Source organism: Aeromonas sp. QDB68 (assembly GCF_027707405.1).
Classification (GTDB): Bacteria; Pseudomonadota; Gammaproteobacteria; order Enterobacterales; family Aeromonadaceae; genus Aeromonas; species Aeromonas caviae.
In genome coordinates, this window is the sequence record NZ_JAPCIQ010000031.1 from 1 (window position 1) to 43397 (window position 43397).

The following is a 43397-nucleotide window of genomic DNA, read 5'->3' on the forward strand; positions in this document are numbered from 1 at the left end:
GGAACCAGTGATTGGTTCCGGATTGTCCTACAGCAGAAGGATCGGTCAATGGATCCTTAACTGATCAGCATTGCGCCTGAGGGCGACCTTTGCAATGAACAGTCAGACAAACGACACCTGCAAGGTCACCTCTCCAGGAAGGGGCTAAATCGGCCACAGAGAGCGATAAGGGGTGACATGGAAGGGCGACGCCTGCACGGTAAAAAGGAGCCACAGCCTAAACCATGGCAAGAGAAGTTGACAGGAAATAGTCTAAAACAGAACCAAAAACAGATTTAACCAAAACAAAATATCGAAATTACAGACCGTTACTCTGTTTATTTTTATTTAACAGTTTTTTATAAAGAGTCAATCCTGCCACCCCACTCCCCGGCCAGCCCGGCCGGGGAGTGGCGGAGATGACCAACCCTCCCTACACCAGGCCGCGCACCAGAATGCCACCAATGAGCAGGGGAGCCAGCCAGCGCCAGCAGCCCATCAGCAGGGCCCGCCAGTGGGGAGCCAGCCCTTCGGGCAGCGCCTGGCGACCGAGCCGCCAGCCCAGCAGCAGCGTCAGGGCTAGCCCGAACAGGGGCATCATCAGGTTGGAGGTGATGAAGTCCAGCAACTCGAAGATGTTCTTGCCAAACAGGGTCAGGGTGGCCCAGGGACCGAACGACAGGCTCACCGGGATGCCACCCGCCATCACCAGGGCAATGACTAGGTTGCACGCCGCGCGGCGGGACCAGCCCAGGCTCTCGCACAGGAAGCACTGCAAGTGCTCCAGCAGGGAGATGGAGGAGGAGAGCGCCGCCACCACCAGCAGAGAGAAGAACACCACCGCCAGCCCCTGGCCGAAGGGCAGTTGCTGGAACACCGCCGGCATGGTCATGAAGGTGAGGCCCGGGCCCGAGGCCGGGTCAATACCGGTCGCCGCCAGTACCGGGAAGATCATCAGGCCCGCCAGCACGGCGATGACGCTCGCCAGCAGCACTACCCAGAGGCTGGAGCGACCGACCCCTTCGCTGGAAGGCAGGTAGGCGCCATAAGTGGTGTGGATGCCAAGGCCGATGGAGAGGGAGAAAAAGGCCAGCCCCATGGCGTCCAGCACACCCGACATGCCGAGCTTGCTGAAATCGGGCATCAGGAAGTGGCGCACCCCGGCCATGGCGCCCGGCAGGGTGAGGCCGAAGGCCACCAGCAGCAGGATCATGATGAAGAGGGCCGGCATCATCCAGCGCAGGGTGCGCTCCACCCCTTGTTGCACGCCGCCCCGCACGAACCACCAGGTCAAGCCGGCAAACAGCAGGTGGGTCAGCACCGGCCAGAGCGGATCACCGACGTAGTCGTTGAAACGGGCGGTCAGTGCCGCGCCGTCCCCCTGTTGCAGCTCCCCCGCCAGGGCCATGCCCGTGTACCCCAGGGTCCAGCCGCCCACCACGCTGTAGAAACAGAAGATGAGCAGGCTGCACAGCAAACCCATGGCACCGACCCAGCGCCAGCGCCTGCCCATCAGTTCACCAAAGGCTCCCACCACCCCGCGCCGGGTCAGGCTGCCGATCAGGGTCTCCCCCATCAGCACCGCCACCCCCAGGGTGAAGCTGAACAGCAGAAAGACCAGCAGGAAGGCGCCGCCACCGTTGGCGGCGGTGACATAGGGGAACTTCCAGATGGCGCCGAGACCGACCGCGGAACCTGCGGCGGCCAGGATGTAACCGAGCCGGGATGACCATTGGGACTGCTTCATAAGAACTCCACGCGAAGGGCCTGCCAGCGAGGCCCGAAATGGCGCTCAGAGTACGCCCGCGGGCGCGCAATCACTCGGCGTATATCCGATATAAAACTCAGTTTTTAGCATCATTAATCAATAAAATTCGGATAACCAACCAATCGTGCCACAAAATAAAAACCGGAGCGGGAATGCTCCGGTTTGTTGTCTGCCCGGGTCTGGCGGGATTAGATGACCCCCAGCTCCCGCAACCGCTCCATCAGATAGCTGTGGGCGGTGTGACGCTCCGAGAGCACCACATCCGGACGGGGGTGCAGGAAGAGCGGCAAGGAGATGCGGGACTTGGCGGCACTGCCCCCGGTCGGGTTGATGACCCTGTGGGTGGTGGAGGGGTAGTAGCCGCGGGAGGCCTCCTGCAGCATGTCACCGATGTTGATGATGAGGGTGCCGAAATCGCAGGGCACGTCCATCCACTCCCCGTCTGAACCTTTCACCTGCAGGCCCGGCTCGTTGGAGGCGGGCAGAATGGTCAGCAGGTTGATGTCTTCATGGGCGGCGGCGCGGATGGCACCCGGCTCCTCCGTGCCGTCGAAGGGCGGGTAGTGCAGCACCCGCAGCAGGGTCTTGTGACTCTCTTCGATCATGGAGGAGAGCGGGCAGCTGTAGTGGGCAGCGATGTCGCCCGGGGTGTGTTGCTCCACCCAGCCCAGCAGCTCGGCGGCCAGATCGTTGGCGAGGCGGTAGTACTCCATCGCCTGCTCTTTCAGCTCTGCCGGCATCTGGCCCCAGGGATAGATGTGGAAGTACTCCTTGATGTCCTTCTGGCTGTGGCCCTTGGCCACCTCGGACACCGGGGGCGGGAAATAGCCGTCCTGGGTCTCGCGATTGAACAGGAAATCCTGCTTCTGTTCGCTCATGAAGAAGCGATACCAGTTGTCATAGATGGACTGCACCAGCTCCTTCGGGATGGGGTGGTGAGTCAGCACCCCGAAGCCGGTGGTGCGCAGGGATTCGGTGAAGCGCTCGGCCGCATCGGGGGAGCGATAATCGACGGTCAGGACTTTCATTGTTTTTATGTTACATGCCAGTTAAAAGTAGGCGCAGTTTACCCTGCCTCCCCCGGCAAGAAAAGGCTGCCGGAAGCCTGTCTACAACGGCTTGAAAATACTGATAAAAACATCATGATACGGCCCCCTCGCCCGGTGCTTGTCCCGGACGGGCCTCCTCTTCTAGAATGCCCCACCCCCTTTGCTGTCGGAGCCCCCTCATGTCCCCCAAGATCCTGTTGTTGACCCTTCCCTTCCTGCTCGCCGGGTGCAGTTCCCTCTCGGAGGAGGAGTGCCGTGCCATGAGCTGGTACAACCAGGGCTATCAGGACGGGGAGCAGGGCAAGACCCGGAGCGCCACCCGCGACTATCAGAAGACCTGCGGGGAGTACGGCCTCAAAGTGGATGAGGCGGAGTGGCAGCGCGGCTACGCCAAGGGGCTGGAGCTCTATTGCATCCCCGAGCTTGCCTACAGCAAGGGACGGGAGGGGAGCGAATACCTGGGGGTCTGCCCCAACGACACCAGCTTCCTCACCCAGTTCGAGCGCGGCCGCAAGGAGTACCTGCTGGAGCAGCGCCTCGGCGAATTGCAGCAGGAGCTGGAGCGCACCGAGCGGAGCATCCACCAGCTGGATCAGCAGATCCGGGGCGAGAGCGACAGCCGCCAGCGCGACTACTATCGTGCCCAGCGCGAGCGCGCCATCCGTCACTACGAAGGGGTATACCGGGACTACAACCGGCTGCGCTTCCCGGATCGGGTGATCCAGTTCTCCTTCGGGAGCTGACAAAAAGGGGCCGACATGGCCCCTTTCTGTTTATGCCGCAGACTGTTTTTCCCCTCAGGCGGGCAGGACCCAGCGCTGCAACGCCAGGGCGATGCCATCCTCGTTGTGATCCGCGGTGACCCGGTCTGCATGGGCCTGGATCTGGGGCGCCGCATTGCCCATGGCCACCGCCAGCCCCACCTGCTCGAACATGCTGATGTCGTTGTTGTTGTCGCCAAAGGCCACCAGGTTCTCCATGGCGATCCCCTCGCTCGCCGCCCACTGGGCCAGCCGGTTGCCCTTGCTGCAACCTGGCTGCACCAGCTCCACCGCATAGGGGGCCGCCCAGTCACGGGTGAAGGGCAGTCTCTCCACCACCTCCCCGACGAAACGGTGCAACCGGCCGGGATCCTGGTTGAACAACTCCAGCTTCCAGATGGGGGACTGCAACCAGGACTCGATATCCTCGGCGGGCAGCAGGGAGACCTTGAGGTGATCCGGCTGGGTTGCCGACCAGCGCCGCATCCGGCCCACGTGCTCCTCGCAGCCCAGGTAGCCGATGCCGTCCCCCAGGTGGAACAGCGCCCCCATCTGCTGGGCTTGCACCTCCTCCAGCAGGGTGGTGAGAGGCGCCACAGCCAGGGGATCCCCGGCGAGGATCCTCTCCTGCACCGGATCATAGAGGTAGGCACCGTTGCTGCAGATGATGGGGGTGTCGAGGGCCAGCTCGTGGTGGAAGGGACGGGCCGTCATGAAGTGGCGACCCGTCACCAGCAGCACCTTGATGTCGTGGGCCCGGGCCTGGGCCAGGGCAGCCCGGGTAGCGGACGAGATCTTGTGATCCCGGTTCAGCAGGGTACCGTCCATGTCCAATGCAATGGCCTGATAACGACTCATATCACCTCCAGGAATGTCGAGACGGGTGCGGCGCCATCCCCTCCCGTTTCCAGTGCCATGACGACACATCTCACCGCCGGGAATGCGGACTGGGCATGGCAAGGCCCATGATGGGAAACGCGCTCACCGGGGATCGGGAACAGCGGAGCAAAGAGCCATACCGTCCCAGACTCGGCGCCGCGATGCAAGTCCGGCCCGCCATCCCGTCGCCGAACTGTGATCCCCGCGCCCTTCGTCAGCCCGCCTCGGCGCACCCGGCCACGATGTTTCGCCTGTCCGCCCGTCTGCGCAATCCGTAGAAACCGAAGGCACAGATCACGCCGCAGAGGCCGGCCAGGTAGAAGGGCCACTCGGTCCCCGCCAGCAGCACCAGGCTGCCCAGCACCACCGCCAGGATCTCGCTGCCCACAGCCAGACCGCGGTAGAGCCCCATCGCCTGCCCCTGCTGGCTGGCATGGCTGCGGTTGGAGACCGCCACCGAGGTGGCCAGCTCCCCCAGACTCATGCCGATGCCGGCCGGGATGAAGGTGAGCGCGAGCCCCCACCACTGGGTCGGCAGGATGAACATCAGCATGCCCGCCGCCATCACCAGGTGGCCGACGATGCCAAGGGAGCTGCCGCGCCAGTGCCGTGCCAGCTGCTCACCGATCCAGGAGCCCAGCATCATGGGCACGCTCACCAGCACGGCGGCCTGGGCCAGTTGCACCGGATCCCATGCCAGCCGCTCCACCAGCCAGACATTGAAGTAGGTGAAGTAGAGCTGCACCGCCCCGTAGCTTGCCAGGGTCAGGGCAAAGTAGGGCAGGAGACGAGGTTGCAGCAGCAGTTGGCGGGTCGAGAGAGGAACCTCATCCCGGGTCGCCGGCACCGGGGGACGATTGGGCAGCAGCCAGAGCACCAGCAGCAGGTTGATCACCGTCATCCCCACCGCCAGCCAGGCCGCTAGGCTGTAATCCCCCGAGACCACGGCCGCATAGCCTCCGATCATGGGGCCCACCACCCAGCCCAGGTTCATGCCGATGTTGATGCGGGCGAAGTTGCGTGCCTTGGTCCTGGCCGTGCTCATGTCCGCCGCCATCGCCTGCACGATGGCGATGTCGCCGTTGAAGAAGCCCTCCACCACCCGGCTCAGCAGCAAGAGCGGCAGGGAACGCCAGGCGATGCCGAGGGCCATCAGCACATACCCCGCCAGCACCCCCACCAGACAGAGTGTCAGCACCGGCTTGCGCCCATGGCGATCGGAGAGGCGGCCAAGCAAGGGGGCCCCCAGCAGTTGAAACAACGGATAGAGCCCCATGATGACGCCAAGCCACACCTTGCGGCTCCAGTCCGACGCCTGTGGCGTCAGCATGCCCTGGGCCGGATCCAGCAGCAGCGGCGCCAGGACGGGGGAAGGCAGGCTGAACCCCGCCACCGCCAGCGTCACCGTCATCACCAATACCCAGAGGGTCGCCTGTCCCTTGATCCCTTCCATCTTCGCCTCATTAAATAAAGTTATCGGTTTATTTAAATTGTGAGGGGCTGCCCATTAAGTAAAGCAGATTGTTGATTTAAATCCCCCTGCTACCCATAATGACCTCATCCAGGCGGTCACCGCACCGATACCCACCACCGGAGCTCCCATGAACGCCAGTACCGACAAGATCCTCTATCTGCTGAAAACCCGCGGCCCCCAGAGCGCCGCCGAACTCGGCGACCAGTTGCAGATGACGTCCATGGGGGCGCGCCAGCACCTGATGGCCCTGGAGTCCGAGGGCTGGGTAGGGTTTAGCGACGAGGCCCGCGGCCGCGGTCGCCCGGTGCGTCTGTGGCACCTCACCGACCAGGCCTGGCAACGCTTCCCCGACACCCATGGCGATCTGACCCTGCAGCTGATCGACGACATCCGGCAGGTGTTTGGCGACGCGGGCATGGAGCAGCTCATCACGCGGCGGGAGCAGCAGATGCAGGCACGCTATGAATCCAGGCTGACCCAGCCGGCGCTGGCAGACAGGCTGATGACGCTCAAGGCGCTGCGCACCCAGGAGGGGTATATGGCGGACATGTCGCAGGAGGAGGACGGCAGCTGGCTGTGGTGGGAGAGTCACTGCCCCATCTGCAGTGCGGCCAGAGCCTGTCGGGGCTTTTGCCGCAGCGAGCTGGCGCTGTTTCGCCGATTGCTGGCGCCGGCCGAGGTGGAGCGGGAGCAGTATCTGCTGGAGGGGGACAGCCGCTGTCTCTATCGCATCCGGCCGCCCCGCCCCTGAGCGGGCGGAACGCAAAAACAACAAAGCAGGCGCCGGGATGCCTGCTTTGTTGCCTTCGGGGAGGGGGTGCTCTCGTTCCAGCCCGTTGTTTCCCGATAAGGTCGAACGGCTGATGGGGCTCTTGACCCGGTAAGGTCCTTCACCACAGGTGCCTAGTCGGGCGCCTGTCTTGCCACCGGAAGATGTAACCATGGTACTCCCTGCGATGCGGTGAGTGGTTGTGAAGTAGCAGGTATTTTCAGTTGTTTTTGCAATAGTTCACCCTTAATCTAGGAAAAGTGGATTAGTAATTGCGAAGAGGTACGGAGAATGCTGAAACTTGATCGTATAGACAGGCATATTCTGGAGCTGATGCAGGAAAATGGCCGCATCAGCAACCTGGAGCTGGCCGAGCTGGTCGGGCTCTCTCCCTCCCCCTGCTCGCGCCGGGTCAAGGCGCTGGAGGATGCCGGTCTCATCGATACACATGTCACCCTGCTCAATGCCCGCCAGCTGGGGCTGACCCTCACCGCCTACATTCACATCTCCATGGACAGGCACACTCCGGAGCGGTTCGAGAACTTCGATCGCGCCGTCAAGGATCTGCCCGAGGTGCTGGAGTGCGACCTCATCACCGGCAACGATGCGGATTACCAGCTCAAGGTGGTGGTGCGGGACATGGAGCACTACCAGCACTTCCTGCTGGACAAGCTGACCCACATCTCCGGCGTGACCGGGGTGCGTTCGAGCTTCGTGCTGCGCCGCATCAAACACAAGACCGCCCTGCCTCTCAACCACCTGGGCTGACAACCCACCCCGCATCCGGGGAGCACCAAAAGCAAGAGGAGGCCAGGGCCTCCTCTTCTTGTCTCTGCTATCAAGGGCATTCGCGGTCAACACAGCCCCCGGGCGCCATCGCGCCGCCAGGTGGCGAACGCCTGGTCATGCCTCGACCTGGCTCACATCCTGCACCTGCAGCAACCAGCCGCTCTGCTCCTGCAGGGGTTCGCCGCGCAGCCGCAGCCGCTCACCGGTCGACACCCACTGCCCTTTGGGCAGAGAGATTTCCAGGCTCTCGCTGCCGTTGTCGAACACCCAGCGATCGGCGCCCAACGACTCCATCAAGTACCCTTCCATCTCCACTCTGGACTCGGCCTGCCAGGAGGGGGAGGCGGTATCACGGCTCTCGATGAAATCCCCCTGAACACCAAAGCTGGCCAGCCCCCACAGAATGGAGAGCCCGACGATGGATGATTGCATCTCTCTCTCCTGTTGGTTTGCTACCTTGAGGGCCAGTATGGGAAGAGAAAAATGGGTGCACCATGAACAAGGTGCCAAAGTGCTGGCAAGATCGCGAAAAAAACCGGCCCCATGGCCGGTCATGTCATTTTATGTCGTACAGGTCACACTACTTGGCCGCTTCTTCTGCCATCCGTGCAGCCCTTGGTTTATTTGTCCACATGGCCACCCCGCGGTGATCCGCACAGATCCCCTCGTCGGTGACCGCCCGCACCCGGACCCCGTCCTTGCAGATGGCCTGCCAGGCATCGGCATCGTCGATCTGCAACTCGGAACGGGGATAGGAGGTATCGGCGCAGGCGCACAGCAGGATGGCGAACAGAGGGAGCAGGGATTGCATGGGTTTCATCGGGTCACTCCTGACGGGAAAAGGGATCAGCGCCCCAGCTGCGCCGCCACGCGATCGCAAAGCAGCTTGAGCTGGGCCAACTCAGCATCGGCCAGATCCACCTGATTGCGCAAGCTGTCCGCCAGACAGCACTCCCTGACCTCCTGCTGCAACTGGCGTCCCGCCTCGGTCAGGCTGATGCACTTTTGCCGCTCATCCTCGTGGGAGACGGTGCGGGTCAGCCACCCCTTGCTCTCCAGCCGCTTGACGATGGGGGTCAGGGTACCCGCATCCAGTCCGGTCTCCTGCCCTATCTCCTTGAGGCTGACCTCGTCCCGGGCCCAGAGCGAGAGCATCACCAGGTACTGGGTATAGGTGAGATCCAGCTTGTCCAGCAGCGGCCGATAGGCACGCATCACCGCATTGGAGGCGCTGTAGAGGGCAAAACAGACCTGCTTTTTCAATTCGCTCATGGAGGACCTCGCTGACGACAAGGGGGCAGTATACCCCATCAACTTCGGGGTTGAATAGTTTGCACACAAAACAGTTGCCAGCCTCCGCGTTCAGGACTACCCTGATTTTAGTTTGCACACAAACAAAAATGCCAAGCCGCCGCCCGACGCGCGGCCCCACTGCCGGAGAATGCCCATGAATGCCATCAGCCATCAAATCCAACTGCTGCATCGCCCCACCGGTCTCCCCACCCTGGAGGACTTCGCCCTCCGGGACGTGCCCCTGCCCGCCCTGCAGGAGGGAGAGGTACAGGTCGCCAACCAGTGGCTGTCGGTGGACCCCTACATGCGCGGCCGCATGAGCGAGGCCAAGAGCTACGTTCCTCCCTTCCCCCTCAACGGTCCCCTAGACGGCGGCGCCATCGGCACGGTACAGGCATCGCGCCATCCAGATTTCAAGGTGGGGGACAAGGTGAGCAGCATGCTGGGCTGGCGGGATGCCTTCGTGGCAAACGCCGCCCAGCTCACCCGCCTGCCCGACACCACCCTGCCGCCCCAGCGCTTCCTCGGCGCCCTCGGCATGCCGGGCATGACCGCCTGGGCGGGCCTGCACAAGGTGGCACACCTGAAGGCCGGTGAAACCCTGCTGGTCTCGGCGGCCTCCGGAGCGGTCGGCACCATGGCGGTCCAGCTCGCCAAGCAGGCGGGGGCCAGGGTCATCGGCTCCACCGGCTCGACCGACAAGGTCGCCTACCTCAAGACCCTGGGTGCCGATGCGGTGATCAACTACCGGGAGACCCCGGATCTCGACGCCGAGCTGGCCCGCCTCGCCCCCGAAGGCATCCACGTCTACTTCGAGAACGTGGGGGGCGCCATGCTGGATGCCGCCCTCAACCACCTGGTGGTGCACGGGCGCATCGTGCTGTGCGGCCTCATCGAGCAGTACAACAGCAACGGCCAGGCCAGCGGCCCGCGCAACCTCTCCCAGGTGATCCGCAAGCGCATCCTGATGCAGGGGCTGCTGGTCTCCGATCACTGGCAACACTACGGGGAGTTCCTGGCCGAGGCCATGCCGGCCTTCGAAGCGGGCACCCTCCAGGCCGAGGAGACCGTCAGCGAGGGGCTGGCCAGCATGCCGCAAGCCTTTATCGGACTGTTCCAGGGCCGCAATACCGGCAAGATGCTGGTCAAACTGCCCTGATCCGGGGGCATTTCCCATCTATTTAACAGATAGAATGTCGCCAGACCCATCCGTTTAAGCGATGGAAAATCGGCATCCGATCGCCCTTGAACAGGCGGCTTGCACAACGGGCCCATCCCCCCTAAGGTGGGCCCGTTTTCCCTGGCGCACCCCGCCGTTTCAGCAAGGAGCCTCCCCTATGTCTACCCCCTATCCCCGCGTCGGTGTCGGCGTCATTCTCACCAATGGCCAGGGCCAGGTACTGCTCGGCAAGCGCAAGGGCAGCCATGCCCCCTACTGGTCCATCGCCGGCGGCCATCTGGAGCTGGGGGAGACCTTCGAGTCGGCGGCCATCCGGGAGGTGGCGGAAGAGACCGGCTTCGTCATCCGCCAGCCTCGCGTCATCGCCGTCACCAACAACCTGGAGACCTGGCGCGAGAGCGGCCTGCACTACATCTCGGTCACCCTGCTGGCAGATGTGGACGGGGAGCCGCAACTGCTGGAGCCGGAAAAATGCGAGGGCTGGATCTGGTGCGACCCGCACACTCTGCCCGAGCCTCACTTCGATGCCAGTCGCCAGTCCATCGCCTGCTGGCTGGCGGGACAATGCTACCTGCCCCAGGCACAACCTGCCCCCTGACCCTCACCGGCAGGCTGCCGCGCGTCACCCCGGCACCTCTCGTCAGCTGGCGGAGGCGACCAGCCACCCCGCCAGCCCCTGTTGATGGCAGGCTGCGCGGGAGGGCGTACCGTCACCAAACTGTCACTTTTTTGTCATATTATCCGGGCCAGGATGATGACGAGGAGGGGAAGATGGGACAGGTATTCATGCAGTTCTTGTGGCTGGGATGCATCAGTTTTGGCGGGCCGGCCGCCCATATCGGCTATTTTCAGCGCACCTTTGTCCAGCGGCTGGGCTGGCTGAACCAGGGGGAGTTCGCCCAGTTGCTGGCCCTGTGCCAACTGCTGCCGGGTCCGGCCTCCAGCCAGCTCGGCTTTGCCATCGGCCGCCACCGCGCCGGCATCGGCGGCGCCCTGGCCGCCTTCGTCGGCTTTACCCTCCCCTCCTTCCTGCTGTTGCTGGCGGCCGCCGTCGGTCTGGGTCAGCTTGCGGGCAGCCTCTGGCTGGACGCCGCCCTGCACGGCCTCAAGCTGCTGGCGCTCGTCGTGGTGGCGGATGCCGTGCTCACCATGAGCCGCCAGTTCTGCAAGACGGCGCTGCAACAGGGGGTCATGGTGGCCACCGCCGCCGCCCTCTGGTGCGCCCCCGGTCTTCTGACCCAGGTCGCCATGCTGCTCGGCGCGGCCCTGCTCTGTGCCTTGCGCGAGCCGCACCCGGGGAGTCAGGGCCTCGCGTCCACTCCGGATCGCCAGCCTCACTGGCCGACCCTGCTGCTGTTCGCCCTGCTGTTCGTCGGCCTGCCCCTGGTGGCGAGCGGCCCCGTCAGCCAGTTGCTGGCCGACTTTTACCGGGCAGGCAGCCTGGTGTTTGGCGGTGGTCACGTGGTGCTGCCCCTGTTGCAGGAGAGCCTGGGTCACCACCTGAGCGAGCAGCAGTTCCTGACCGGCTACGGCCTGGCCCAGCTGGTACCCGGCCCCATGTTCACCCTGGCCACCTACCTGGGCGCCGTGCTGCTGCCCGCCACTCCCCTCATCGGGGCGCTGCTGGCGACCCTGGCGCTCTTCCTGCCGGGTTTCTTGCTGCTCTGGGCGCTGGGCCCCTGCTGGCAGCACTGGCTGGCCCGCCCCCGTCTGGCGGGGGCCGTGGCCGGCATCAACGCCGCCGTGGTGGGGCTGCTGCTGGCGGCCCTCTATCAGCCGGTGTGGCAGAGCGCCGTGATCTCCCCCACCGATCTGGCGCTGGCCGCCGTCGGCTTCTACCTGCTGCGGGTGCCACGGCTCCCCGTTCTGCCCCTCGCCGCCCTGCTGACGGGGACAGCCCTGCTGCTGGCCTGACGAACCCGCGACAAGTCAGGCAGCGCCCGCCGGGCTGGCGGTCATGGCTCTTATCCCCGAGGGGAACCAAAGAGAGCAAGATCCGTCAGGACAGCTCGGGCCCGTTGGCCGATAGTGAGCAGCACAGAGGAGAGACCATGGATCACAACCAGACAGAGGCCTACCGCCGACGCTTTCAAACGGTGACCGAGCACATCGAGCGCCATCTCGACGACGACCTGTCGCTGGAGCGGCTCAGCGCCGTGGCGCACTTTTCGCCCTTTCACTTTCATCGGCAATTTGCCGCTTACTGCGGCGTGCCGCTGGGGCGTTACATCCAGCTGCTGCGGCTGAAGCGGGCCTCTTACCGGTTGGCATTCGCACCTCTGGACAAGGTGACTGATATCGCCCTCGATGCCGGCTTCCAGCATGGCGAATCTTTCAGTCGCGCCTTCAAGCAGACGTTCGGCCTGACGCCCAGCCAGTTCAGGCAGCACCCGGACTGGGCCAGCTGGCATCGCTGCCTGCCACGGCCCCCCACAAAGAGGATTGACCCCATGCGAGTCGACATCATCCAGTTCCCGCAGACCGCCGTCGCCGCCCTGACCCATCAGGGCCTGCCCGAGCGCATCAACGACACCGCGGCGCGCTTCATCCAGTGGCGCAAGGCCACGGGCGGCTCCCCGGTCGCCACCAGCCGGACCTATGGCCTGGCGCCGGACGACCCCGCCACGACGGAGGGTGCGGCGTTTCGCTTTACCCTCTGTGGCAGCGTCGAGGCCCCCGTCGCCGAGGACAATGAGTGGGGTGTGAAGAATGCCCTCATCCCGGCCGGGCGCTGCGCCGTGGTACGCCACCACGGCTCCCACGACCTCCTGGCCGACTGTGCCCGGGCGCTCTACCGCGACTGGCTGCCCGCCAGCGGCGAAGAGCTGCGGGATTTTCCGCTCTTCTTCCACTACCACAACTTTGTACACGAGGTGCCCACCCATGAGCTGGTCACCGACATCTACCTGCCGCTGGCATAGCCCGGTACCTGACAGGGGGAGATAAAAAAGCGGCGCCTCCGAAGGGAGGCGCCGCTGGTCGTGTCGGGGATCAGGCGTCGGGCTCGAAATCCAGGCTCAGGCTGTTGACGCAGTAGCGCTGGCCGGTCTCGGTCGGCCCGTCGGGGAAGACGTGGCCGAGGTGGGAGCCGCACTGGCTGCAGGTGATCTCCACCCGCTTCATGCCGTGGCTGTTGTCCTCGGTGTAGGTCACCGTCCCCTCGATGGCCCGATCGAACGAGGGCCAGCCGCAGCCCGAGTCAAACTTGGCATCCGAGTGGAACAGCACGCTCTTGCAGCAGACGCACAGGTAGTCGCCGCTCTTGCGGTTGTGCAGCAGGGTACCGCTGTAGGGCCGCTCGGTCCCCTTCTCCCAGCAGACGTGAAACTGCTCGGCGCTCAACTTGCTGCGCCACTGCTCGGGATTGTTACCGCTCATACTGACTCCTCGTCATGCTGACCGGGCAGATATGAAACTGCGCGGTTCTCGGGATTGCTACGCAACCGTCCAGGATTATTGCCATTCATATGGACTCCTTGCCATGTGTAGCGGTGCCCAGCATACCCAGTCAGGGCGCCTGGCTCTACCCCGCCAGCGGGAACTGTGATCCCGTTGGCAACACGGCGACAACATCCGCTGCCACCACCCCTTCACTCGCCAGCACCGCCGCCGGCAGGGCGACCCGCTCCAGCAGCTTGAGGGAGTGGGCACGCCCCACCGCCACCTGCCGCTTGATGTCGTCCGGCAGGAAGGGCAGACCGTCGTTGGTGGCGGTGTCGATGGTCTGGATCCACTCCATGCCCTCCCCCGGCGGCGGCAGGCGGAACTGGATGTCATAGTCGCTGGCGTTGAACAGCACGTACCAGCGCTCCCCGGTGCAGCCGATCATGCCGATGTCCATGGCAAACGCCTGCCCCATGGGGGCGTGCCAGTCCTGATCGGTGAGCTGATGGCCGTCCGGGTGATACCAGTTCACCTGGTGACAGCTGGTCGCCTTACCGTTCCAGCCGTCGTCGCTCAGTTGCAGGTTGGAGAAGACCCCGGACTCCGCCCGCAGCGCCATCATCTGGCGGGTGAAGGCAAGCAGCCGCTCGTCCTCCGGGCGCAGTTGCCAGTTCACCCAGCTTATCTGGTTGTCCTGACAGTAGGCGTTGTTGTTGCCGAGCTGGCTGCGGCCCATCTCGTCCCCGGCCAGGAAGTGCGGCGTCCCCTGTGACAGCAGCAGGGTGGCGATGAGGTTGCGCTTCTGCTGCTGGCGCAGGTTGTTGATGCGCGGGTCCAGGGTCGGCCCCTCCACCCCGTGGTTGCTGGAGAGGTTGTTGCCGTGACCGTCCCGGTTGTCCTCGCCGTTGGCCTGGTTGTGGCGCTGGTTGTAGGAGACCAGATCCTCGAGGGTGAAGCCGTCGTGATAGCAGAGGTAGTTGACGCTGGTGTGGGGGGAGCGCCAGTTCTTCGGGAAGAGATCCCGCGAGCCCACCAGACGGGTGGCAAAATCCCCCATCTTGCCCGCATCCCCGCGCCAGAAGGCGCGCACCGTGTCGCGGTAACGATCGTTGATCTCCAGCCACTGGCTCGGAAACTGGCCGAGACGATAGCCGAAGGGGCCGATGTCCCAGGGCTCGGCGATGAGCCTGACCCGCGCCAGCACGGGATCCGCCATCATGGCCTTGAAGAAGGCGCTCATGGGATCGAACTCCCCCGCCTCCCGCGCCAGAGTCACCGCCAGATCGAAGCGGAAACCGTCCACCTGCATCTCGGTGACCCAGTAGCGCAGGGCGTCGAGCACCAGCCGCAGGGTGTTGGGATGATCCAGATTGACGCTGTTGCCACAGCCGGTGACGTTGGCGTGACGGTGGTAGTCCGGCCCGTGGGCCCCCGACTCGAAGGCGTAGTAGCCCGCGTTGTCGAACCCCTTGAACGACAGCATGGGGCCGTCGAAGCCGGATTCCGCGGTGTGGTTGTAGACCACGTCCAGGATCACCTCGATCCCGGCCCGGTGCAGCTCCCGCACCATGGTCTTGAACTCGGTTACCGCCTCCTTCGCCGCGTAGCGCGGCTCGGGGGCGAAGAAGGCGATGGGGTTGTAGCCCCAGTAATTGGTGAGCCCGAGCTGCTCGAGCCTGGGCTCGGACATGAAGGCCGCCACCGGCATCAGCTGCACCGAGGTGACCCCCAGCGACTGCAGGTGCTCGATCATCAGCGGGTGGCTGATGCCCAGATAGGTGCCCTGCAGCTCCTTGGGGATCCCGGGGTGCTGGCGGGTGAAGCCCTTGACGTGGGTCTCGTAGAGCACGACCCGCTCGGGCGGGATGCCGGGCTTGCCGACCCCCTGCCAGTCGAAGGCATCGTCCACCACCACGGACTTGGCCACCATGGCCGCGCTGTCCCCCTGATAGAGGGCGTCGTCCCAGTAGGTAGGACGGCTCAGTGCCCTGGCATAGGGGTCGATCAGCAGCTTGTCCGGGTCGAACAACAGGCCGTCCTGGGGGCTGCCATGGACCCGATAACCGTAGCGCTGACCGGCCTTGACGCCGCGCACATGGCCGAACCAGTACTGGCCTCGCCGGCCGGGCAGGGCCAGCCGGGCCTGCTCCTGCTCCTCTTCGTCGAACAGGCAGAGCTCCACCTTGTCCGATTGCGGTGCCCAGACGCAGAAGTGGCAGCCCGTCTCGTCGAGCCGGGCGCCCAGCGGGTGATCCACCCCGTTTTCCATTGCGAACATCAAGACTCCTGTTTGATGAACAAGGTCGCGAGCGGCGGCAGATCCAGCACTATGCTGTGCGCCATGCCCTGCCAGGGCGTCGGCTCGGCGACGAAGACCAGACCCACATCATAGTTGCTGCCCCAGTAATGCTCGCTGTCGGTGTTGAGCACCACCCGATAGTGGCCGGCCGCCGGCACCCCGAGGCGATAGCCGACCCGAGGCACCGGGGTGAAGTTGCAGGCCACCATCAGGGGATGCGCCCCCAGCTTGTCCGCCCGTAGCCAAGCGAAGATGCTGTTGTCGGCGTCGTTGTGATCCAGCCAGCGGAAACCGGCCTGTTCATAATCGGCCTGATACAAGGCAGCCTCGTGACGATAGAGGTGGTTGAGATCCCGGATCAGCCGCTGCTGGCCGCCGTGCTTGGGATACAGCAACAGGTGCCAGGGCAGCTGGGCGTCGTGGTTCCACTCATTGCTCTGGGCGATCTCGGTACCCATGAAGTTCAGCTTCTTGCCGGGGTGGGCATACATGAAGCCCATGTAGGCGCGCAGGTTCGCGGCCTGCTGCCACTCGTCGCCGGGCATCTTGTAGAGCAGGGAGTGCTTGCCGTGGACCACCTCGTCGTGGGAGAGGGACAGGATGAAGTTCTCGTCATAGTGGTACACCATGGAGAAGGTCATGTCGTTGTGGTGGTAACGGCGGTGGATGGGCTCCTTCTGCATGTAGCTGAGGGTGTCGTGCATCCAGCCCATATTCCACTTGAAGCCAAAACCCAGGCCGCCGAGGAAGGTGGGACGGGAAACCCCGGCGAAGGCGGTGGACTCCTCGGCGATGGTCATGGCATGGGGGTACTTGCCGTACACCTCCTCGTTGGTCCACTTCAAGAGGCTGATCGCCTCGTAGTTGTGGTTGCCGCCATCGACGTTCGGCACCCACTCGCCGGCGTTGCGGGAGTAGTCCAGATAGAGCATGGAGGCGACCGCATCCACCCGCAGGCCGTCGACGTGGAACTTGTCGAGCCAGAACAGAGCGCTCGCCACCAGGAACTGGCGCACGGTATCGCGACCGAAGTCATAAATGTAGGAGTTCCAGTCCGGGTGCCAGCCACGGCGCGGATCCTCGTACTCGTAGAGCGGGGTGCCGTCGAAGCGGGCCAGGCCGTGGGCGTCGGACGGGAAGTGGGCGGGCACCCAGTCGAGGATGACGCCGATCCCGGCCTGGTGGCACTGGTCCACGAAGTATTTGAAGTCGTCGGCGCTGCCGTAGCGACTGGTGGGGGAGAACATGCCCACCGGCTGGTAGCCCCAGGAGCCGCTGAACGGGTGCTCGGAGACCGGCAGCAGCTCGATGTGGGTATACTCCATCTCCTTGATGTAGTTCACCAGTTCCACCGCCAGCTCGCGCCAGTTCAGGCTGTCGCCGTTGGGGTGGCGCTTCCAGGAGCCCACGTGCAGCTCGTAGATGGAGAGCGGCTGCTCCCGCTTGTCGTTGCGTTGGCTCTCGCGCCAGGCGGCATCCTGCCACTGGTACTGATCGTGGTCATAGACCACGGAGGCGAACGAGGGGTACTGCTCGCAGTAGAAACCCACCGGGTCGCTCTTGTGGGGCAGCCGGTTGCCCATGGGGTCTTTGAGCTCGAACTTGTAGCGATCCCCGGCCTTGAGCCCCGGCACGAACAGCACCCAGTGACCGCACTGGCTGCGCTGCATGGGGTGGCGACGGCCATCCCAGAAGTTGAAGTCGCCTATGAGGCTCACCGCGGTGGCGCTCGGCGCATAGACGGCGAAGCGCACCCCCTCCACCTGCTGGCCGAGGTGCTCCACTGTGCGCAGTTGTGCACCTAGGGTGTGGTAGAGGTTTTCCGGTTGCCAGGTCAGCTCCGCCAACCCTTCCCAGGCGGCGGCCTGGAACTGGTAGGGGTCTATGATGTCGGCACTGGCGTCGGCGTAGCTGGCGATGAGCTGGTAGGGAAAGGGATTCTTGCGGCGGGTGAAAACAGTTTCAAAGAGGCCCGCTTCGTCAGCGGCGGTCAGGGTGGCAACTATCTTGCCTGACTTGAGGTCTCTGACCCGGACCTCGAGCGCATCGGGCAACCAGGCGGTGAGTTTCAGGCCTGGCCCATCCGGATTGGCCAGCAGGCCTAGATGGGAGAAGGGATCGGCACAGCGGGCGGCAACTAAACGTTCAACGGGCATCGACATTTCCTTTGATGGCTGAACATCCGCTTCGGCCTGGGCCGAAGCGGATGAAAGTGAGTCACATGTTGGCGATTAAGGCTCAACGGCTGGCCTCGTCACGGGCCCGGCTCATCTTGCCCGCCAGATTCTTGAGCGCCTCATCGGCGAAAATATCCTCCAGATCCCGGGAGAGCTTGCGACGCCAGTTGGGGTATTCGTAACTGGTGCCCGGCACGTTGACCGGCTTGTCCATCTCCAGCCAGTCTTCCAGCTGGGTGCTGAACAGGGCACAGCTGCCGCGGGACATGTGCAGTTGCAGACCGTGGTTGAGCTCGGTGTTCATGCCGACCCAGTTCACGTCGTGGCTGATATTGCCAGAGATGACCCCATGGGCATGCAGGCTGTCAAGGATCCGCTGCTTGGCCTGGTGGCGATCAGCATACAGGGTCTTGAGCACCTCTTCATCCGGATACAGGCCCAGTTCGCGTCCCAACGCCAGATCGTCGCAATGCCAGAAGCCCTTGAGGGTCGGCATGTCGTGAGTGGTCAGGGCCGACATCGCCTGCTCGGCGTAGTGGGCCGGGGAGATGAAGCCGCCATCGTCCTTGGAGCGCTCGAAGAAGAACACCTTGTAGGAGTGGACGCCGTTCTCCTTCAGGGTCACGTCGATCCCCTCCGGCACTGTGCCGAGATCCTCGCCGATCAGCAGGCACTGGTTGCGGTGGGATTCGAGGGCCAGGATCCCCAGCAGGTCGTTGACCGGGTAATAGATGTAGGCACCCTTGGCGGCGGACTCTCCGGGCGGCACCCACCACAGGCGCAGCAAGGCCATCACGTGGTCGATACGCAGGGCACCGCAGGAGCGCATGTTGGCGCGGAACAGATCCACCATGGGCTGGTAGGCCGCCTCGAACAGCTGGTTCGGGTTCATGGGGGGCAGGCCCCAGTTCTGGCCGAGGGGGCCGAGAATGTCGGGCGGCGCACCGACCGAGGCTTTCGGGCAGTAGAGATCCCGGTTCGCCCAGATCTCGGTGGAGCCTTCGGAGACACCCACCGCCAGATCCCGGTAGATCCCCATCACCATGCCGGCGGCCTTGGCGCGGGCATCGGCCTGGGCCAGCTGCTCGTCGGCCAGGAACTGCAGGTAGAGGTAGAAGGCCACGTCCTGGTTGTGCTCGGCCATCCAGGCGGCAACGGCCGGGTTGTGGTAGTCACGGAACTGCTCAGGCCAGACCGGCCAGCCCCAGGCGTTGTCGCCCTTGGCATAGAAGTGGGCCTGCAGGGCATCGAACGCCGCCTGCTGTTGCAGGCTGTCGCCACCGGCGGCCACGAAGGCATCGAACGCAGCCTGGCGCTCGGCGCTGAAGCTGGCCTGGTCGAACACCTGGCGCAGCATGCCGATCTTGGTCTGGATGACGCCGGTGTAGTCCACGTTGTCCTTGACCCGCAGGGAGGTGAGGTGCTGCTGGAAGGCCGGGCTCGCCACCTCCGCCTTCAGGCGATCGTTGCTCAGGAATTCGGGCACCGCCTCCACATCGATATAGGCGACGTTGAGCCAGCGACGGGAAGAGGGGCTGTAGGGGCTGGCGCTCTCCGGGTTGGCCGGATAGAGAGCATGAATGGGGTTGAGGCCGACGAAGTGGGCGCCCCAGGCGGCGGCTTTCTCCACCAGCTGACCGAGATCGCTGAAGTCGCCGATGCCCCAGTTGTGGCGGCTGCGCAGGCAGTAGAGCTGCACGCTCGGGCCCCACACCTTGCGACCATTGGCGATGGGCGCCTGCTTGTAGCAGGACTTGGGGGCGACGATGAGACGCATGGTGGCCAGCGGCTCGTCATTGCCCTCTTCGAGCAGGATGAGCTGGTGATAACCCAGCGCCGGCTGGACATCCAGGGTGACGCGATAGGCCTGGCACTCCATCTCCTCGAACTCGGCCACCCCGACCAGCTCACCCTCGATGGGAGTGAATTGACCGGACAGCACGGCACCCTGCTCCTGCTGGAGCTGCCAGGTGAGGGCGTCGTTGACGAATTCGATGGGCAGACGGACTTCGAGGCTGATGGGCTCGCCGCTGCGGACCACCATCACGGGATCCAGTGGCCGCAGCCAGTGCTGGCGATGCTCCTGCTCCAGCTGCTCGGTCAGGGCGGCCTCGTCGTCGACGCGGTAACCCATGGCGCCCAGCATGGCGGCCTTGCTCTCTTCGGATACCAGGGCCGGCTGGCCCCAGGCATCAACATACTCACTGGCAATGCCTTTGGCGGCAGCCAGCTGTTCAATCAGGGTGGTCATAGTTTGAGAATTCCCGCTGTGGATTCTGTCTACGCTATTTTGTGATTAATTTTTATGGTTGGTATTTGAACAGTGGCTCTTTGGCCATGCTAAACCGCGCACATTTTTACATATCTCCCCGGCTGGATGTGTGACCGGGCAGGCACTATTGTTGTTCTCTGCCACCGACTTTGCTGATGATGCATTCAACAAAAGTTGGTAGCCAGTTACATAAACCGAAAATAAATTTCACAGTTTTTCATGATATAGCGCAATTTCGCGCAGATTGTTGGTTGACTCGCGAGGGAGTTCTAGTAAATTTACAAACGGAATTTTCTTTGACTACTGAACAGTTAGGTAACCAATTATGACTATCAAAGTAGGTATTAACGGTTTTGGCCGTATCGGTCGTTTCGTTTTCCGTCTGGCCGCTGAGCGTGCTGACATCGAAGTGGTTGGTATCAACGACCTGATCGACGTTGACTACATGGCTTACATGCTGAAGTACGACTCCACTCACGGTCGCTTCAAGGGCACTGTTGAAGTCAAAGACGGCAACCTGATCGTCAACGGCAAAACCGTACGTGTTACCGCTGAACGTGACCCGGCCAACCTGAAATGGGGCGAAATCGGTGTTGACGTTGTTGCCGAAGCAACCGGTCTGTTCCTGACCGACGAAACCGCTCGCAAGCACATCGCTGCCGGTGCCAAGAAAGTCGTACTGACCGGTCCGTCCAAAGACGCTACCCCGATGTTCGTCATGGGCGTCAACCAGGATTCCTACGCTGGCCAGGACATCGTTTCCAACGCTTCCTGCACCACCAACTGCCTGGCCCCCATCGCCAAGGTTCTGAACGATACCTTCGGTATCGAATCCGGCCTGATGACCACCGTTCACGCTACCACTGCTACCCAGAAGACCGTTGATGGTCCGTCTGCCAAAGACTGGCGCGGTGGCCGCGGTGCGGCTCAGAACATCATCCCGTCCTCTACCGGTGCTGCCAAGGCTGTTGGCGTGGTCATCCCGGAACTGAACGGCAAGCTGACCGGCATGGCCTTCCGCGTGCCGACTCCGGACGTGTCCGTTGTTGACCTGACCGTCAACCTGAAGAAAGAAGCGTCCTACGCTGAAATCTGCCAGGCCATGAAGGCTGCCTCCGAAGGCGCCATGAAGGGCGTGCTGGGCTACACCGAAGACGAAGTGGTTTCCACCGACTTCCTGGGTGAGCGTCAGACTTCCGTGTTCGATGCCAAGGCTGGTATCCAGCTGAACAAGACCTTCGTGAAAGTCGTCTCCTGGTACGACAACGAAATGGGCTACTCCAGCAAGGTTCTGGACCTGATCGCTCACATCTCCAAGTAATTTGGGATGCGCAATCGCGTAGCTTGAAAAAAGGCGGCCAATGGCCGCCTTTTTGTATTCTGAATCACGGACCCTTTCTGAATGTCCCCGAGCACTGGAGCCTTTATGACACCGACACGTACGCTGACTGCCCACTGCACCCTGAGCCAGGATGGCCTGCCCCTGCTGACCATAGACAATGAGCACGCCAGGGCCGAGATAAGCCTGTTTGGCGCCCATGTGCTGCGTTACCAACGCCATGGTGAGCCGGCCTCTCTCTGGCTCAGCGACAAGGCGATACTGGATGGCAGCAAGCCCATTCGCGGCGGCATTCCCCTCTGCTGGCCCTGGTTCGGCCCCTCCCCCGCTCGCGTTGGCAGCGGCAAGCCGGCTCATGGCTTCGCACGCAACTGCCTGTGGACGCTGGATGGGGTCTCCGATCACGGGGATGGCACACTCGTCCACCTCTCCCTGCGTGACAACGATGCCAGCAGGACACTCTGGCCCCATGCCTTCGAGCTGGAGCTGGACGTACTGGTCGGCAAGGAGCTTTCCCTGGTGCTGACCACCCGCAACACCGGCAAGTCAGCGCTCACCTACAATGCCGCCCTGCACACCTACCTGCAGATCAGTGCGCCGGAAGCGGTGACCGTGACCGGCCTCGGCGAACCCTATCTGGACAAGCTGACCGGCCGAAACGAACTGCAACAGGGAGCGCTGACCGTCACCGCAGCCATGGATCGCATCTACCGCCAGCCCGATGCCATGGTCAGCGTGCAGGATGGTGAGCGCACCACCCGGGTGGTCAACGGCAACCACGACAGCGTGGTGGTCTGGACCCCCTGGCAGGAAGGGGCCAGCGCCATGGCCGACATAAGTGACAACGGTTATCGCACCATGCTCTGTGTCGAGGCGGCCATCACCGCCGAGGACGGGATCACCGTCCCGCCCGACGAGGAGCACAGCTTCTCCACCGTCATCATCTGACGATACAGATGACGGATAAATAAAGAGGGCTCCCGCGGGAGCCCTCTTTGCATCTTGCCATCAGCGTCAGTCAGGCGTTGCCCTGGGTCTTGAGCTTGAGCTCGGCGGCGAAATCCAGCATGCGGTCGAGCGGGACAAGCGCTTTGAGACGCAGTGCCTCATCCACATGGATCTCGTGACGCTCGGCGCCGTCGGTCAGGGCCTCCTTGATGGCCACCAGGCCGTTCATCGCCATCCAGGGGCAGTGGGCGCAGCTGCGGCAGGTGGCACCATCACCACCGGTGGGCGCCTCCACCATCTCTTTCTCCGGGCATGCCTGCTGCATCTTGTAGAAGATGCCGCGATCGGTCGCCACGATCAGTTTCTGCTGGGGCAGCTCTTTGGCGGCCTTGATGAGCTGGCTGGTAGAACCCACCGCATCCGCCAGTTCGATGACGGAGGCCGGAGACTCCGGGTGCACCAGCACGGCGGCATCCGGGTTCTGGGCCTTGAGCTCGCGCAGCGCCTTGGCCTTGAACTCGTCGTGCACGATGCAGTGCCCCTGCCAGCGCAGCATCTCGGCCCCCGTCTTCTTCTCGATGTAGGCGCCGAGGTGGCGGTCCGGGCCCCAGATGATCTTGTGACCCTGACTGTCCAGATGTTCGACGATCTCCAGCGCAATGCTGGAGGTGACCACCCAGTCGGCCCGTGCTTTCACCGCTGCCGAGGTATTGGCATAGACCACCACGATGTGATCGGGGTGGGCATCGCAGAAGGCGGAGAACTGGTCGATGGGACAACCCAGATCAAGAGAGCACTCGGCCTCCAGCGTCGGCATCAGCACCCGCTTGTGGGGGCTCAGAATCTTGGAGGTCTCTCCCATGAAGCGCACACCGGCCACGATCAGGGTCTGGGCCGCATGGTCGCGACCGAAGCGGGCCATCTCCAGGGAGTCACCCACGAAGCCACCGGTGGCTTCTGCCAGGGCCTGGATCTCGGGATCCGTGTAGTAATGGGCAACCAGCACGGCCTGGCGCGCCTCGAGCAGCACCTTGATCTCGGCGATCAGGGTCGCCTTCTGCTCGGGAGTCAGGGGCTGTGGTTTGGCCGGGAAGGGGTAGTCCATCTCGACTACCGGCGGAATACTGCTCAGTGCATTGCTCATTGCGACTGTTCCATCAACGCTCGGGAAGGCCAAAATTATAACCAGAAGCCGTGCACAAACCCATCAACAAATCCAGTACAGTACAACTGTCAGGATCCGCTCCGACCATATCGTTGTCATTCTTGCCAAAAGGAGTTGTCGAATGAAACAACGTTCGCTCAAGACCAAGTTGTTGTTGCTCACGCTGGGACTTTTTCTCGCCAGTGGCGTCGCCATGACATGGATACAGTCCTCCTCGCTGAACGGCCTGCGCGATGACATCATGGCGCAGACCCGTGGCGCCCTGGAGCAGGAGGTTTCCCGTTCCCTGCAATTCCAGGCAGAGCGGTATGCAGTGCAGATCGAAGACCAGTTGCAGCAGGCCTATCAGATACCGCTCGGCATGGCGGCGCAGCTTGAAGGAAGCATGGCCCAGCCGGACCAGCGGCTGAGTCGCCCACAAGTGGAGCTGCTGCTTGGCAGCCGCCTGCGCCAGGCAAACGGGATCAGTTCCATCTACGCCCAGTTCGAACCCAACGGTTACGACGGACAGGACGCCGACTGGCAGACGGGCGCCAGCCATTCGGTTGCCGGCAAGGGCAGTCTCGAGGTCTACTTCACCCGGGAACAGAACGGAAACATCGCGCAGCAGACCATAGATGCCGCCACCAGTGACGCCAAGTTCGACACCTCGCGCAATGAATTCGGCATTCGCAACAGCGAGTGGTATCTCTGCGGTCGCGAGACTCGTCGCCCCTGCCTGATGGAACCCTACCTCTACGAGATAAGCACTGGCCAGAAGATGCTGATGACCAGCCTGACGGTGCCCGTCCTCAAAGATGGCAAGTTTGCCGGGATCACCGGGGTCGACATGAACCTGCCCATCTTCCAGCAACTGGCCGAGCACCTAGGCAAGAGCCTCTATGACAGCCAGGCCGAGGTCACCCTGGTCAGCAAGACGGGCTTCATCGTCGGCAGCAACCGCCATTCGGACAAATTGGGGCGCCCCCTGACAGAGGCCGGACTGGTTGCCCCGAATGGACACCCCGCCGATACCGACAGCGATTTCATCCTGCAGCAGCCCATACGGATCGAGGCCGCCGACAACCAGTGGTGGCTGATGATCAAGGTGCCCAAGGCCCTCGCCCTCAGCCAGGCCAACACCATCAGCCAGCAGCTCGGCAGCCTGTTGCAGGCTACCCAGCAGCAGCAGCTGGTTGCCATCGTTGTCATCACCCTGGTGGCCCTGGGCCTGCTTGTCTGGTTCATCCAGACCATCACGGCGCCCCTCTCCCTCATCAGCCGCCACGTCTCCCACCTCGCCAGCAATGAAGGCGACCTGACCCAGCAGATGCGTATCGACACCCACCAGGAGCTCATCGAGCTGGGCAGGCATCTCAATGCCTTCCTCGGCAAGCTGAGGGCCATGGTGCAGGGCAGCAAGCAGATAGGGCAACAGGTGCATCAGCAGGCCAGGGGCATGAAACAGACGGCCGATGCCATGCGCAGCAGCCTGGATGATCAGAGCCTGGAGCTGGAGAGCGTGGTCAGCGCCATGCACGAGATGAGCACCACGGCAGTCAGTGTGGCGGGCTATGCGGAACAGGCGGCGCAGGAGTCTGAAGCGGCGACCCACCATGTCAGCACGGCCCAGCAGACCTTGAGCAGGGCCCGCAACGAGATCCATACCCTGGTCGAGGACATGCATCAGGCCGACAAGGCGGTCGCCCAGGTCGCCCAGCGCAGCACCAATATCAGCCATATTCTCGATGTGATCCGGGCCATTGCCGAACAGACCAACCTGCTGGCCCTCAACGCAGCCATCGAGGCGGCGCGGGCCGGCGACATGGGCAGGGGTTTTGCCGTCGTGGCGGACGAGGTGAGGGCGCTGGCCAACAAGACCCGCTCATCCACCGACGAGATAGGGCAGCTCATCGGCAGCCTGCAAACCGAGGTCACCAGCAGCCAGCAGTTGATGAGCACGGGGATCGCCCGCTCGGTGAGCACGGTTGAAGGCACGGAGCAGGCCTTCGAGGCACTCAATCAGGTGGTCACCCAGATCCAGCAGATCCATGATCACATCAGCCAGGTGGCGACCGCCGCCGAGCAGCAGAGTGCCGTGAGCGACACCATCAACCAGAACCTGATGCGCATCGGCGACGCCGCCACCACCCTGGGACAAGAGGCCAATGCCAGCCAGCGCCTGAGCGAGGCACTGGAACAGGCGGCCACCACCCTGGCAAGCGAGCTGGATCGACTGCGAACCTGATGAGAGACGGAAACGAAAAAGCCCGCATCGCTGCGGGCTTTTCAATATGGTGGTCGTTACTGGGCTCGAACCAGTGACCCCCTCCTTGTAAGGGAGATGCTCTCCCAGCTGAGCTAAACGACCTGGGATATGACTGAAATGATGGTGGGTCGTGCTGGATTCGAACCAGCGACCAATTGATTAAAAGTCAACTGCTCTACCGACTGAGCTAACGACCCATCGAAATCATTTTTTAAAGCATGGTGGTCGTTACTGGGCTCGAACCAGTGACCCCCTCCTTGTAAGGGAGGTGCTCTCCCAGCTGAGCTAAACGACCTGGGACAAGACTGAAATGATGGTGGGTCGTGCTGGATTCGAACCAGCGACCAATTGATTAAAAGTCAACTGCTCTACCGACTGAGCTAACGACCCATCGAAATCATTTTTTAAAGCATGGTGGTCGTTACTGGGCTCGAACCAGTGACCCCCTCCTTGTAAGGGAGGTGCTCTCCCAGCTGAGCTAAACGACCTGGGATTAACATGGTGGTCGTTACTGGGCTCGAACCAGTGACCCCCTCCTTGTAAGGGAGGTGCTCTCCCAGCTGAGCTAAACGACCTGGGAATATTGTCTTCACCTGCTGTGAAGAAATGGTGGGTCGTGCTGGATTCGAACCAGCGACCAATTGATTAAAAGTCAACTGCTCTACCGACTGAGCTAACGACCCTCACCACGACCAGTGCCGACTGCATTACTGCTCCGGCTCTGACGGCGGCCTATATTACGGATTTATCATCCTGGCGCAATAGAAAAATCTTAAATTAAATCTGATTGTTCACTGCGCATACAAAGCAGAGAGTTCTTTACAAGAGTGTTACGAAAACAGTGACATGCAGCAATGTCACAGCTTGGCCAGACTCTGTTTGGCCAGCTGGGCCGGCGAGGTGTTGGGGTAACCCTTGATCACCTGCTCATAGAAGGCCTTGGCCTCTGCTTTTTTGCCGTCAAGCTGGGCGAGCATGCCGAGTTTCAGCAGGGCATCGGCCCGCTTGGGTGACTTGCTGTATTTGTTCGCCACCGTGGAGAACTGGCTCGCGGCCCCCACCCTGTCGCCCTTGTTGAACATCAGCTGGCCAAGCCAGTAGTGGGCATTGGGAACATAGCTGGAGTTCGGGAACTGCTTGATGAACCCTTCGAAGGCAGGAATGGCCTTGTCGTAGTTCTTCTCCTTGAGCACCATGTTCACGGCCGCGTCGTAGGCCTGGTTCTCATCCTGGTTGGTGGAGTAGTTGGCAGCCGCGGCAGGAGGCGTTACAGCACCTGCAGCAGGTGTTGCGGGCGCGGCGGCAGGCTGGCTGTTGGCCACCTTGTCGAGCTCCTGGTAGAGCTGGCGCTGGCGCTCCTGGGACTGCTCCATCTGGTAGGTCTGCTGTTCCAGCTGACCACGCAGCTCGGAGACCTCCCCTTGCAGGGAGTCGACCTGTTGCTGCAGTTCGGCCTGCAGACGCAGACGGGCATTGAGGGTACGCTCCAGCAGAGCAACCCGGTCTTCCAGGCTGCCGGTCGGTACGATGGCACCATTGTTGCCGCTCAGCACCACGCCGCTGCTGCCAGAATCCCCGCTCAGATCGCTCACGGGTGCCGCCGCTTGCGCATTCAAAGCAACCAACACGGCCAGCGCAACGCCAGCTTGCTTGTACACAGATTTCATTCGGATCAAACCTTAGCGTTTAGTGCAAATAAAACGGCCAGCGCATAGTCGCTCGCTGATACAGATTTCATTCGGATCAAACCTTGACGTTTAGTGCAAATAAAACGGCCATCGAAATGGCCGCTTGCATATAAACGAACTTCGTTCGACTCAAACCTTAGTAAACCAGGACCGCACGGCGGTTCTTGGCAAAGGCTTCCTCGGTGTGGGACAGATCCAGCGGCTTCTCTTCGCCATAGCTGACGATGGAGAGCTGCTCGGCCTGCACACCCAGGGTTTGCAGATACTTGGCAACAGCCTTGGCACGACGCTCACCCAGCGCGATGTTGTATTCCGGCGTACCGCGCTCGTCGGCGTGGCCTTCGATCAATACCTTGACGCTCGGACGTTCACGCAGGTAGCTGGCGTGGGCATCCAGCAGGTCGGCGTACTGACCCTGAATGTCGTAACCATCGTACGGGAAGTAGATCACGTTGTCGCGTTGCAGCGCTTCGAACTTCTGACGCATCTGCTCTTCCGGGGACAACATGCCGTTGGCGCCGCCGGTTTGTACACCGCCCATGCCGTCGGTCATGCCGGACTCGGCGCCAGCGGCGTCGGAGTCGGAAGAGGAGCTACAGGCAGCCAGGGTGAACAGTGGCAGTGCGATGGCCAGACCCTTGAGCAGTTTATTGAGTTGCATGCTATTTCCTTAAACCTTTATAACAAAACAAAAAACAATCGATTTTTATCAATTCAAGAAGGGCGACCAAGCTGGTGCACGAATTTCACCGCTACTGGTCGGAAGCACTGCCTTGAAGCGACCGTCGGTCGACACCAATGCAAGACTCTTACGACCCTGATAGATGGTGGCATAAATGATCATGCTGCCATTGGGAGCCACACTTGGCGATTCATCCAGAGCACTCTGGGTCAGTACCAGCATGGCTCCATTTTCCATATCCTGGCGAGCGATGCGATATTGTCCCTGAACCCGGGTCACCATCACCATGGACTTGCCGTCCGGTGTGATGGATGCCCCCTGGTTGGAATCCCCTTCCCAGGTCATCCGGCGAGTCATGCCAGTCGCCAAATTTACGCTATAAATCTGGGGTTTGCCACCACGTTCAGAGGTGAACAGCAAAGTTTGACCGTCCGGCATCCAGGAGGGTTCGGTGTCGATGGTGCGGTTATTTGTGACTCGAGTGAGTTGCTTGCTAGCAACATCAACGACATAGATGTCAGGCTGCCCATCTTTGGACAGAACAATAGCCAAACGACGACCATCCGGAGACCACTCCGGCGCACCGTTGATGCCACGGAAGCTGGTGATCAGACTGCGCTGCTGGGTGTAGATGTCCTGCACATAGATCTCGGACTTCTGGTTCTCAAAGCTCACGTAAGCCAGCTTGCTGCCATCCGGCGACCAGGCCGGGGACATCAGGGGTTCACGGGAGCGCAGTAGAGTCTTCTCGTTGTAGCCGTCGTAGTCGGAGATCCGCAGCTGATACGGGAACTGGGTGCCCTGCTGCACGGAGACATAGGCCAGACGAGTCAGGAAGGCACCACGCTCACCGGTCAGACGCTCGTAGACGATGTCGGAGATGCGGTGGGCAAACTGGCGCATCTGGGCACCCGGGATGGTCGCCATGCGGCTGTCCAGGATGTAACCGTTCGCCTCACCGCCCTGGGTCTTGGCCAGCTGGCCTTTCAGGACGTCGACCAGCTCGAAGTTGATCTTGTAGGTGCCATCACCCACGGCGGCGATGGAGCCGACCACCACGGCTTCGACCCCCTGGGAAGCCCAGGGCGCGAAGTTGATCTCGCCGCTGGTGCTCGGCGTCTGCGGCATCTGGCCACGGGCCAGCGGCTTGAACTTGCCGCTGCGCATCAGGTCGTTGGAGACCACTTCCGCGATATCCTGCGGCAACTGGCCATTGCCCTCCCACTTGAAGGGGGCGATGGCGATGGGGCGCGCACTGTCGATACCGCCGGTGATGACGATGTCCAAGGCCGCCTGAGCGCTCTGGCCTAGCAGAAGGCAGCCAACCAAAGCAAAAAACACTTTTCTTATCATGGCTTAAATACTCTGTTCCAAAAAAATGAGAGGTGAAATCCCTTTATCAGCAGATGCTGCCAACCACGGTCATTGACCCCGTTCTATCACGCTTAGATGCTCGGTTCTAACTTGAGGTTAAACTCCTTCAACATCTCGAATGCCGCCGGATCCTTCGGCACCGGCAACTGGTTGGCCTTCAGAACCGCCGCCTTGCCGGAGCGGCAGACCGCCGGATCACCCTGACCGTTGTCCACCGAGATGACGAAGCCGCTACTGGCCAACTTGACACCGATAGTACATGTTTTGCCCCGCATGGTGGGATCCAAAATCATGTAGCGCTCGACCGTGGCCTTGATGAGGGCGGCATACTTGTCGACCTCGCCCTTGGCGGCTGCCGATGCTGCCTGACTGCGCGCATTGGCCTCGGCGGCCAGCTGCTGCTCCATCATGGCTTCCATCTCTTTTTGCAACTTGGCCTCTTCGGCCGCCTTGCGCTTGCGCTCCGCCTCAATCTTGGCCTTTCTGTCAGCCTCGGCCTTCGCCTTCTTCTCCGCGTCAGCTTTTGCCTTCTTGTCAGCCTCTTCCTTCGCCTTCTTCTCGGCCTCCGCCTTGGCTTTCTTCTCGGCTTCCGCCTTCGCCTTTTTCTCGGCTTCGGCCTTGGCCTTCTTCTCGGCTTCCGCTTTCTTGGCCTTGGCCTCTTCCGCCTTGGCCTTCTCTTCAGCCTGCTTCTTCTCCAGCTCTTCTTTTTTCTTCTTGAGCGCCAGCGCCTTGGCCTCTTCCGCTGCCTTGCGTTCGGCTTCGGCCTTCTTGGTCTTCTGCTCTTCCAGCTTGCGGGCTTCCTCAGCTTTCTGGGCCTTCTCTTCCGCCTGCTTCTGTTCAGCCTCTTTCTTCTGCTTGTCGGCTTCGGCCTTGCGGGTCGCCTCTTCGGCCTGCTTGCGCTTGGTCTCGGCGATACGCAGACGCTCCTGCTCCTGTGCCAGCTCGCGTTTGACGCGCTCAGCGTCTTCCTTGTCCTTCTGCTGCTGTGCAGCCTTGGGCTGGGCCTGCTTCTGCTGCTGGACCTGCTGCATCTGCTGCTCCAGCATTTCGCTGTCCATCATGACCGCATTGACGATCTGTCCCTTGGACTCGGGGCGCTTGGGTTTACTGAAGTCGACACCGACCAGCAGGATGATGCCGATGATCAGATGCAGCAGCAGCGACGCGACGAGATAACCGGAAATACCACGCTTCACATCCATCTCCGTCAGTTCACCGGATCCGTCATCAGACCAACCTGAGGCACACCGGCTTTCTTGAGGGCCACCATCAGCAGGATCACCTCCTCGTAGCGCACGGACTTGTCACCGGCGACCACCACGGGTGCGTTCTGGTTGATGGCCAGATAGCCCATGGCCTTCTCGGTGATGTACTGCTGCATCGCCTCTGGTGTGCCGCTCGGTACGGGTACGTCATCCGCCTCGCCGGCCTTGATGACGTACTCACCCTCGGTATTGACGCTGACAATGAAAGGCGGCTTGGAGTCTTCCGGCAACTGCTCGGACTCCGCCTGGGGCAGGTCGACCTTGACCCCCTGCGTGATCACGGGCGTGACCGCCATGAAGATGATGAGCAGCACCAGCATGACGTCGATATAGGGCACCACGTTGATCTCGGCGACCTTTTTGCGTTTGAGCCGCTGATAGGTTTGCATTACTTCTCACCCTGCTGTGCGATTTGGCGGTTCAGAATGGTGGTGAACTCGTCCATGAAGTTGGCGTAGGCGTTTTCCAGCCGTTCGACCTTGTTGGTGAAGCGGTTGTAGAAGATAACGGCCGGGATGGCGGCAAACAGACCCATGGCGGTGGCGATCAGCGCCTCCGCGATACCCGGTGCCACCATCTGCAGGGTCGCCTGCTGAACCTGGCCCAGAGCGATAAAGGCGTTCATGATCCCCCAGACGGTACCGAACAGACCGATATAGGGGCTGATGGAACCGATGGTCGCCAAGACCGGCAGGTTGGACTCGAGATCGTCCACTGCACGGGACAGGGAAACGCGCATGGCGCGATAGGTACCGTCCATCACCGCATCCTGACCGCGGGCACCGGCCTTGAGCAGGCGAGCATACTCCTTGAAGCCGGAGTAGAAGATGTCTTCCATGCCTTCGATGTCGTCACGACGGGAGGAGGACTCCTGGTAGAGACGATTGAGGTCGACCCCGGACCAGAATCTGTCTTCAAACTGCTCCGAGGCGAGGTTGGCCGCCTTGATGGCCTTGGAGCGCTGGATGATCAGCGCCCAGGAGACGACCGACATGCCCATCAGGGTCATCATGACCAGTTTCACCAACAGACTGGCTTGCCAGAACAGGCCAATAAACGAAATTTCAGCGTGCACTTAACAGCACTCCCTTGATTTTTTCAGGTATTGCAACAGGTTTCATTTGCGGATGACTGACACAGGCGATCTGTACCATGGCCTGAGTGATCAGCCGTCCATCAGCCGCCAGGATCTGCTGTGAAAAACGCATGGAAGCGCGTTTCACTTCAGTTACTTGCGTCATTACGGTCAGCAGTTCATTGAAGCGGGCCGCCGCGCGGAAGTCGATTTCGGTGCGACTCACCACAAACGCGATCCCCGCCTGCAGCAGGACATCCTGTTCGATGCCGCCTGCGCGCAGGAATTCGGTGCGGGCCCGTTCCATAAACTTGAGATAATTGGCGTTGTAGACGATGCCTCCGGCATCCGTGTCTTCGTAGTAGACACGCACCGGAAACTCAGAGACTTCCCCCATAAAAATCTGTGATCCATTCGACAGTCAGATGGGGGGCTATCATAGCGCAGGGCTGAATAGGAAAGAAGCAGGGGGAGACAGGGAAATCCCCTCTCTCCCTGTTTTTTATGGTGTGCTGCGGCGCCGACAGGCCGAAGACCACAGGGCTGTCAGCATCACAAGAAAAGCGGACAAGAGAAGTGGCTGCGAGCGGCGTGACAAGCGAGGTTCTGTCGCTCTGACCGGGCGGCGGCACGCCCCTCAAAAAAGAAGAAGGAGGTGGGCTGATGCCGACCTCCTTCATCATTTATGGCAGGTAGTAGCTGCTGGTCAGCCAGAGCCCGCAGAGCAGGCTGGGCAGGGCGAGCCAGGGGAAGAACAGCATGCGACCCACCAGGCTGCGCGGGTGAAACCCCAGTCCATGCATGACACCGCAACAGACCGCCCACATCAGCCAGGGCGCAAGCCAGAGGCCGTGCTCACTGGTATTGGCCGCGACCAGGTTGGGCGCCTGCAAGATGGCGACAGCCAGCAGGGCCGCCGCCAGCAGCATCAGACCTTGCCATGGCTGGCGCTCCAGAGGAGCGGCCAGCCGGGCGAGCCTGTCACTTGTCTTCATCAATCTGACGATCCAGGTTCTCGGTGTGCTCCAGCCAGAGCGCATTGATAATCCCAAACGCACAGGCCAGCAGCAGCCCCAGGATCCAGGTGAAATACCACATATCAGGGCACCTTCTTAGTAGAGCGATTGTTGGTTGTCTTCGATGTGCTTGTTACTCACCCGGCCGAACATCTTGATGTAGGTCCAGATGGTGTAAGCCAGCACGGTCGGCACGAAGACGACTGCGACTACCGTCATCACCTTGAGGGTGTTGAAGGAGGCGGTGGAATCCCACATGGTCAGGCTCTGGGACGGCTCGAGGCTCGAGGGCATCACGAACGGGAACATGGAGAAGCCCGCGGTCAGGATGATGCCGGCGATGGCCAGGGAGGAGAACAGGAACGCCACCCACCCCTTGTCCAGCTTGGCCGCCACGGCGGTCAGCAGACACATCACCAGACCCAGCACGGGTGCGGCAATCATCCAGGGATAGAGGTTGTAGTTCTGCATCCAGGCACCGGCCTGCACCACCACTTCCTTGTGAAGGGGGTTGGTGACGGCGTCGGTGGCGACGGAGCCCACAATCACATAACCATCCATGCCGCTCACCCAGACACCGGCCAGGGCGAACAGCACCAGGGTCAGCAGGGAGAAGATCATGGCGGCGGTGCGAGAGCGCGCCAGCACTTCACCTTCGGTCTTCATCATCAGCCAGGTTGCACCCTGGGTGATGATCATGAAGAGGCTCACCAGACCGGCCAGCAGGCCGAACGGATTGAGCAGACCGAAGAAGTTGCCGTGATAGGTCATCATCAGGAACTGGTTGAAGCTGAACGGTACACCTTGCAGCAGGTTGCCGAACGCCACCCCGAAGATGACAGGGGGAATGGCGCTACCGGCAAACAGAGCCCAGTCCCAGTTGGAGCGCCACTTGGCATCTTCCTGCAAGGAGCGGTACTTGAAGCCGACCGGACGGAAGAACAGCGCCATCAGGGTCAGGATCATGGCGATGTAGAAGCCGGAGAAGGCCGCCGCATAGACCATGGGCCAAGCGGCAAACAGGGCACCACCGGCGGTCACCAGCCAGACCTGGTTGCCTTCCCAATGCGGCCCCATGGTGTTGAGCATCACACGACGCTCCACATCCTTCTTGCCGACGAAGGGGAGCAGGGCGCCCACCCCCATATCGAAACCGTCGGTGATGGCAAACCCGATCAGCAGCACGCCGACCAGCACCCACCAGACCAGACGCAACAGTTCGTAATCAAACATGGGTCACTCTCCTTATGCCTTGCTCTGTTCGAAGTGGTACTTGCCCGTCTTCAGGCTGCTTGGGCCCAGGCGCGCATACTTGAACATCAGGTACATCTCGATGATCAGCAGTACTGTGTAGAACAGGAAGATCCCGATCAGAGAGAACCAGATCTCGGACGCAGGAATGTTGGATGCAGAGACATAAGTCGGCAGCATCTCGGCGATGGTCCAGGGTTGACGACCATATTCAGCGACAAACCAGCCCGCCTCGATGGCGATCCAGGGCAGCGGAATGCCGTACAGCAGCGCCTTGAGCAGCCACTTGCGCTCGCCGATCTTGTGGCGGGTGCTGTCATAGAAGGCCAGACCGATCAGCACCAGCATCAGGATGCCGCAGGCAACCATGATGCGGAAGGCGAAGAACAGCGGCAGTACCTGCGGAATGGAGTCATCCACGGCAGCCTTGATCTGCTCGTCGGTGGCGTCGGTCACGTTGGGGGTGTAACGCTTGAGCAGCAGACCGTAGCCCAGATCCTGCTTCACTTCGTCGAAGCGGGCGCGGGTATCGTCGGACTTGTCACCTGATTGCAGCTTGGTCAGCAGGTCGTAGGCGGTCATGCCGTTGCGCACGCGCAGCTCATGCTCGCTCTTGAGATCCTTGAGACCAGTCACCTGACCGTCGAGGGAACGGGTGGCGATGATGCCGAGGGCATAGGGGATCTTGATAGCGTAGTCGGTGCGCATCTCCTCCTGGTTCGGGATCCCGAACAGGGTAAAGGATGCCGGAGCCGGCTCCGTGTTCCACTCGGCCTCGATGGCCGCCAGTTTCACCTTCTGCACTTCCCCGGTCTCGTAGCCGGACTCGTCACCCAGCACCAGCACGGAGAGGATGGAGGCCATGCCGAACGCGGCTGCGATGGCGAAGGAGCGACGAGCGAACGCCACATCACGATTCTTCAGCAGGTAATAGGAGGAGATCCCGAGCACGAACATGGCGCCCGTGGTATAGCCTGCCGCCACGGTGTGGACGAACTTGACCTGTGCAACCGGGTTGAACACCAGGTCGGCGAAGCTCACCATCTCCATGCGCATGGATTCGAAGTTGAACTCGGCACCCACCGGGTTCTGCATCCAGCCGTTGGCGACCAGGATCCACAGTGCGGAGAGGTTGGTCCCGAGCGCCATCAGCCAGGTAGCCGCCAGGTGCTGGCGCTTGCTGAGACGATCCCAACCGAAGAAGAACATACCGACGAAGGTGGACTCCAGGAAGAAGGCCATCAAGCCTTCGATGGCCAGCGGGGCCCCGAAGATGTCGCCGACATAGTGGGAGTAGTAAGCCCAGTTGGTACCGAACTGAAACTCCATGGTGAGCCCGGTGGTAACCCCAAGGGCAAAGTTGATACCGAACAACTTGCCCCAGAACTTGGTCATGTCCCGGTACACTGTGTTGTTGGTCATCACATAGACAGACTCCATGATCGCCAGGATGAAGGCCATCCCCAGCGTCAAGGGTACAAACAGGAAGTGATAAAGGGCCGTCGCAGCAAATTGGAACCGCGATAGGTCTACCACATGCTCAGCAATCATGATGTTTCCTCACCGATTATTGGCACGGCTATTTTAAGTTTTAAGGACAAAGCTTCCATTGGAAGTCCCCGAACGGTCGGTCACCCCTCGCGGACTGACCGGATTCGACTGCCACCACATTAACAACAAGGCAATATACAGGAACAAAAAAAGCTAATGTTTAACATCTAATAAACAATAACCAGGGTTCTATTCCCGCCTATAATGATCGCTGTTTTATATCACCTTTATTTGATTGAAATCAATGTAAAACCACCCTCAATACATGTTTTTTCAAGGTAACTTATAGGGCTTTTCCCATTAATTATGGGAGCTTCATCACAAAAAACGACAAGTCGTAAATAATTGATTTAAATCAATTTTATGACTCACCAAAATAGTTTCAATTCTGTTAAACAAATACACAACCCCGGGAATAAAGCCTTCGCATCTCGATTATTTCAACAAATGGCCAGGCTCATCCAAAAATCAATTTAAACCCAGTAAAAACACATGTTTATGCGGATTGACACCCCCACCAAAACCATTAGTTTATCTAATCAAAAGCCCATAGATTTTCTTGTTTGCCCCACCCGGAAAGAGCTCCTACAATGCGCCTCGCAGTGAGGGCATACCTCTGAATACAGGCCGGTCATTCCGGGTTCCCGGTACGTATTCGATGAACATTTCGAACCTGTTTGTTGGGATTAATGATGAAAAAGTTTGTTGCCAAGACCATCCGTTACTACAAGCTTTCTTTCGTTCAACTCTATCAAATGAACCGACTCTGAAGCCTCGCGACGGCTCCTCTGTTTTTTCCCGACCGGTCTGCAGACGCTCTCACTGTCTGTGAACATCCATCCTGAATTGTCTTTGCCCACCGCCTGTGCCGTGGGCTTTTTTTTGCCCGCAAAACAAAAAGCCGCCTCAAGGGCGGCTTTTTGGTTCATATCGCAACGTCTACTGATCTGTCGGTCGTTCCAGGCCAAAGTGCGCGTAGGCTCTCTGAGTTGCGATCCGCCCTCTGGGTGTACGTTGCAGATAGCCTTGCTGGATCAGATAAGGTTCCAGCACGTCTTCTATGGTGTCCTTCTCCTCACCGATGGCGGCGGCCAGGTTGTCGAGCCCGACTGGCCCCCCCATAAACTTGTCGATGACGGCCAACAATAGCTTGCGATCCATGAAGTCGAAGCCTTCATTGTCCACGTCCAGCATGTCCATGGCACGGGCCGAAATGGGTCCGTCAATTCGCCCGTCAGACTTCACCTGGGCAAAATCCCGTACCCGCCTTAACAAACGGTTAGCAATCCGCGGTGTCCCCCGGGAGCGACGGGCTACCTCGAGAGCGCCGTCTTCCGTCATGTCGAGCCCGAGGCAGCGGGCGCTGCGAGAGACGATGTCGGTCAGGTCCTTGACGTTGTAAAACTCGAGGCGCTGCACGATGCCAAACCGGTCCCGCAGGGGGCTTGTGAGGGAGCCGGCCCGGGTGGTGGCACCGATCAGGGTGAAGGGAGGGAGATCGAGCTTGATGGAGCGGGCGGCGGGCCCCTCCCCTATCATGATGTCGAGCTGGTAGTCCTCCATGGCCGGGTAGAGCACCTCCTCCACCACCGGGCTGAGACGGTGGATCTCGTCGATGAAGAGCACATCGTTCGGTTCCAGGTTGGTGAGGAGTGCCGCCAGATCGCCGGCCTTCTCCAGCACGGGGCCCGAGGTGGTCTTGATGTTGACCCCCATCTCGTTGGCGACGATGTTGGCCAGCGTGGTCTTGCCAAGGCCGGGAGGCCCGAAGATCAGCAGATGATCGAGGGCCTCCCCGCGCTGGCGGGCGGCCTCGATGAAGATCTCCATCTGATCGCAGACGTGATCCTGTCCGGTGTAATCGGCCAGCTTTCTGGGCCGGATGGCCCGATCGATGATCTCGTCCTCACGGGCGGCACCGGCCGAGATGAGGCGATCCGCTTCAATCATTGTCTACCTCACACCAGGCTGCGCAGGGATTCACGAATGATCTCCTCTACCGACATGCCGTCGGCGGCCACCTTGCTGACGATCTGGCTGGCCTGCTGCGGCTTGTAGCCGAGGGCCACCAGTGCACTGGCCGCCTCCTCGCTCGCATCCGGGGCGCGCAGCGGGCTCTCTTTCGCGGGCAGGGTGATTTCGGCCGGGGAGAAGAGATCGTGGCTGACCCAGCCCTTGAGGCGGTCTTTCATCTCCACCACCAGGCGCTCGGCGGTCTTCTTGCCCACGCCGGGCAACTTGACCAGGGAGCTTATCTCCTCGCGCTCGACGCTCATCACAAACTGGGTGGCCGTCATGCCGGAGAGAATGGCCAGGGCCAGCTTGGGGCCGACCCCGTTGGTCTTGATCAGCTCGCGAAACAGCGCCCGCTCCTGCTTGTGGTTGAAGCCGTAGAGTAGCTGGGCATCTTCACGCACCACGAAGTGGGTGTGAATGACGGCCTCCTTCCCGAGTTCGGGCAGATCATAGAAGCAGCTCATGGGCATATGAACCTCATATCCCACCCCTCCGACTTCCAGCAACACCTCGGGGGGTTGCTTCTCGATGATGACGCCTCTCAAGCGACCGATCATGTTCTTTTCCTCGCCACGCAGACTCTCGCAAATTAGGTCATAGCATAAAGAATAACTGGATAAGTATCCAGCATAGGTCCATGCAGATCATGGGATGACCAGCTCTTCATACCCGGCCATTTCCCTCGTTCAGAACACAGTCTGTCACTTTATTTTCCATCGGGGATGGCACATCTTCGTCATTGATTGAACACTGAAATGGTCTTGTTCGGCACCAGGTAAGGCTTGAATCATGAAAATCGTCACCACATCCAACCTCGGACTCACCATTCTGCTCGGCGGCACCCTGGGCATGGGGGCGATCGGCTGGTATGGCAGCCAGCGGCTGGCTGATCTGCTCTCCTACGTCCTGGGTGCCGCCTGGCAGACGGCAGATGGTGCCATGGAGGGCTCCATCGAACTCGGCAACCAGTCGATCTATATCCAGAAGATGCTCTCGGGGATCCCCCTCGACGCACCGGAGCTGCAACGGGCAAAAGAGGCGGCCAGCGACGCTTTGCGCCGGGTGGAGCAAGGCGGGCTCATCGATACGGCAGCCATCACCACGCTGAAGCAGCATGAGCAGACCTATCAGTAAGAGCAGGCACAGCTGCTGACTCTCTATCGCACCTTCACGAGCGCCGATGAGGCGCTGCGTGCCAGTTCTGAACGCATGTCACGCCTCTCGACCAGGCTGGAGGTGATCGGTGACGAGGCCGTCGAGAGCCTCACCCGCTCACCGGATCAGGCCATCAGCTGGAACGGCGGCCTCGCGACCCGCTGGCAGGCGGCCGATGGCGGCATGGAGGCCAACATCGGATTCCTGCGCCAGCTCTATGCGCTGGAGAAGATGCAGAGCGAAGGCCTCACTCCTGCCATCCAGGCCGAGCTGGCACAAGCCACCCGCTTCTATCAGGACGCGGTTGACGGCATGCTGGCAACCGGCCAGTTCGATGTGCCCGGCGACGGGGAGTTTGCAGGCCAAATGCTCTCCACCCAGTATCGTGCCCTGCAAGCCGACAATGCCCGCCTGATCCGTGAATGGACCACAGCCCTGAGCGCTTATCAGAACCAGCTGGCCCGTTACGAACACAGTGCCGACCAGCTCAGGCTGGCTCTGGTCGAGGTCGAGGCCCAGGGGGACGCCACCGTCGAGGATCAGGTTCACCAGCTCAACGCCATCATCGACTACACCAGGGGACTCATCCTGGGGGGCTTGCTGCTCAGCCTGCTGATCGTCACCTGCTGCGGCTTCTGGCTGGTACGCACCATTGTTCGTCCGCTACTCCAGGTCGACAAGCGCATGCAGGACATCGCCGCCGGGGAGGGAGATCTCAATGCCCGCATCAACCTCTCACGCGACGACGAGATTGGCTCCCTGGCCGGCAGCGTGGATCGCTTCATCGAGAAGCTGCAGAAGATGATCAGCGCCACCATGGACAACAACCAGCACATCAACCAGCACGTGCACACCTCGGTCAACCGGGTCCAGGCCATCAGCCAGAACAGCCGCCAGACCGCAGCGCATGCCCAGGCGCTGCACCACGACAGCGATCAGATGGTGCAGGTGGCCACCACCATCTCGGACAACTGCAACCTGGCGGCACACAACGCCAATGAGGTGCGCCAGCTCACCACGCAAAGCAGCCAGTATGTCTCCTCCGCCACCGCCGGCATGCAGCGGGTGGTCATGGAGGTGGGTGAATGTGCCACCGCCATCAACGCCCTCAAGGAGCAGGCAGGGCAGATTGGCCAGATCATCTCCACCATCAGCAATATCTCGGAGCAGACCAACCTGCTGGCACTCAATGCCGCCATCGAAGCCGCCCGGGCGGGCGAGATGGGGCGCGGTTTTGCCATGGTGGCCGACGAGGTGCGCACCCTGGCCAATCGCACCGCCACCTCCAGTGCCGAGATAACGGACGTGATCAACAGCATCCAGCAGCAGACAGAGCAGGCCTATCTGATGATGCAACGCAACCTGAAAACCGTGGAATCGGGTATGGCGGACTCCGACAACACCAAGCAGATCCTGTTCAAGGTAGAAGAGGCCATCGATCAGCTCGCCGACATGGTGCAACAGGTGGCAGAGGCGACCAGCCAGCTCTCCCACACCTTGGGGCACACCACGGGCAAGGTTTCGGATATCAGCCTGCAGGCCCAGACGGGCGAACAGGAAGCCCAGGAGTGCCTGCAACTGGCCTCCTCCCTCCATCAGGCCAGCCAGCAGCAACAGCAGTTGCTGTCGCAATTTCGGGTCTAGTGCGGGAGGGGCAAGGCCCCCGCCCTCCCCCCAGAGCCGCTGAATTTAGCCCTTGGGCCGGGGGGCTTCGCCTGTTAAAATTCCGCACTTGAAATTTTCCAGGGCCAAGCGGCCCGAACTAGCGAAGGTCTACCGCGATGCGTACCAGCCAATATCTGCTTTCCACTCTCAAGGAAACCCCCTCCGACGCTGAAGTTGTCAGCCACCAGCTGATGCTGCGCGCCGGGATGATCCGCAAACTCGCTTCCGGCATGTACGCCTGGCTGCCGACCGGCCTGCGGGTCCTGAAGAAGATTGAAAACATCGTCCGCGAAGAGATGAACAATGCGGGTGCCGTCGAAGTGTCCATGCCGGTGGTACAGCCCGCCGAGCTGTGGCAGGAGTCCGGCCGCTGGGATGACTACGGCCCCGAGCTGTGCCGCCTGACCGACCGTCACAACCGCCCCTTCGTGCTGGGGCCGACCCACGAAGAGGTGATCACCGCGCTGGTCCGTTACGAAGTGAACAGCTACAAGCAACTGCCGCTGAATCTGTACCAGATCCAGACCAAGTTCCGCGATGAAGTGCGCCCCCGTTTCGGCGTGATGCGTGGCCGCGAATTCCTGATGAAGGATGCCTACTCCTTCCACATCGACAAGGCCTCCCTGGTCGATACCTATGAGAAGATGCACGCGGCCTACTGCACCGCCTTCACTCGCATGGGTCTGAACTTCCGCCCGGTGCAGGCCGATACCGGCTCCATCGGGGGCACCGGCTCCCACGAATTCCAGGTGCTGGCCGAGAGCGGTGAAGACTTGATCGCCTTCTCCGATACATCCGATTACGCCGCCAACATCGAGATGGCCGAAGCCCTGGCACCGGCTGGCGAGCGCGCTGCCGCAACCAAAGCCCTGACCAAGGTGGCCACCCCGGCCGTCCACACCATCGATGAAGTAGCCGCTTTCCTGAACGTGGCGCCGACCGCTATCGCCAAGACTCTGCTGGTACTGGCCGAGGAAGACGAGCACGGCAAACAGGCCGTCATCGCCCTGGTATTGCGTGGCGACCACGAGCTGAACGAAATCAAGGCTGAGAAGCTTTCTGGCGTGGCTAACCCGCTGACCTTCGCCAATGACGAGCAGATCAAAGCGGCCGCCGGTTGCGATGCAGGCTCCATCGGCCCGGTCGGCTTTGCCGGTCGCATCATCGTCGATCGCAGCGCCGCCCATCTGAGCGATTTTGTTTGCGGCGCCAACGAGACCGGTTTCCACCTGACCGGTGCCAACTGGGATCGCGACATCACCTCTTTTGAGGTTGCCGACCTGCGCAACGTGGTAGAAGGCGACCCGAGCCCGTGCGGCCAGGGCAAGCTGCTGCTCAAGCGCGGTATCGAAGTGGGCCACATCTTCCAGCTGGGTACCAAGTACTCCGAAGCGATGAAGGCGAGCGTGCTGAACGAAGGCGGCAAGTCCGTCACCATGGAGATGGGTTGCTACGGTATCGGGGTTTCCCGTCTGGTGGCTGCCGCCATCGAGCAGAACAACGACCAGTACGGCATCATCTGGCCGGACGCCATCGCCCCGTTCGAAGTGGCCATCGTGCCGATGAACATGCACAAGTCCGAGCGCGTGGCCGAGCAGGCACAGCAGTTCTACGCAGAGCTCAAAGCCGCCGGTGTGGACGTGCTGTTTGACGACCGCAAGGAGCGCCCGGGGGTGATGTTCGCCGACATGGAGCTGATCGGTGTGCCCCACGCCATCGTCATCGGTGACCGTGGTCTCGACAACGGCGTGGTGGAGTACAAGTGCCGCCGCTCCGGCGAGAAGCAGGAAGTGGCGATCAAAGAGATCGTTGCCCTGCTCAAGGCCAAGCTGGGTCGCTGATAACGCGACATACCGCCTTTCGCTTTTCATAGGAAAGCCCCGAGTGCCACGGCACTCGGGGCTTTTTATATGGCTCTCAGCCATGATGCACAAAAATGCGTCTCCAGCGTGAACCAATGAGATAACTGCATTGCCCTGTACACGGCACGGCTGATTTCCTAGACTGGCGCTCTTTACCCAGCTTGCCCGATAAGTTATGTCCATCGCCTCAGCCAATACCGTTGTCGTGCTCGACTTCGAGACCACAGGGCTTTCACCCGGACAAGGGGATAGAGCCATCGAGATCGGTGCCGTCAGAATCAAGGATGGTTATATCAGTGAGCGTTTCTCGGCATTGATGAATCCGGGCTTCAACGTGAGCAGCTTCATCGAGCAATATACCGGGATCAGCAATGCCATGCTGAAACAGGCTCCCCCCTGTAACGAGGTGATAGCGGATTTCGTCGACTTTATCGGTGATGACAATCTGGTCGCCCACAACGCCTCCTTCGACAAGCGCTTTCTGGATGCGGAAATAGAGCGATTGCCGGCGCAATACCGCGGCCAGTTCGCCTGTTCCCTGCTGCTATCAAGGCGCCTGTTTCCCGATGCCCCGGATCACAAGCTGGGTACCCTGGTGCAATACCGGAGCCTGCCCAATGACGGGGTGTTTCACCGTGCCCTGGCGGATGCCGAGGTGACGGCCCACCTCTGGCTTGCCTTGTTGGAAGAGTTGGCGTGTCGGCATGGCATCATCGACCCGGATTTTGAATGGCTGCTGACCCTTGGCAAGAAGCCAAAACAGGTGATTCCATCCTTCCTGCGGGAATATGCGACTCGGAAATAATATGTGCCGACATGCATCATCAATCATTCATGCCATGTCGGCACTGAATTTACCCGCCTTCACATCCATGATGGCCCGGCGTAAAGAGAGGCAGGCAAGCAGATAATTTAGCACTGCACATCAATGAAAAAGCGCGCCAAATGGCGCAATGCTGTTCACTTAAGCGGAGCCGCATTGCGATTTACCGGAAAACGGGTCTTTGATATCTTCACCGCCCTG

Annotated in this window: 38 protein-coding genes, 7 tRNA genes and 1 pseudogene; 13 read left to right on the forward strand and 33 right to left on the reverse strand. The window is 61.3% G+C overall.

Going from position 1 to position 43397, the window contains the following annotated elements; genetic code table 11:
- Nucleotides 1-412: 412 nt before the first annotated feature.
- Both PG892_RS11250 and PG892_RS11255 read right to left on the reverse strand, forming a co-directional pair.
- Complete coding sequence (locus PG892_RS11250; protein WP_042015790.1) at nt 413-1726, reverse strand: sodium-dependent transporter; 1314 nt, start codon at nt 1724-1726, stop codon at nt 413-415.
- Between the two features lie 209 nt (nt 1727-1935).
- Nucleotides 1936-2775 (reverse strand): isopenicillin N synthase family dioxygenase, encoded by an 840-nt coding sequence (locus tag PG892_RS11255; protein WP_270825413.1) that lies wholly within the window; start codon nt 2773-2775, stop codon nt 1936-1938.
- 200 nt (nt 2776-2975) lie between these two features.
- Here PG892_RS11255 and PG892_RS11260 point away from each other — a divergent pair, with 200 nt between their 5' ends.
- Nucleotides 2976-3539 carry a DUF2799 domain-containing protein gene (locus PG892_RS11260; protein WP_010672898.1) on the forward strand — a complete coding sequence of 188 codons (564 nt, stop codon included), beginning with the start codon at nt 2976-2978 and terminating at the stop codon, nt 3537-3539.
- Between the two features lie 54 nt (nt 3540-3593).
- On the opposite strand, the gene PG892_RS11265 is transcribed toward PG892_RS11260, so the two are convergent.
- Nucleotides 3594-4415 (reverse strand): Cof-type HAD-IIB family hydrolase, encoded by an 822-nt coding sequence (locus PG892_RS11265; RefSeq protein WP_109112599.1) that lies wholly within the window; start codon nt 4413-4415, stop codon nt 3594-3596.
- Nucleotides 4416-4650: 235 nt separating this feature from the next.
- A complete protein-coding gene (locus PG892_RS11270) occupies nt 4651-5889 on the reverse strand; it encodes an MFS transporter (protein WP_223916048.1) in 1239 nt (412 codons plus the stop codon).
- 148 nt (nt 5890-6037) lie between these two features.
- Between PG892_RS11270 and PG892_RS11275 the strand changes: the two genes are divergently transcribed.
- Nucleotides 6038-6661: a helix-turn-helix transcriptional regulator gene (locus PG892_RS11275; protein WP_041214535.1), complete on the forward strand. Its 624-nt coding sequence runs from the start codon at nt 6038-6040 to the stop codon at nt 6659-6661.
- A gap of 309 nt (nt 6662-6970) precedes the next feature.
- Nucleotides 6971-7447, forward strand: a complete 477-nt coding sequence (locus PG892_RS11280; protein WP_010672894.1) for an Lrp/AsnC family transcriptional regulator — start codon at nt 6971-6973, stop codon at nt 7445-7447.
- A gap of 135 nt (nt 7448-7582) precedes the next feature.
- On the opposite strand, the gene PG892_RS11285 is transcribed toward PG892_RS11280, so the two are convergent.
- The 3 genes from PG892_RS11285 to PG892_RS11295 form a co-directional block, all read right to left on the reverse strand.
- Nucleotides 7583-7900, reverse strand: coding sequence for a hypothetical protein (locus PG892_RS11285; RefSeq protein WP_041211026.1), 318 nt, complete (start codon nt 7898-7900; stop codon nt 7583-7585).
- 148 nt (nt 7901-8048) lie between these two features.
- Entirely contained in the window at nt 8049-8279 is a 231-nt protein-coding gene (locus tag PG892_RS11290) for a hypothetical protein (protein WP_029313696.1), read from the reverse strand.
- Nucleotides 8280-8314: 35 nt separating this feature from the next.
- Nucleotides 8315-8740, reverse strand: coding sequence for a MarR family winged helix-turn-helix transcriptional regulator (locus tag PG892_RS11295; protein WP_167826217.1), 426 nt, complete (start codon nt 8738-8740; stop codon nt 8315-8317).
- Nucleotides 8741-8915: 175 nt separating this feature from the next.
- Here PG892_RS11295 and PG892_RS11300 point away from each other — a divergent pair, with 175 nt between their 5' ends.
- From PG892_RS11300 to PG892_RS11315, 4 genes are all read left to right on the forward strand, one after another.
- Complete coding sequence (locus PG892_RS11300; protein ID WP_223916832.1) at nt 8916-9920, forward strand: NADP-dependent oxidoreductase; 1005 nt, start codon at nt 8916-8918, stop codon at nt 9918-9920.
- Between the two features lie 178 nt (nt 9921-10098).
- A complete protein-coding gene (locus PG892_RS11305) occupies nt 10099-10539 on the forward strand; it encodes a nucleotide triphosphate diphosphatase NUDT15 (RefSeq protein WP_103858251.1) in 441 nt (146 codons plus the stop codon).
- Nucleotides 10540-10712: 173 nt separating this feature from the next.
- Nucleotides 10713-11855 (forward strand): chromate efflux transporter, encoded by a 1143-nt coding sequence (gene chrA / locus PG892_RS11310; RefSeq protein ID WP_103858250.1) that lies wholly within the window; start codon nt 10713-10715, stop codon nt 11853-11855.
- Between the two features lie 137 nt (nt 11856-11992).
- Nucleotides 11993-12862 carry an AraC family transcriptional regulator gene (locus tag PG892_RS11315; RefSeq protein WP_010672887.1) on the forward strand — a complete coding sequence of 290 codons (870 nt, stop codon included), beginning with the start codon at nt 11993-11995 and terminating at the stop codon, nt 12860-12862.
- Nucleotides 12863-12932: 70 nt separating this feature from the next.
- Here PG892_RS11315 and msrB read toward each other — a convergent pair whose 3' ends face one another.
- From msrB to malQ, 4 genes are all read right to left on the reverse strand, one after another.
- A complete protein-coding gene (gene msrB / locus PG892_RS11320) occupies nt 12933-13319 on the reverse strand; it encodes a peptide-methionine (R)-S-oxide reductase MsrB (RefSeq protein WP_103858248.1) in 387 nt (128 codons plus the stop codon).
- A 145-nt stretch (nt 13320-13464) separates the two neighbouring features.
- Complete coding sequence (gene glgX / locus PG892_RS11325) at nt 13465-15603, reverse strand: glycogen debranching protein GlgX (protein WP_103858247.1); 2139 nt, start codon at nt 15601-15603, stop codon at nt 13465-13467.
- Complete coding sequence (gene glgB / locus PG892_RS11330) at nt 15603-17780, reverse strand: 1,4-alpha-glucan branching protein GlgB (RefSeq protein ID WP_223916830.1); 2178 nt, start codon at nt 17778-17780, stop codon at nt 15603-15605. Before glgB ends, glgX begins: the two co-directional genes overlap by 1 nt.
- Nucleotides 17781-17862: 82 nt before the next feature.
- Nucleotides 17863-20052 (reverse strand): 4-alpha-glucanotransferase, encoded by a 2190-nt coding sequence (gene malQ, locus PG892_RS11335; RefSeq protein ID WP_223916828.1) that lies wholly within the window; start codon nt 20050-20052, stop codon nt 17863-17865.
- A gap of 346 nt (nt 20053-20398) precedes the next feature.
- Between malQ and gap the strand changes: the two genes are divergently transcribed.
- Entirely contained in the window at nt 20399-21394 is a 996-nt protein-coding gene (gene gap, locus PG892_RS11340) for a type I glyceraldehyde-3-phosphate dehydrogenase (protein WP_010672882.1), read from the forward strand.
- A gap of 105 nt (nt 21395-21499) precedes the next feature.
- Entirely contained in the window at nt 21500-22360 is an 861-nt protein-coding gene (locus PG892_RS11345; protein ID WP_223916826.1) for a D-hexose-6-phosphate mutarotase, read from the forward strand.
- A gap of 70 nt (nt 22361-22430) precedes the next feature.
- On the opposite strand, the gene nadA is transcribed toward PG892_RS11345, so the two are convergent.
- The gene (nadA, locus tag PG892_RS11350; RefSeq protein WP_052816503.1) at nt 22431-23504 is read right to left on the reverse strand and encodes a quinolinate synthase NadA; all 1074 of its coding nucleotides are present in this window, start codon (nt 23502-23504) and stop codon (nt 22431-22433) included.
- A gap of 142 nt (nt 23505-23646) precedes the next feature.
- On the opposite strand from nadA, the gene PG892_RS11355 reads away from it, so the two are divergent.
- Nucleotides 23647-25752, forward strand: coding sequence for a methyl-accepting chemotaxis protein (locus PG892_RS11355; protein WP_270825414.1), 2106 nt, complete (start codon nt 23647-23649; stop codon nt 25750-25752).
- A gap of 47 nt (nt 25753-25799) precedes the next feature.
- On the opposite strand, the gene PG892_RS11360 is transcribed toward PG892_RS11355, so the two are convergent.
- The 21 genes from PG892_RS11360 to ruvA form a co-directional block, all read right to left on the reverse strand.
- Nucleotides 25800-25875: transfer RNA gene (locus PG892_RS11360), tRNA-Val, on the reverse strand.
- A gap of 19 nt (nt 25876-25894) precedes the next feature.
- Nucleotides 25895-25970, reverse strand: a tRNA-Lys gene (locus PG892_RS11365).
- A gap of 22 nt (nt 25971-25992) precedes the next feature.
- A tRNA-Val gene (locus tag PG892_RS11370) sits at nt 25993-26068 on the reverse strand.
- A 19-nt stretch (nt 26069-26087) separates the two neighbouring features.
- Nucleotides 26088-26163, reverse strand: a tRNA-Lys gene (locus tag PG892_RS11375).
- Nucleotides 26164-26185: 22 nt separating this feature from the next.
- A tRNA-Val gene (locus PG892_RS11380) sits at nt 26186-26261 on the reverse strand.
- Between the two features lie 11 nt (nt 26262-26272).
- Nucleotides 26273-26348 (reverse strand) — tRNA-Val (locus tag PG892_RS11385).
- A 32-nt stretch (nt 26349-26380) separates the two neighbouring features.
- Nucleotides 26381-26456, reverse strand: a tRNA-Lys gene (locus PG892_RS11390).
- 174 nt (nt 26457-26630) lie between these two features.
- Nucleotides 26631-27440 (reverse strand): tol-pal system protein YbgF, encoded by an 810-nt coding sequence (gene ybgF / locus PG892_RS11395; protein WP_223916885.1) that lies wholly within the window; start codon nt 27438-27440, stop codon nt 26631-26633.
- Between the two features lie 157 nt (nt 27441-27597).
- Nucleotides 27598-28122, reverse strand: coding sequence for a peptidoglycan-associated lipoprotein Pal (gene pal / locus PG892_RS11400; protein WP_010672877.1), 525 nt, complete (start codon nt 28120-28122; stop codon nt 27598-27600).
- A 48-nt stretch (nt 28123-28170) separates the two neighbouring features.
- A complete protein-coding gene (gene tolB, locus PG892_RS11405) occupies nt 28171-29496 on the reverse strand; it encodes a Tol-Pal system beta propeller repeat protein TolB (protein WP_010672876.1) in 1326 nt (441 codons plus the stop codon).
- Between the two features lie 92 nt (nt 29497-29588).
- Nucleotides 29589-30719: a cell envelope integrity protein TolA gene (tolA, locus tag PG892_RS11410; protein ID WP_042014603.1), complete on the reverse strand. Its 1131-nt coding sequence runs from the start codon at nt 30717-30719 to the stop codon at nt 29589-29591.
- A gap of 5 nt (nt 30720-30724) precedes the next feature.
- Nucleotides 30725-31171 carry a protein TolR gene (gene tolR, locus PG892_RS11415; protein ID WP_223916883.1) on the reverse strand — a complete coding sequence of 149 codons (447 nt, stop codon included), beginning with the start codon at nt 31169-31171 and terminating at the stop codon, nt 30725-30727.
- Complete coding sequence (gene tolQ / locus PG892_RS11420; RefSeq protein ID WP_010672873.1) at nt 31171-31857, reverse strand: protein TolQ; 687 nt, start codon at nt 31855-31857, stop codon at nt 31171-31173. Before tolQ ends, tolR begins: the two co-directional genes overlap by 1 nt.
- Nucleotides 31847-32254 carry a tol-pal system-associated acyl-CoA thioesterase gene (ybgC, locus tag PG892_RS11425; RefSeq protein WP_010672872.1) on the reverse strand — a complete coding sequence of 136 codons (408 nt, stop codon included), beginning with the start codon at nt 32252-32254 and terminating at the stop codon, nt 31847-31849. The genes tolQ and ybgC overlap by 11 nt, the downstream gene beginning before the upstream one ends.
- A 286-nt stretch (nt 32255-32540) precedes the next feature.
- Nucleotides 32541-32852 carry a cyd operon YbgE family protein gene (locus PG892_RS11430; protein ID WP_223916887.1) on the reverse strand — a complete coding sequence of 104 codons (312 nt, stop codon included), beginning with the start codon at nt 32850-32852 and terminating at the stop codon, nt 32541-32543.
- Nucleotides 32839-32955 (reverse strand): cytochrome bd-I oxidase subunit CydX, encoded by a 117-nt coding sequence (gene cydX / locus PG892_RS11435; protein ID WP_005331536.1) that lies wholly within the window; start codon nt 32953-32955, stop codon nt 32839-32841. Before cydX ends, PG892_RS11430 begins: the two co-directional genes overlap by 14 nt.
- 14 nt (nt 32956-32969) lie before the next feature.
- Nucleotides 32970-34106 carry a cytochrome d ubiquinol oxidase subunit II gene (gene cydB / locus PG892_RS11440; protein ID WP_010672870.1) on the reverse strand — a complete coding sequence of 379 codons (1137 nt, stop codon included), beginning with the start codon at nt 34104-34106 and terminating at the stop codon, nt 32970-32972.
- 12 nt (nt 34107-34118) lie between these two features.
- Entirely contained in the window at nt 34119-35675 is a 1557-nt protein-coding gene (locus PG892_RS11445) for a cytochrome ubiquinol oxidase subunit I (RefSeq protein WP_010672869.1), read from the reverse strand.
- Between the two features lie 686 nt (nt 35676-36361).
- Entirely contained in the window at nt 36362-36604 is a 243-nt protein-coding gene (locus PG892_RS11450) for a hypothetical protein (RefSeq protein ID WP_113979080.1), read from the reverse strand.
- A gap of 10 nt (nt 36605-36614) precedes the next feature.
- Nucleotides 36615-37625 (reverse strand): Holliday junction branch migration DNA helicase RuvB, encoded by a 1011-nt coding sequence (ruvB, locus tag PG892_RS11455; RefSeq protein WP_201956519.1) that lies wholly within the window; start codon nt 37623-37625, stop codon nt 36615-36617.
- 8 nt (nt 37626-37633) lie between these two features.
- Nucleotides 37634-38248: a Holliday junction branch migration protein RuvA gene (gene ruvA / locus PG892_RS11460; RefSeq protein ID WP_010672867.1), complete on the reverse strand. Its 615-nt coding sequence runs from the start codon at nt 38246-38248 to the stop codon at nt 37634-37636.
- 232 nt (nt 38249-38480) lie between these two features.
- Here ruvA and PG892_RS11465 point away from each other — a divergent pair.
- The 3 genes and pseudogenes from PG892_RS11465 (at nt 38481) to PG892_RS11475 (ending at nt 43178) form a co-directional block, all read left to right on the forward strand.
- Nucleotides 38481-40490, forward strand: a pseudogene (locus tag PG892_RS11465) (methyl-accepting chemotaxis protein).
- A gap of 137 nt (nt 40491-40627) precedes the next feature.
- The gene (locus PG892_RS11470; RefSeq protein WP_128296422.1) at nt 40628-42352 is read left to right on the forward strand and encodes a proline--tRNA ligase; all 1725 of its coding nucleotides are present in this window, start codon (nt 40628-40630) and stop codon (nt 42350-42352) included.
- Between the two features lie 196 nt (nt 42353-42548).
- Nucleotides 42549-43178 carry a 3'-5' exonuclease gene (locus PG892_RS11475; RefSeq protein ID WP_210557397.1) on the forward strand — a complete coding sequence of 210 codons (630 nt, stop codon included), beginning with the start codon at nt 42549-42551 and terminating at the stop codon, nt 43176-43178.
- Nucleotides 43179-43397 lie beyond the last annotated feature (219 nt).

Coding starts and splice junctions, on each gene's coding strand:
- PG892_RS11250 (WP_042015790.1), bottom strand. CDS start 1,726: ATGAAGCAGTCCCAATGGTCATCCCGGCTCGGTTACATCCTGGCCGCC.
- PG892_RS11255 (WP_270825413.1), bottom strand. CDS start 2,775: ATGAAAGTCCTGACCGTCGATTATCGCTCCCCCGATGCGGCCGAGCGC.
- PG892_RS11260 (WP_010672898.1), top strand. CDS start 2,976: ATGTCCCCCAAGATCCTGTTGTTGACCCTTCCCTTCCTGCTCGCCGGG.
- PG892_RS11265 (WP_109112599.1), bottom strand. CDS start 4,415: ATGAGTCGTTATCAGGCCATTGCATTGGACATGGACGGTACCCTGCTG.
- PG892_RS11270 (WP_223916048.1), bottom strand. CDS start 5,889: ATGGAAGGGATCAAGGGACAGGCGACCCTCTGGGTATTGGTGATGACG.
- PG892_RS11275 (WP_041214535.1), top strand. CDS start 6,038: ATGAACGCCAGTACCGACAAGATCCTCTATCTGCTGAAAACCCGCGGC.
- PG892_RS11280 (WP_010672894.1), top strand. CDS start 6,971: ATGCTGAAACTTGATCGTATAGACAGGCATATTCTGGAGCTGATGCAG.
- PG892_RS11285 (WP_041211026.1), bottom strand. CDS start 7,900: ATGCAATCATCCATCGTCGGGCTCTCCATTCTGTGGGGGCTGGCCAGC.
- PG892_RS11290 (WP_029313696.1), bottom strand. CDS start 8,279: ATGCAATCCCTGCTCCCTCTGTTCGCCATCCTGCTGTGCGCCTGCGCC.
- PG892_RS11295 (WP_167826217.1), bottom strand. CDS start 8,740: ATGAGCGAATTGAAAAAGCAGGTCTGTTTTGCCCTCTACAGCGCCTCC.
- PG892_RS11300 (WP_223916832.1), top strand. CDS start 8,916: ATGAATGCCATCAGCCATCAAATCCAACTGCTGCATCGCCCCACCGGT.
- PG892_RS11305 (WP_103858251.1), top strand. CDS start 10,099: ATGTCTACCCCCTATCCCCGCGTCGGTGTCGGCGTCATTCTCACCAAT.
- chrA (WP_103858250.1), top strand. CDS start 10,713: ATGGGACAGGTATTCATGCAGTTCTTGTGGCTGGGATGCATCAGTTTT.
- PG892_RS11315 (WP_010672887.1), top strand. CDS start 11,993: ATGGATCACAACCAGACAGAGGCCTACCGCCGACGCTTTCAAACGGTG.
- msrB (WP_103858248.1), bottom strand. CDS start 13,319: ATGAGCGGTAACAATCCCGAGCAGTGGCGCAGCAAGTTGAGCGCCGAG.
- glgX (WP_103858247.1), bottom strand. CDS start 15,603: ATGTTCGCAATGGAAAACGGGGTGGATCACCCGCTGGGCGCCCGGCTC.
- glgB (WP_223916830.1), bottom strand. CDS start 17,780: ATGCCCGTTGAACGTTTAGTTGCCGCCCGCTGTGCCGATCCCTTCTCC.
- malQ (WP_223916828.1), bottom strand. CDS start 20,052: ATGACCACCCTGATTGAACAGCTGGCTGCCGCCAAAGGCATTGCCAGT.
- gap (WP_010672882.1), top strand. CDS start 20,399: ATGACTATCAAAGTAGGTATTAACGGTTTTGGCCGTATCGGTCGTTTC.
- PG892_RS11345 (WP_223916826.1), top strand. CDS start 21,500: ATGACACCGACACGTACGCTGACTGCCCACTGCACCCTGAGCCAGGAT.
- nadA (WP_052816503.1), bottom strand. CDS start 23,504: ATGAGCAATGCACTGAGCAGTATTCCGCCGGTAGTCGAGATGGACTAC.
- PG892_RS11355 (WP_270825414.1), top strand. CDS start 23,647: ATGAAACAACGTTCGCTCAAGACCAAGTTGTTGTTGCTCACGCTGGGA.
- ybgF (WP_223916885.1), bottom strand. CDS start 27,440: ATGAAATCTGTGTACAAGCAAGCTGGCGTTGCGCTGGCCGTGTTGGTT.
- pal (WP_010672877.1), bottom strand. CDS start 28,122: ATGCAACTCAATAAACTGCTCAAGGGTCTGGCCATCGCACTGCCACTG.
- tolB (WP_010672876.1), bottom strand. CDS start 29,496: ATGATAAGAAAAGTGTTTTTTGCTTTGGTTGGCTGCCTTCTGCTAGGC.
- tolA (WP_042014603.1), bottom strand. CDS start 30,719: ATGGATGTGAAGCGTGGTATTTCCGGTTATCTCGTCGCGTCGCTGCTG.
- tolR (WP_223916883.1), bottom strand. CDS start 31,171: ATGCAAACCTATCAGCGGCTCAAACGCAAAAAGGTCGCCGAGATCAAC.
- ybgC (WP_010672872.1), bottom strand. CDS start 32,254: ATGGGGGAAGTCTCTGAGTTTCCGGTGCGTGTCTACTACGAAGACACG.
- PG892_RS11430 (WP_223916887.1), bottom strand. CDS start 32,852: ATGAAGACAAGTGACAGGCTCGCCCGGCTGGCCGCTCCTCTGGAGCGC.
- cydX (WP_005331536.1), bottom strand. CDS start 32,955: ATGTGGTATTTCACCTGGATCCTGGGGCTGCTGCTGGCCTGTGCGTTT.
- cydB (WP_010672870.1), bottom strand. CDS start 34,106: ATGTTTGATTACGAACTGTTGCGTCTGGTCTGGTGGGTGCTGGTCGGC.
- PG892_RS11445 (WP_010672869.1), bottom strand. CDS start 35,675: ATGATTGCTGAGCATGTGGTAGACCTATCGCGGTTCCAATTTGCTGCG.
- PG892_RS11450 (WP_113979080.1), bottom strand. CDS start 36,604: ATGAACCAAAAAGCCGCCCTTGAGGCGGCTTTTTGTTTTGCGGGCAAA.
- ruvB (WP_201956519.1), bottom strand. CDS start 37,625: ATGATTGAAGCGGATCGCCTCATCTCGGCCGGTGCCGCCCGTGAGGAC.
- ruvA (WP_010672867.1), bottom strand. CDS start 38,248: ATGATCGGTCGCTTGAGAGGCGTCATCATCGAGAAGCAACCCCCCGAG.
- PG892_RS11470 (WP_128296422.1), top strand. CDS start 40,628: ATGCGTACCAGCCAATATCTGCTTTCCACTCTCAAGGAAACCCCCTCC.
- PG892_RS11475 (WP_210557397.1), top strand. CDS start 42,549: ATGTCCATCGCCTCAGCCAATACCGTTGTCGTGCTCGACTTCGAGACC.